Origin of the sequence: Blastococcus aurantiacus, assembly GCF_900102425.1 — a bacterium.
GTDB lineage: Bacteria > Actinomycetota > Actinomycetes > Mycobacteriales > Geodermatophilaceae > Blastococcus > Blastococcus aurantiacus.
The window spans coordinates 1-56,273 of the sequence record NZ_FNBT01000004.1; the positions used below are offsets into that span (position 1 = coordinate 1).

Below are 56,273 nucleotides of genomic sequence, written 5' to 3' on the forward strand. Positions count from 1 at the left end.
CTGCTGGGCGCGGGTGCGGGTGTCCCCCGCGGGGCGGGATGCCTGCAGGATCGACTCGACCGCGGCCTGGAGCTTCTCCCCGCCGATGGCGTCGAGGGTGCCGTGGAAGGACAGCGACCCGTCGGTGCGCTTGCTCAGCGACAGCGACCGCTTCTCGGTGGGGTCGGGTTCGGTGCCGTCGGGGTCGAGGCGGGCCAGGTAGTGGCCGACCACCTGCCGCAGTTCGGCATGCGGCCGGGTCGATGCCACCGTCGTGAGTGCGGCGTCGATCGCCGGGACGTCGACGTCCTGCGCCTCGGCGCGGGCGAGGTTCTCGGCCGAGGCGACCGGCGCGACCACGGACACGGCTTCCGCGGTCACCGCACCAGCCGTAGCCGCTGCTGCGAGGGCCGGTAGCTGCTCCAGGGCGCGCCCGTTGCGCACCAGCCGGCTCGCCTCGCCCTGGGACAGGCGGTGGTGGCCCCGCAGCCAGGAGGACATCGATGCCTTGCCGTCATGCTCCGAGGCCTGGGTCAGCTCGCCCTCGCGCACCGTGCGCGCCAGCACCGCGTCCAACCGGTTCCGCGCCAACACCAGCGATCCGGTGCGCTCGATCACCGCCGGCCCGAACGACTGCTCCAGGTCCTCACCGGCCAGCGCCTCCAGCGCACCTGCCAGGCACGCCGTCGGAGTCGCGCAGTCGATCGAACACATGTACGAATCTTACCGCGATCGACGATCGATCTCTGCCTGAACCCGCAGGCCAGGAGCCTGTCCACAGATCCCGGATCTACGTTGACAGCGGGCCCACCGGGCGGCTCGCGCGCAGCCCTCGATGAGTTCTGCGCCCGACGGGAGTCCAACCGTCGTCGACCATCAGAAGGAGCCCCGTGACCCAGCTGTTGAAAGTCCAGAACTTCGTCGTCTCGAGCGACGGCTTCGGCGCCCGTGAAGGTCAGAGCCTCGAGCGGCCGTTCGGGCACGCCGACCCCGGAACCATGATGGCGTGGGCCGGCGCCACGGCGAGCTGGCCGAACCGGACCGACCCCGGCGGGAGCCGCGGGCTGGACGACTACTTCACCCGCGACTTCGCGCACAACATCGGCGCGGAGATCATGGGCGCCCACAAGTTCAGCCCCCACCGCGGCCCGTGGGAGAACCACGAGTGGCAGGGCTGGTGGGGTGACGAGCCGCCGTTCCACACGCCGGTGTTCGTCCTGACCCACCACCTGCGCCCCTCGTTCACGCTGTCGGACACCACGTTCCACTTCGTCGACGGGAAGCCGGCCGAGGTGCTCGAGCAGGCGCGCGAGGCCGCGCAGGGCAAGGACGTCCGGCTCGGTGGGGGAGCGACGGTGATCCGGGAGTTCCTCGACGCCGACCTGGTCGACACGCTGCACGTCGCCGTCGCGCCGGTCGAGCTCGGTGCGGGAACCCGGCTCTGGTTCTCACCCGACGAGCTGCTCGACCGCTTCCACTGCGACGTCGTGCCGAGCCCGAGCGGGGTGACCCACCACCTGTTCTGGCGGAAGTGACCGCTCAGCCGATCCGGTAGCCCTCGCCGGTCGCGACGACGTCCACGACCTCGCCGGCCGGTCGGCCGCAGCGGCGCTCGCAGCCCACCCAGTGCTGTCGGGCGCCGCCGGCCGGGAGGGCGCCCGCGGTCACCGCCCGGACGACGTCGGTCCGCACGTCGGCCAGCGACTTGGCGCACCCCGGCCGCCCGGCGCACGCGGTCACCCGCAGCCACGGGCTCCCGGGGTCGAGTTCCAGACCGGCCGCCGCGAGCAACGGCAGCGCCGCGGCGTCGGCCAGGTCGGGGACCACGACACTGCGCCAGGGCGTGAGCTGCAGCTCGCCGGCGGAGGTCTCCGCGAGCAGGTCCGCCTGGGCGGCCGTCAGCCGGCCCAGGGGGACGACGGCGACCAGCGCGGTGCGGCCGTGGTCCTGCGGCACCGCGCCGGCCGGTCCGCTCACCGGTGCCGGCGGCACGGGCCGCGGCGCGTCGAGCGAGCCGCCGAGCAGGGTCACGATGCGGGCGCGCCCGTCCGTCAGGTCGGCGATCCGCCAGGCGGCCCCGCCCTGCTCCGCCCGGACGTCGAGGAAGGCCCGGGTCGCGGCCAGCGCCAGCGCGACCGCGCCGTCCGGGCCGGTGCGCAGCCCGCTGTCGACGCCGGCCAGCAGCAGCGCCACGGCCCCGTCGTCCAGGGCCAGCAGCCCGACGTCGGCGCCCAACCCCGCGACGTCGCCCCGGCCGTCGTCGAAGGCGGCCAGGAACCGGCCGGGCAGGGCCGCCAGCGCGGGATCGGCGCAGAGCCCGGCGTCGAACGCCGGCACCCAGGACCGGACGTCGAGCAGGCCGCCGACCCGGCCGCTCAGCACGCTGGCCAGCACGTTGCGCGCCGTCTCGTGGGTGGCGCTGGGCAGCAGGCCGGTCGCGGCGAGCCGGTCGCCCAGCTCCGCCTCGGCCCCCGCCCGCAGGCCGCGCAGCTGGACGTTCCCCCGGCTGGTGAGCTCCAGGGCGCCGTCGCCGAGGTCCCGTGCCGCTGCGCTCAGGTCGAGCAGTTGGGCCGCGGTCAGCACGCCGCCGGGAACGCGCACCCGGGCGAGGGCGCCGTCGGCGGCGGCGTGCGTCTGCAGCGCGCCCGGGCAGGCGTCGGCCCGCAGGCGGGCGGGGGGAACGGTCATGGCGCCCGCGAGGCTACTTCGCAGAGCAGGCGGTGAGTCCGCCGTGCCGAGCCGGCAACTCACTTGACCTCACGTCCACGTGAGGTCCTACCGTCCGCGCCATGCCGCCGATGAGTACCGACAGGACCGGACGTCTGCACCCCGAGGAGCCGGGCGGACCGGGCACGGCAGGAGCAGTCACGGCGGGAGGAGACCCGGCATGAGCATGGAGATGACCGCGTGGTCGGCGCTGTCCAACGCCATGTACGCCCGCGACGACCGCCGTCCCTTCTCCCGGGCCACCGTGCGGCGGGTGCTGACCTTCGCCCGGCCGCACCGGCGGCGGATCGTCGCGTTCGTCCTCGTCGGGATCGTCGAGGCGGTGCTGACGGTGGCGACGCCGCTGCTGGCCGGCCGGGTCGTGAACGCGATCGTCGAGGGCAGCGACCCGTCCGTCGTCATCTGGCTGGCCGTGCTGATCGCCGTCATCGCGGTGGCCGGGACGGGCCTGTCCATCCTGGGCCGCTTCCTGTCCTCCAGCCTCGGCGAGGGGCTCATCTACGACCTGCGGACGGCGGTCTTCGACCACGTCCAGCGCATGCCCGTCGCCTTCTTCACCCGGACGCGCACCGGTGCGCTGGTCTCGCGGCTGAACAACGACGTCATCGGGGCGCAGCGCGCCTTCAGCGACACCCTCGCCGGCGTCGTCGGCAACACCGTGACACTGCTGCTCACCGGCGCCGTGATGCTCACCCTCTCCTGGCAGGTGACCGTCCTGTCGCTGCTGCTGCTCCCCGCCTTCCTCCTGCCCGCGCGGCGCATCGGCGGGCGGCTGGCCGGGCTGGGCCGCGCCGCCGCCGACCACAACGCGGCCATGACCGACCAGACGACCGAGCGCTTCTCCGCGCCGGGCGCCACGCTCATCAAGCTGTTCGGCCGGCCACGGCGCGAGTCGGCCGAGTTCGCCGCCCGCGCCCGCAGCGTGCGCGACATCGGCGTGCGTACGGCGATGGTGCAGTGGGTCTTCGTGAGCGCGCTGATGCTCGTCTCCGCGCTCGCCCTGGCGCTGGTCTACGGGCTCGGCGGCTACTACGCGTTGCAGGGATCGCTCGACCCCGGCGCCGTCGTCGCCCTGGCGCTGCTGCTCACCCGGCTCTACGCGCCGCTGACCGCGCTGGCCAGCGCACGGGTGGACCTCTCCTCGGCGATGGTGAGCTTCGAGCGCGTCTTCGAGGTGCTCGACCTCGTGCCGCTGGTGCAGGAGCGCTCCGACGCCCGCGCCGTCCCCGAGGGTCCGGTGTCGGTCGAGTTCGACTCCGTCACCTTCGGCTACCCGTCGGCCGACCGGGTGTCCCTGGCCTCGCTCGAGGACGTCGCCCAGCTCGACGCCCGCGGCGGCGTGGACGTCCTGCACGACGTGTCCTTCACCGTCGAGCCCGGGCAGGTCGTCGCCATCGTCGGCTCGTCGGGTGCGGGCAAGTCGACCATCGCGTCGCTGCTGCCGCGGCTCTACGACGTCGACTCCGGCGCGGTCCGCCTGGCCGGGATCGACGTCCGCGACCTCAGCTTCGCCTCGATCCGCGAGACGCTCGGCCTGGTCACCCAGGACGGGCACCTCTTCCACGAGTCGCTGCGCTCGAACCTGCTGCTGGCCGCGCCGGGTGCCGACGACGAGGAGCTGTGGGCAGCCCTCACCCGCGCCCGGCTGGGCGATCTGGTCCGGTCGCTGCCGGACGGCCTGGACACCGTGGTGGGGGAGCGCGGCTACCGGCTCTCCGGCGGCGAGCGCCAGCGGCTGACCATCGCACGTCTCCTGCTGGCCCGCCCGCGGGTGGTCCTCCTCGACGAGGCCACCGCGCACCTCGACTCGACGTCGGAGGCGGCGGTGCAGGCCGCGCTCGACGAGGCGCTCGCGGGCCGGACGGCCATCGTCATCGCGCACCGGCTGTCCACCGTGCGCGCGGCGGATCTGATCCTCGTGCTGGAGGACGGGCGGATCGTCGAGCGCGGCGGGCACGCCGACCTGCTGGCCGCCGGCGGCCGCTACGCCGAGCTGTACCGCACCCAGTTCGACCAGCCGCTGGCCGCCGCGCCGGCCTGAGGTGGCGGCACGGCGGGAGCCGTCGCGGGAGCCGGGCGGGCACCCGGTAGCGTCCCGGTCCATCACGGCAGTGATGCGAGGAAGCCGGTGCGATCCCGGCGCGGTCCCGCCACTGTGACCACGGGGCTCTGCAGGTCCGAGAGCCCCGTGGGAGCCAGACACTCCGGCTGCCGTGCCCGACGACCCGGGGCGCGGACCCCGAGGGAAGGCTTCCCCATGAGCACCCAGCGCACCTTCACGCTGCTGTCCACCTCCGACACCGACCTGCTCTCGGCCCGGGCCAGTGGGTCGAACTGGAAGCTCGGCAACCCCTACCGGGTCGGCGCCGATCAGCTCGCCGCGTTCGCCGCCGGCACCGACCTCGTCGTCGTCCGGATCCTCGGGGCCGCCCGCAAGTACGAGGACATGCTCCAGCCGCTGCTCGACAGCGGCCTGCCGGTCGTGGTGCTGGGTGGGGAGCAGCTCCCCGACGCCGAGCTGATGGCACTGTCCACCGTCCCGATGGGCGTCGCCACCGAAGCGCACGCCTACCTGGCCCAGGGCGGGCCGGACAACGTGGTGCAGCTGCACCGCTTCCTGGCCGACACCGTGCTGCTGGACGGCGAGGGCTTCGAGACCCCCGCCGTCGCGCCGGACTGGGGCCTGCTGGACCGGCCGAGCGCCGCGACCGGCCCGCGCGTCGCCGTCCTCTACTACCGGGCGCACCACCTGGCCGGGAACACCGCGTTCGTGCACACGCTGTGCGAGGCGATCGAGACCGCCGGCGGCGTGCCGGTGCCGATCTACACCGCGTCGCTGCGCGCGGTCGACCCGGCGATGCTCGACGTGCTGCGCACGGTCGACGCCATGGTCGTCACGGTGCTGGCGGCCGGCGGTTCGCGGCCGGCCACCGCCCAGGCCGGAGGGGACGACGGCGCCTGGGACGTCGGCGAGCTGGCCCGCCTGGACGTGCCGGTCATCCAGGGCCTGGTGCTGGGCACCCCGCGCGAGACCTGGGCGGCCAACGACGACGGGCTCTCCCCACTCGACGTCGGCAACCAGGTGGCCATTCCCGAGTTCGACGGCCGGATCATCAGCGTCCCGTTCTCGTTCAAGGAGGTCGACGACGAGGGCCTGACCTCCTACGTGCCCGACCCCGAGCGGGCGGCCCGCGTCGCCGGCACCGCCGTGGCGCACGCCCGCCTGCGGCACACCGCGCCGGCCGACCGGAAGATCGTCGTGATGCTGTCGGCGTACCCGACGAAGCACTCGCGGATCGGCAACGCCGTCGGCCTGGACACCCCCGCGTCGGTCGTCCGGCTGCTGGCCGCGATGCAGGGCCAGGGCTACGACATCGGTCCGTTCGAGGGGCCGGGCGCGCTGCCCGGCGTCGCGGACCTGGACGGCGACGCGCTGGTGCACGCCCTGATCGAGGCCGGCGGCCAGGACCCGGACTGGCTCACCGCCGAGCAGCTGTCGGGCAATCCGGTGCGCATCCCGGCCGCCGACTACCGCGCCTTCTTCGACACGCTGCCCGCCGAGCTGACCGACCGGATGGTCGAGCACTGGGGCCCGCCGCCGGGTGAGCTGTTCGTGGACCCGACCGACGACTGCATCGTGTTCGCCGCCCTGCGCTCCGGCAACGTCGTGGTGATGGTGCAGCCGCCCCGCGGCTTCGGCGAGAACCCGATTGCGATCTACCACGACCCCGACCTGCCGCCCAGCCACCACTACCTGGCCGCCTACCACTGGCTGCGCTCGTCGTTCGGCGCGCACGCGGTCGTGCACGTGGGCAAGCACGGCAACCTGGAGTGGATGCCCGGCAAGACCGTCGGCCTCTCGGCGGCCTGCGCCCCGGACGCCGCACTGGGCGACCTGCCGATGGTCTACCCGTTCCTGGTCAACGACCCGGGCGAGGGCAGCCAGGCCAAGCGCCGCGCGCACGCGACGCTGATCGACCACATGGTGCCGCCGATGGCCCGCGCCGAGACCTACGGCGACATCGCACGCCTCGAGCAGCTGCTCGACGAGCACGCCAACATCGCGGCGATGGACCCGCCCAAGCTGCCCGCCGTCCGCCAGCAGATCTGGACGCTGATCCAGGCCGCCAAGCTCGACCACGACCTGGGCCTGGACGACCGGCCGCACGACGCCGAGTTCGACGAGATGATCCTGCACGTCGACGGCTGGCTGTGCGCCATCAAGGACAGCCAGATCCGCGACGGGCTGCACGTCTTCGGCTCCCCGCCCGAGGGCGACGCACGCGTCGGGCTGGTGCTGGCGATCCTGCGCGCCCGGCAGATCTGGGGCGGCTCGGTCGCGATGCCCGGGCTGCGCGAGGCGCTGGGCCTGGTCGAGGACGGCGCGGCCGGGCTGCACGAGACCGACGAGGTCGAGGCCCGGGCGCTCGCGCTGGTCACCGCCATGGAGGACGCCGGCTGGCGAGCCGGCGCCGTGGCGCCGACGGTCCTCGAGGTGCTGGGGGAGCCGCACGCCGAGGTGGAGCGGGTGCTGCACTTCGCCGTCGCCGAGGTGGTGCCGCGGCTGGCCCGGACCACCGACGAGATCGACATGGCGCTGCACGCTCTGGAGGGCGGCTACGTGCCGGCCGGGCCCTCCGGCTCGCCGCTGCGCGGGCTGGTCAACGTGCTGCCGACCGGCCGCAACTTCTACTCCGTCGACCCCCGTGCCGTGCCGTCCCGGCTGGCCTGGGAGACCGGGCAGGGGCTGGCCGAGTCGCTCGTCGAGCGGTACGTGAGCGAGACCGGCACGCACCCGCGCTCGGTCGGGCTCTCGGTGTGGGGCACCTCGGCGATGCGGACCTCCGGTGACGACGTCGCCCAGGTGCTGGCGCTGCTCGGCGTGCGGCCGGTGTGGGACGAGGCGTCCCGCCGGGTGACCGCACTCGAGCCCATCCCGCTGGCCGAGCTCGGCCGGCCGCGGATCGACGTCACCGTGCGGATCTCCGGGTTCTTCCGGGACGCCTTCCCGCACGTGGTGACCATGCTCGACGACGCCGTCACCCTCGCCGCGGGCCTGGACGAGACCCCGGAGCAGAACTTCGTCCGCGCCCACGTGGACGCCGACGTCGCCGAGCACGGGGACCGGCGCCGGGCCACCACCCGGGTGTTCGGCTCGAAGCCCGGGGCCTACGGGGCCGGGCTGCTCTCGCTGATCGACAGCCGCAACTGGCGCACCGACGCCGACCTGGCCGAGGTCTACGCGGTGTGGGGCGGCTACGCCTACGGCCGGGACCTCGACGGCGTCGCGGCGCGGTCGGACATGGAGACCTCGTACCGGCGTATCGCGGTGGCGGCCAAGAACATCGACACCCGCGAGCACGACATCGCCGACTCCGACGACTACTTCCAGTACCACGGCGGCATGGTCGCGACCGTCCGTGCGCTGACGGGGAACTCGCCCAAGGCCTACATCGGGGACTCCACCCGGCCCGAGCACGTGCGCACCCGGTCGCTGGTCGAGGAGACCTCCCGGGTGTTCCGCGCGCGGGTGGTCAACCCGAAGTGGCTGGCCGCCATGCGCCGGCACGGCTACAAGGGCGCCTTCGAGATGGCCGCCACCGTCGACTACCTGTTCGGCTACGACGCGACCACCGGCGTCGTCGCCGACTGGATGTACGAGGGTCTCGCGCAGACCTACGTGCTCGACCCGGAGAACCGCGAGTTCATGGAGAACTCGAACCCGTGGGCGCTGCACGGCATCGCCGAGCGACTGCTCGAGGCGGTCGACCGGAACATGTGGGCCGAGCCCGACCCGGCACTGCTGGCCGAGCTGCAGCAGGCCTACCTCGACACCGAGGGCGACCTCGAGGGTGGTGAGTCACCGGCCCAACTGGGCCGGTGACCCGCCCGCCTCACCGGACGGGGCGCAGCGCGTCGCGGGTGAGCGAGGCGATCGTCGGATAGCCGTCGACGGCCATCGTCAGGTCGGTCTCGGCGAGCAGGCTGCGGAGCACGTGCTCGATGCCCTCCTGCCCGCCGACGGCCAGGCCGTAGGCGTAGGGGCGCCCCACCGCGACCGCCCGCGCGCCCATCGCGAGGGCCTTCACGATGTCGGGGCCGCCGCGGACTCCGCTGTCGAAGATCACCGGCGCGTCGCCGGCGGCGTCCACGACGTCGGCGAGGCAATCGATGGCGGGCAGGCCGCCGTTGGCCTGGCGCCCGCCGTGGTTGGAGCAGTAGATGCCGTCCATGCCGGCGTCGACGGCGCGACGTGCGTCGTCGGGGGAGCAGATGCCCTTCAGCAGGATCGGCAGCGTGGTGAGGGAGCGGAACCAGGCGAGGTCGTCCCAGCTCAGGCTCTGGTTGCCGAAGATCCTGGCCCACAGGCCGGTGGCGGCCTGCGGGTCCTCCTCCGGGGGAGCGTCCAGCCGGGAGCGGAACACCGGGTCGGAGGTGTAGTTGGCCAGGCAGAGGCCGGTGAGCTGCGGGAAGCTCGCGATCCTCAGGTCCCGCGGCCGCCAGCCCAGGGCGAGCGTGTCCAGGGTGATGACGATCGCCTGGTACCCGGCAGCCTCGGCCCGGCGGACCAGGCTCTCGGTCAGCTCGCGGTCGTTCGGCGGGTAGAGCTGGAACCAGCCCGGGGTGTCCCCGAGGGCGGCGGCGACGTCCTCCAGCGGGTCCTGCATCAGCGTCGAGGCGATCATCGGGACGCCGGTGGCCGCGGCGGCGCGCGCGGTCGTGAGGTCACCGTGCCCCTCGGGCTCGCAGATGCCGATGACACCGACCGGCGCCATCATCAGCGGCGTCGGCAGCTGCTGCCCGAAGATCTCGACGCCGAGCTTGCGCTGCGCGGCGCCCGCCAGCATCCGGGGCATGAGGCCCCACCGCTCGAAGGCGGTCACGTTCGCGCGCTGGGTGTGCTCGTTGCCGGCGCCGCCGGCCACGTAGGACCACACCTCCTCGGACATGGCGGCCTCGGCGGCCCGCTCGAGGGCGTCGTAGCTCATCGGCAGTGACGGCTTCTGCCCGACCAGCCCGTTGAAGTAGATGCCGAACTGCCACTCGCCGTGGTTCGCCACGTGCACTCCTCGTCGTCTCCGTCAGCGCGGGCCGGCTCGGCCGGGCCTGCGGATCGTAGGCATCCACCGGCTACCGGAACATGTGCGGCCCCCGACATGGATGCCGCGGGGCCGAAGACCCTTGACGGGGTGAACTGAATCACATTTCAATTGCTGGGTTCGGGCCGGGCCTCGAGGCCGCCCCCGGGTGCACGACTCGAATCCGCAGGCGAAGGGGCGACGATGACCGTCGATGACAGGTTCACCGAGGACTTCCATCGGCGGGAGCCCGTGGAGGAGGAGCTCGGGACGTGGAGCGAGCCCGTGACCGGGCCGGTGTCGGACTGGGCCACCGACTTCTCGCACATCGACGAGCAGTACGCCGCGAACGCCATCGAGATCTGGGCGGACCTGAGGGAGCGATGCCCGATCGCCCACACCGAGCGGTTCGGCGGCGCCTGGCTGCCCACGCGGTACGAGGACGTGCAGGCGATCGCCTACGACACCGAGCACTTCAGCTCTCGCGCGATCATCGTGAACAACTACCGCCCTCCGCTGGACCTGGCGCCGGTGGGCGGTGAGCCGCCCATCTCGTCGGACCCGCCGTTCCACCACGACGCGCGCAAGCTGCTGCTGCCGGCGTTCACCAAGGCGAACGTGGCGAAGCAGGCGGTGACGACCGAGGCGTTCTGCCACTCGCTGATCGACGGCCTCGCCGGCCGCGACGTCGTCGATGCGGCGACGGAGTACGGCATGCACATCCCCATCCGCGTGATCGCCGACATGCTGGGCTTCCCCGCCGAGGACGGCCCGCAGTTCAAGGTGTTCGTGGAGAACGCGCTGGAGGGGATCAACGACCCGATGGAGGAGCGCGAGGAGCGCGGCAACGAGCTCTTCGACTATCTCCTGGCGCAGATCCGCGACCATGCCGCGAACCCCCGGGACGACCTGACGACCCATCTGATCGACGCCGAGCTGTACGGCCAGAAGCTGGAGCCGCAGCATGTGGCCGGCACCATGGCGCTGCTGCTCATCGCCGGCATCGACACTACGTGGAGCGCCATCGGGGCCTCGCTGTGGCACCTGGCCACACACCCGGAGGACAGGCGCCGCCTCGTCGAGGACCCGTCGCTGCGTGCGACGGCGGTCGAGGAGTTCCTCCGCGCCTACGCCCCGGTCACCATGGCCCGGCTGGTGAAGCAGGACATGACCTTCGGCGGGGTGGAGATGAAGGCCGAGGACTGGGTGCTGCTGCCCTTCCCCGCCGCCAACCGGGACCCCGAGCGCTTCGAGCGGGCCGACGAGGTGCTCATCGACCGCGAGGTCAACCGGCACGCGGCCTTCGGTCTGGGCATCCACCGCTGCGTCGGGTCCCACCTGGCCCGGATGGAGCTGCGGGTGGCGCTCGACGTCTGGCTGGACCGCGTCCCGGAGTTCTCGCTGGCGGACCCGTCTGGCGTGCGCTGGTCCACCGGTCAGATCCGCGGTCCCCGGGCGCTGCCCCTGCGCATCGGCTGACCGGTCCCGCGCGGCCGGCGGTCAGCCGGGGGGAGGGGTCCACGACCAGACGTCGTCGACCGCTCCGCTCGCGCCGCCGGAGCTGCTGGTGGGCGTCCGGTGCCCGCCGAAGATGACGAGGCGCCGGCCCAGCGCGGCGCTGGAAGAGCCGTACACATCCGCCCCGCCGGGCGGGTCCGGGACGGACACGTACGCGTTCGTGCGGCTGTCGTAGACCCGGAGCGGGGCGCCGGCGTAGACGGCCCGGCCGGCGTCCAGCACGCCGTGGATGTTCGCGCTGCCGCCTGTGTGCGCAGGCAGAGCCGTCCACGACCACGTGCCGGGGTCCAGGATCCATGCGGGCGAGCCGCTCTCGTACCCGTGCAGCAGCGGACCCCGATCGGTGGGCCACATCTGACGCCCCTGCCCGGGGGCGTCCGGGAGCACGACCCACTCGGCACGGTCGAGGTCGAACCGGGCGGCGAGCTTGCGGTCGAAGCGGTCGGCCATGTCCGCGGGTTCGGCGCTCGGGGGGAGGACCGGGCTCGGGGAACCGGCGAGGACGAGCTGGCGCCCCACCGGCACGATGTAGCGGTCGTAGCTCCAGGGCAGCGGGTCGTCGGGCAGCTCGGTCCAGGCGGCGGTCCCCGGGTCGAAGAGGAGGTCGGCGGCCGGGACGAGCGTGTCGCCGGTCGAGTAGACCAGCAGGCTCCCGTCCAGCGTGGTGACGCGGCGGGGGACTGGCTGCACCCCGGGGATCACGCCGTGGTCGGACCACCGGTCGTCGTCCGGGCGGTAGGACAGCAGCCGGGGCGGTGCCTCGCAGGCCGGTCCGTCGGCGCAGCCGGTGACCAGGTAGGCGGTGCCGTCGAGCGCGGCGGTGTCGCCCTCTCCGCGGCGCAGGCCGAACGGAGGCGGGGCGATGGACGACCAGGCGTCCGTGGTGGCGTCGTAGACAGCGCCGTCGCGGAACAGCGGATCCTGCGGGGCGGAGCAGTCGGCGTTCGGCGGGCAGGAGAACCTCCAGCCCCCGACGACGAGCACGCGGTCGCCCAGGCCGACGAGCACCGCGTCGTCGCGCGGTCCCACGGGCGCATCCGGCAGCTGCCGCCACCCCGACGCCGACGCCTGCTCGGCATCGGCCGGGGTGGAGCACCCCGTTCCGGTGACCGCGAGCAGCACGCCGACCAGTACCACAACCTCTGCCCTGTCCGCCATGTCCCGCTCCCGTCAGCCGCCGTCAGCTGTCAGACGCATCGAGGGGTGCCGGACGCTGCACGCCGACCCGGCGCTACCAGCCCCGCATGTCGACCGGCCAGCAGTCGACGACGACGTCGTTGCCGTCGACAACCCACATGCGCTCGTGCATCGCGCAGGTGGGGTCGATGTGCGCGGGCACGAGCCGCACCCGGTCGCCGACGGCGGGCAGCGGTGCGCCGTCCTCCATCGAGAAGATCGTGTGCTCGTCCGAGCAGTACCAGACCGCCGCGCCCGGCAGGGTCGGGTTGCCGTGGTCCATGCCGAACGCCTTGAGGCCGGCGTCCGCGACGGCGTAGCCCTTGCTGCTGTTCACCGAGACCACGGTCGCGAGCACGGTGAGCGCCTGCTCGAAGGGGACGTCGTCCTGCGCGGCGTACGCGGTGTCCATGAGCGCGTAGGAGCCGGCCTGCAGCTCGGTGACGACGGCATTGGTCCGCCAGGTGCCGGTGCCGCCGCCGGAGAGGATGTCGCCGCCCACGTCCGCGTGCGCCTGCTGCAGCATCGCCATGGCGCCCGCCGTCTTCCCGGCCCGCTCCACGGGATCGGCGACCATCATCAGGTGGCCCTCGTAGCCCATGACGCCGCGCACCTCGAGGCCTGCGGCCCGTGCCGCGTCGGCGAGCCGGCCGGCGTCCGCCGGGTCGCAGCCGCACCGGGGGAGCCCGACGTTGACGTCGATCAGCACCTCCCGGACGCCCCCGGCCACGGCGGCTGCGAGCACGGCGTCGGAGTCGACGGCGACGGTCACCCGGGCGCCGGACTTCACGACCGCGCCGAGCCGGTGCATGTCGAGGACCTCGTTGGCCAGCAGCAGGTCCTCACCCAGCCCCGCCGCGGCCATGACCTCCACCTCGCGGATCGTCGCGCAGGTGAAGCCGGTGTGCCCGAGCTCGGCCTGGCGACGGGCCAGCCCGCTGGTCTTGTGCGCCTTGACGTGCGGCCGCAGCCGACGCCCCGGCCAGACGCCGGCCATCGTGGCGAGGTTGCGCTCCAGGGGACCGTGATCGACGACGAGGGCCGGCGTCGACAGCTCGGCGAGCCGCGATCCGGCCTGGTCGGGGCGGGCGCTCGTGGTCATGGCCGGAGTCTGGCACGGGGACCCGACCCGGCGGTCCGCCCGCAGGCTTCGTCGACCCGGGGCAGAGTTTTTGAGATGACACGCGCCAGCCCCTCGACAAAGTGAACTGAATCACATTTCATTTCCCGTATGGGGCGAACCGTCGGAGCCAATGCCGAGGACACCCGTCGGCGGCTGCTCCGCGCCGCGGCCGACGTCTTCGCCGCCCGCGGTTACGACGGCACTCGCGTGGCCGACATCGCCACCGCGGCCGGTCTGAGCAACAGTGCGCTGTACTGCTACTTCACGTCCCGGGCGGACCTGCTGATCGGCGCCCTGCGCGCGCACGGGCGCCGGCCGCTGGCCGACCTGGTGGCCAGGTTCCCCACCCGCTCGGTGGCCGATCTCCTCCTGCAGACCGGAGCGGCGCTGCGCCGCCGTCAGGAGCCGGAGTCCTTCCTGGCGGTCGAGGCGCTCATCGCCGCCCGGCACCACGGCGAGGTGGCGACGGCGCTGCGCGACTACACCGCCGAGCGGGCCGACTGGCTGGCCGGCCTCGTCCGGGACGGCCAGTCCCGAGGCGAACTCGACTCCGAACTCTCGCCCCAGGCCGTGGCGCACTTCTGCCTCGCCCTGGCCGCCGGGACCACGCTGCTCGGTCCCGACCTGCACGACGTCGACGACCGGGAGTGGACCGAGCTCCTCATCCGCGTCGTCACCTGCCTCGCACCCGTCCACACCGGAGAACAGATCGGAAGCCGCACATGAGAGTCAGCATCGATTCCGCGACGTGCCAGGGCCACGGCCGCTGCTACGACCTCGCCCCGGATCTCTTCGGGGAGGACGAGGAGGGCTACGCGGTCCTGACCGAGCTCACCGCCGACCGGGACGTGCCCGAGGGGCGGGAGGGTGACGCCCGGCTCGCCGCGGCCAACTGCCCCGAGCTCGCCGTCCTGGTCCACGAGCAGGTGCGGGCATGACCGTCGACGACAGGTTCACCGAGGAGGCCCGGCAGCAGCGCATCGCGCAGGCCCAGCTGGGCACGTTCAACGAGATCGTCACCGGCCCGGTCAGCGACTGGACCACTGACTTCTCCCACCTGGAGCCCGAGTACGCCGAGAACGCGATCGAGGTCTGGGACGACCTCCGGGGCCGGTGCCCGGTCGCGCGCACCGAGCGCTTCGGAGGGGCCTGGCTGCCCACGCGGTACGAGGACGTCGCCGCGATCGCCTACGACACCGAGCACTTCACGTCCCGGGCGATCATCGTGAGCAACGTCCGGCCGCCGATGGACGTGGCACCGGTCGGACTGGCGCCGCCGATCTCCTCGGACCCGCCGTTCCACCACGACGCGCGCAAGCTCCTGCTGCCGGCGTTCACCAAGGCCAACGTCGCCAAGCAGGCGGTGACGACCGAGGCGTTCTGCCACTCGCTGATCGACACCTTCGCCGGCCGGGACGTCGTCGACGCCGCGACCGACTACGGCATGTACATCCCCATGCGGGTCATCGCCGACATGCTCGGGTTCCCGCAGGAGGACAGCGAGAAGTTCGCGCACTTCGTCGAGAACGCGCTCGAGGGGGCCAACGGCCCGCTCGAGGAGCGCCAGGCCCGGGGGATGGCGCTGTCGGACTACCTGTTCGAGCAGGTCCGCGACCACCTGGACAACCCGCGCGAGGACCTCACGACCTACCTCCTCAACGCCGAGCTGTACGGGCAGCGGCTGACCCCGCAGCACGTCGTGGGCACCATGACGCTGCTGCTCATCGCCGGCATCGACACGACGTGGAGCGCGATCGGCTCCTCGCTGTGGCACCTGGCGAAGAACCCGCAGGACCGCGAGCGCCTGGTGGCGGACCGCTCCCTGCGCCCGAAGGCGGTCGAGGAGTTCCTCCGGGCCTACGCACCGGTCACCATGGCGCGCCTGGTCAAGGAGGACGTGGAGCTCGGCGGCGTCCAGATGAAGAAGGAGGACTGGGTCCTCCTGCCCTTCCCGTCCGCGAACCGCGACCCGGAGCGCTTCGAGCGGGCCGACGAGGTCGTCATCGATCGGGAGGTGAACCGGCACGCGGCGTTCGGGCTGGGCATCCACCGCTGCGTCGGTTCCCACTTGGCGCGGATGGAGCTGACCGTGGCGCTGGACGTCTGGCTGGACCGGATCCCCGAGTTCAGCCTCGCGGACCCCGACGCCGTGCGGTGGTCGGCCGGCCAGATTCGCGGGCCGCGGGCCCTGCCGATGCGCATCGGCTGACAGGCGGCGGAGACGCGACGAGGCCCTGGTCGGATGTCGACCAGGGCCTCGTGCGCTACCGATACTCGGCCTCCCAGTGGTCGAGCTGGTGCTTCTCCTGGCGGCGGCGACGGCGGCTGGCCTGCCGCTGGGGCTCCTTGCAGACGGTGCAGGTGCAGCGGAGCTCAGGCCGCCACCACTGCTCGGGGTGCTCGGCCTGCTTGAGGCGGTAGGGCGCGGTCTTGTCGGTCCTGCTCATCGCGGTGACCTTTCGGCTCCGCCCGGCCCCGGACGGGCCGGGCTTGCCGAGGGATCCGCGTCAGGAGCACGACCGCCGTTCTACACCTCCGTACCGACGTCCGGGCGCCGGACGTCCCCGCGACCTCAGTCGCCCTGGTGGTGCCGTGCGAGGTGCTCCTCGCTGACCTCCCACAGCCGGCGGGCGTTGTCCGCGTCCAACGCCCACTGCCGCACGCCGCTGCGCACCCTCGCGTCGTCGGCGACGGTGGGCGCCTCGTTGCAGTCCTCCAGGTAGTGCCCGCCGGTGGCGAACTCCGGGGCGACGGCGGCGACGAGGGTGGTGGCCGCGCCCTGCTCGGGGGTCTTGAAGGTCACCGTGCCCTCGCGCTGCGCCTTCTCCCAGCCCTCGATGACGTCGGCGGAGACGTGCCGCTGAAGGTTGGTCATGATCCCGCCGGGCATGAGCGCGTTGGCCACGATGCCGTCGTCGGCCCAGCGCCGGGTCGCCTCGACCGCGAGCAGCACGTTCGCCGTCTTCGACTGGCCGTAGGCCTGCCACGGGTCGTACGCCCGCTGCGCGACGTGGATGTCCTCGAAGTGCACCGGCGAGGCCAGGTGGCCGGTGGAGGACACCGAGACGATGCGGGCGCCGTCGGGGGCCGCTGCCAGGGCGTCGTGCAGGCCGACCGTCAGCGCGAAGTGGCCGAGGTGGTTGGTGGCGAACTGCGTCTCCCAGCCGTGGTCGGTCAGGGTCAGCTGCGGCAGCGCCATCACGCCGGCGTTGTTGATCAGGAGGTCGAGCGGGCCGTCCCAGTCGGCGACGATCGCCGCGACGGAGTCGAGGTCGAGCAGGTCGAGGCGGGCGACCCGCACGGTGGTGCTGCCGGTCGTCCCGGCGATGTTCTTGGCGGCGCGGGCGCCCTGCTCGGGATCGCGGACGGCGATGGTGACCTCTGCGCCGGCCGACGCCAGCGCGCGCACGGTCTCCACGCCGATCCCGGAGCCGCCACCGGTGACGATCGCCCGTCGCCCGCTGAGGTCGTGGCCGGCGACGACGTCGGCGGCGGTGCTGGTGGCGTCGAAGCGCGTGCTGATGAGGGGCATGGCCGCGACTCTGCCCCGGCCGGGCGTCGAGGTCGACCGCGGTCGGCCGACGCGCTACTCGCGGACGATCCAGACCGCAGCCGGCCCCTGGGGGGTGTCGCGGACCTGCGGGGGGTCGAGGGGCTCGTAGACGCCGATCCACTTCGGACCGTCGTACACGAGCAGCGACGAGACGATCTGCTCGTCCGTCACGTGGTCGACGTGTCCATGGCGGGGTCCGCCCCAGTGGTAGATCAACGGCACGGGGACAACGGTAGCCCATTCGTTTACGCCGTAAGCCCGGCACCGGGGTCCAGTGGCGGCTCGTTACGGCGTCGGATGGTCGGCCGCGTGGGTCAGTCGCCGTGGGCGTGGTCGCACAGGACCTCTTCGCCGTCGGGGATGCGGCCCCCGGCGATGCCCTCGAGCGCCGCGAACGGCCCGCACGGGTGCGGCTCCAGCCACACGTGGATCATCGGCGTCTCGACCGGCTTGACGAGGCCCGCCGGGCAGGCGCCGCTCGCATCCGTGATTCCCCGGACCTTGCCGTCGGCGTTGTAGCAGAGGTTGTCGTGGGTGTGCCACTGCATGAGGTTGCCGCCGAGGTCGGGGGCCTGCTCCAGGGGCGTGCCCCGCTTCAGCATGTACATGGCCGCCACCAGCCGGCGACCGCCGCCGCTCGTGTCGTACACGAGGGACTCGGGGACGTCCGGGTCGAGGATGACGTCGTCGTCCATGTGGGCCTCGTTGACGAAGTGCTCGGTGCCCGTGAAGCCGTCGCCGATGGAGTGGAACCCGTTGGCCTCGGCGTGGGCCGGGTCGGCCCACTGGGGGAGGCCGTGGAGGGTCACGGCGATGATGTTCTCGGCCGCGGCCTGCTGCTCGGGGGTGACGCCCTCGACGCCGCTCAGGTCGATCGGCTTGGTGGGGTCATAGGGGACGGTGGCCGCCGAGGCGTCCTCGACGTGGTCCCCGGCCCCGGTCTCGTCACCGTGGTGGTCGGCGGCGACCGTCCCGTGCGAGCCGTGGCCGTCTCCGGCGGCGTGGGCGTGCGAACCGGCCGTCACCATGCCGAACACGGTGAGGACCGAGACACCGACGGCCATGAGTGGCAGCGGCGCCTTCAACCTGAGGCGGGCGTCGTGCTCCGGCCACAGTGCGGAGCCCAGGGCGAGCACCGACGTGAGGGCGAGGCCGGCCGCGAGGCCGTCCGCCGTCTGGATGGGTTCGGCCTGGTCGAGGCCGGCGACGAAGGGGATGCCGCTCACCTTGGCGAGGGCCCAGCCGGCGAGGGCGCCCGTCCCGATCAGCAGGCCGAGGACGGCGACGAGGCGGTTGCCGCGGACGAGGGCAAGGACGCCCCACGCCAGCTGGAAGGCGGCGACGGCGGTGAACGCCACGACGGCCGGCCGGTGCTCGCTGTGGACCCCGATGGCAGCGGCGTGGATGGCCCCCGCGCCGATCGACGTGAGCGCGGCGAGCCCGACGAGGCCGGTGGTCGTGGACGTCGTGGCGCTGGTGCCAGGAGGGTCGAGGGCGACTGTCAGGGGGTGCCTCCAGGTGCCGGGAGGGCGACGTGTCGGACGCTCGTGGTCGGCACCCGACGGATGGACGGCACCTTCCCGTGCGGTCGCCCCCAGGTCAATGACCACCGGCCCGATGTCGTGATGCGCATGACCGACACGGACGGCATGCCCCCGGCGGACACCCGGACATGGAGAGGCCCTGGTCGGCGGACCGACCAGGGCCTCTCCGGGTGGGGTGAGTGACGGGACTTGAACCCGCGACATCCAGGATCACAACCTGGCGCTCTACCAGCTGAGCTACACCCACCATGTCCGTCCTCCGCGCGCGAGCGGGAGGGGAACCGGGGCAACGATACCGGAGCCGCCCCTCCGCCTGACGAGGACGGGGGAGGGGCGTGCCTCACGCTCCGGTGGAGGGCTTCCCGTCCTCGCCGGCGAGCAGCGCCGCGAAGCCGCCGACGACGTCCTCGGCCGCCTTCTTGGCCTCGGAGCTGCTGGGGCCGGGCGCGTCCACGAACACGGTGCGCCGGTAGTAGGCCAGTTCGCGCACAGACTCGATGATGTCGGCCAGCGCGCGGTGGGCCAGGCCCTTCGCCGGCTGCCCGAAGTAGACCCGGGGGAACCAGCGGCGGGCGAGCTCCTTGACCGAGGAGACGTCGATCATCCGGTAGTGCAGGTGGTCGTCGAGCTCGGGCATGTCCCGGGCGAGGAAGCCGCGGTCGGTGCCGATGGAGTTGCCGCACAGCGGCGCCGTCCGGCGCTCGGGCACCCACCGCTTGATGTAGGCCAGCACCTGCTGCTCGGCCTCGGCCACGGTCAGCGTGGAGGCGCGCACCTCCTCGGTGAGCCCCGACTTGCGGTGCATCTCCTGGACGACCTCGTTCATGCCGTCGAGGTCGGCGTCGTCGGCGCCGATGATGAGGTCCAGACCGGGGTCCAGGACGTTGAGCTCGGAGTCGGTGACGATCACCGCGACCTCGATGAGCTTGTCCTTGACGAGGTCCAGTCCGGTCATCTCGCAGTCGATCCAGACCAGGTGCCCTGCGCTGTCAGCCACGGCGCAGAACAGTACGCACCGCCACCGGCGCCGTCCCGTGGGCGGCTGGCGTGCCGTTCCATCCGCGGCGGGTGATTCGCGGTACGTCCGGCGCGGTCCCCGAGACGCCTCCGTGATGTGACGTAGCGTCGAGGTCGATCGCCGGGGGTCGATCGACCACCGGACCCGACCGGTGCCCGAGCCCGCCCACCACTCCCCGGAGGACGACCGTGCTGCCCCTCACCCCGCTGCCGCCGCAGACGGACGGGGAACGTGCCTTCTTCTCAGAACTGGTGCGCTGGGACACCGGCAACGCCATCCGTGGCGCCGTGGTGGCGGCGATCCCGTTCGCCGACGGGCCCCTGCAGCGCCGGCTCTCCGACGCCGTCCTCTTCGTGCCCGAGGGCATCGCCGTGGTGCGCGTGGCCGAGGTCGTGCGCCAGTCCGGCGTCGTCAACGCCTCGCCCGAGGGGCCCTGGACCATCGGCCCGGCCGGCACCGGCGGCGCGGTCCTGCAGCTCGCCGGTGGGGGCTCCACGCCGCTGGACGGACTCATGCGCGCCGGGATGGAGACGGCGATGCGGTTGCGCCGGGCCGGCCTCGAGCCGGGGCGGATCGCCCGGGTCACCGTGCTGACCGGGGCGATCGAGGGCCTCCTGCCGGCCGACGGCGATCTCGGCGAGGGTGACCAGGTCGCCCTGCTCGAGACCCGCTCCCTGCTGCTCGGCATCGCGCGGGCCAGCCGGTACACCGGCGTGGACAACCCGCGGCTGTGGACGACCGCCGACGTGCGCGCCGCGCTGGAGGCGCTGGGCCTGCAGGGGCGCGGTCCCTCGGTCGAGGAGCTCAACGGCGAGGGGTTCCCGTACTCGCCCTACGTGCTGCGCCGGTCGCAGCTCCTGACGCCGGCGGCGATGGCCGCCACGCCTGCCGCCGCTGCACCGGGGGCTCCGCCCGCGCAGCCGGCCCCCGTGCCGCAGCCCCCCACACCGCAGCAGCCCCCGGCGCAGCCGGCCGGACCCACGCGGGAGTCGATCGAGCAGGCGGTGGCCGCCTCGGTCGCGGCCGCGCACGCCGCCGCAGCCGCCCAGGCCGCGGCCACCCCGCAGCCCGGCGGCGCTCCGTCCGACGACGGCGCGACGAATCCCGTCGCCACTGCTCCGCCGACCGCGCCCGGGAGCCCCGCAGCTCCGCCCTCCCCGCCCGTGACGGCCGCTGCCGCGAGGCCGGCCGGGGACACCGTGGCCATCGACGGGCCGTCCGTCTCCTCCGCCGCCGCCGCTGCGCCTGCCCCTGCCGCTGCGGTGTCGGCGCGGGACACCGTGGCCGTGGACGGACCCTCGGAGCCGCCCTCCGGTGACGCGGGCATCGGCGGGCTCTTCGCCGGTGCCGAGCCGGACCTCGCCGATGCACCGCCCGGCACCGCCGTCCTGCCCGCGCAGCAGCCGCCCGCCACGGCGGCGACCGCGGAACCGGCAACGCAGCACTTCTGGGACCGCACCGCCGAGCAGGACGACTCGGATCCGGACAGGCCCGGGCGCACCCGCCGCACCCTGCTGGTGCTCGCTGCCGTCCTGGTCCTGGCGCTCATCGGCGTGGGCCTGTCGCTGGCGCTGGCCGAGCGGGACGGCGACGGCGGCACGGCGGCCCCGACGGAGCCCGCGGAGCCGGTGCCAACCGGCCCCGCGGTGGGCAGCGTGCAGCAGGTGGGGGGCGTGTCGTACACCCTGCGCGCGGCCGAGGTCGACGAGACCTGCGTGGGCAACGCCTATGGCGACACCGCGACCTTCTTCGAGACGTCGGACTGCACGGGCCTGTCCCGGGCGCTCTACTCGGGGCAGGTCGGCGGCCGCGAGGTGGTGGTCTCCGTCGCGCGGGTGCGGATGCCCGACACCGTGGCGGCGCGCGAGCTGCGGGGCCTGACCGACACCAGCGGCAGCGGCAACGTCAGCGACCTGCTGCGTGAGGGGCTGACCTACCCCGGCGGGCCGGAGGAGCTGGGCGACGAGGCCGAGTACGCGAGCGCGGTCTCCGGCCCGACGGTCACCATCGTGGAGAGCGCCTGGGTGAGGCCGTCCGCTGGTGGTACGGATGCCGAGGTCGACCAGGTCGCCACCAGCGGGCTGTCGCTGACCACGCCGCCGCTGCCCGCCGACTGACCCGCGCGAAGGGAGCGTTCAGGCGGTCGCCGCGGCCGACGCCATGTCGGTGAGCAGCCGGGCCATCGCCGAGCGGTCGAGCCGGCCGGCGCTGTGCGGAGTCGAGTTGATCAGCCCGAACACGGCGTGCGCCCGCGCGCGGCAGGCGGCGGCCTCGGCCGTGGGGTGCAGCCGGGCCAGCACGGCGACCCACACCTCCACGTAGCGGCGCTGCAACCGGCGCACCTGCGCGGCGTCGGAGTCGGCCAGCGAGCCCAGGTCGCGGTCGTGGACGGTGATCAGCGCGGGGTTGTCCAGGGCGAAGTCGACCTGGAACTCGACCAGCGCGCGCAGTTGAGCCCGGGGGTCGGCCCCGGCGGTGGAGACCCGCTCGGTCCCACCGACCAGCAGGCGCTCGCTGATCCGCAGCAGCATCTCGGCGAGCATGGCGTCCTTGCCGGCGAAGTGCCGGTAGATCGCCGGGCCGGTCACGCCGACCGCCGCACCGACGTCGTCCACGCCGACGGCGCGGGAGCCGCGCTCGGCGAACAGCTGGGCCGCGGCCTGCAGGATCTGCTCCCGCCGCGAGGGCCGGTCGGCGTCGGCGTGCAGCGCGGTGTCCCGCTCCGAGCCGGTCGTCGTCACGCCGGAATCCTACCGACGGTGAACTCCGGTTCACCGACTCGCGGCGATCACTGGTCCTCCGGAGTGAACGCTGGTTAACCTGCACCCGTGGACGCCCCGGTGCTCGCCCGAACCACGCCCACCGATCCCGGCGCCGCCGCCCGCAACGCGGCGGCGCACGCCGCGCTGGCCGCCGACCTCGCCGCGGAGCTGGGCCGGGTGGCCCTGGGTGGGGGAGAGCGCGCCCGCGAGCGGCACGTGTCCCGCGGCAAGCTGCTGCCCCGCGAGCGCGTCGACGCGCTGCTCGACCCGGGCAGCCCGTTCCTCGAGCTCTCGCCGCTGGCCGCACACGGTCTGTACGACGGCGACGCCCCGGCCGCGGGGATCATCACCGGTATCGGCCGCGTCGCCGGCCGCGAGTGCGTCGTCGTCGCCAACGACGCGACCGTCAAGGGCGGCACCTACTACCCGATGACGGTGAAGAAGCACCTGCGGGCGCAGGAGGTGGCGCTGCACAACCGGCTGCCCTGCATCTACCTGGTCGATTCCGGCGGCGCCTTCCTGCCGATGCAGGACGACGTCTTCCCCGACCGGGAGCACTTCGGCCGGATCTTCTTCAACCAGGCGAACCTGTCCAAGGCCGGGATCGCGCAGATCGCCGCCGTCCTGGGTTCGTGCACCGCCGGCGGCGCGTACGTGCCGGCCATGAGCGACGAGGCGGTCATCGTCCGCGGCCAGGGGACGATCTTCCTGGGCGGCCCGCCGCTGGTGAAGGCCGCCACCGGCGAGGTGGTCACCGCGGAGGATCTGGGCGGGGGAGACCTGCACAGCCGGGTCAGCGGCGTCACCGACCACCTGGCCGACGACGACGCGCACGCGCTGCAGATCGTCCGCCAGATCGTGGGCACCCTCGGTCCGCGCGAGCCCCGGCCGTGGGACGTCGAACCGGTCGAGGAACCGCTGCTGGACCCGGCCTCGGTTGTCGAGGTCGTGCCGCCGGACCCGCGCACGCCCTACGACGTCCGCGAGGTCATCGCCCGGCTGGTCGACGGCAGCCGGTTCGCCGAGTTCAAGCCGCTCTACGGGTCGACCCTGGTCACCGGCTTCGCCCGGCTGCACGGCCACCCCGTCGGGATCGTCGCGAACAACGGCGTCCTGTTCAGCGAGTCCGCGCTCAAGGGCGCGCACTTCATCGAGCTGTGCGACCGCCGGAAGATCCCGCTGCTCTTCCTGCAGAACATCTCCGGGTTCATGGTCGGCCGCGACTACGAGGCCGGCGGCATCGCCAAGCACGGCGCCAAGATGGTCACCGCCGTCGCCTGCGCCCGGGTGCCCAAGCTGACCGTCGTCATCGGCGGCTCGTTCGGTGCCGGCAACTACTCGATGTGCGGCCGGGCCTACTCACCCCGCTTCCTGTTCACCTGGCCCAACGCCCGCATCTCCGTCATGGGCGGGGAGCAGGCGGCGTCGGTGCTCGCGCAGGTGCGCCGCGACGGCCTGGAGGCCCGCGGTGAGGAGTGGCCGGCCGAGGACGAGGAGGCGTTCAAGGCGCCGATCCGCGAGCAGTACGAGCAGCAGGGCCACCCGTACTACGCCACCGCCCGCCTCTGGGACGACGGCGTGATCGACCCGACGCAGACCCGCACCGTGCTCGGCCTGGCCCTGTCCGCCTGCGCCAACGCGCCCCTCGAGGAGGTCGGCTATGGCGTCTTCCGCATGTGACCCCAGCAGCACTCCGCTTTTCCGCGGTAAAGCGGTCCGCTTTTCCGCGGAAAAGCAGATTCGGGCGGTGGCGTAGGTGTTCGAGACCGTCCTCGTGGCCAACCGGGGCGAGATCGCCGTCCGGGTGATCCGCACGCTGCGCGAGATGGGCATCCGGTCGGTCGCCGTCCACAGCGACGCCGACGCCGGTGCGCTGCACACCCGGATGGCCGACGTCGCCGTGCCCATCGGCCCCGCACCCGCGGCGCAGAGCTACCTGTCGATCGAGCGGGTGCTCGATGCGGCGGCCCGCACCGGAGCCCAGGCGATCCACCCCGGGTACGGCTTCCTGTCCGAGAACGTGGACTTCGCCAAGGCGTGCGCCGCGGCAGGGGTCGTCTTCATCGGGCCGCCGGTGGACGCGATCGAGGCGATGGCCGACAAGATCCGTGCCAAGCAGACCGTGATGGCCGCCGGCGTGCCGGTCGTCCCCGGTCGCACCGAGCCCGGGATGACCGACGAGCAGGTCGCGGACGCCGCCGTCGCCGTCGGCTTCCCGGCGTTGCTGAAGCCCAGCGCCGGTGGTGGTGGCAAGGGCATGCGCGTGGTGCGCTCGGCCGACGAGCTGCCCGATGCCATTGCCGCCGCACGACGCGAGGCGCGCAGCTCCTTCGGCGACGACACGCTCCTGGTCGAGCGCTACGTCGGCAACTCCCGGCACATCGAGGTCCAGGTGCTCGGCGACGCCCACGGCAACGTGATCCACCTCGGCGAGCGCGAGTGCTCCCTGCAGCGCCGGCACCAGAAGGTCATCGAGGAGGCGCCCTCCCCGCTCCTGGACACCGCGATGCGCGCCTCCATGGGCCGGGCGGCGGTCGAGGCGGCGAAGGCGGTCGGGTACACCGGTGCCGGCACGGTCGAGTTCATCGTGGACGCCGACCGGCCCCGGGACTTCTTCTTCCTCGAGATGAACACCCGCCTGCAGGTCGAGCACCCGGTCACCGAGCTGATCACCGGGCTGGACCTCGTCGAGCAGCAGCTCCGGGTCGCCGCGGGCGAGCGGTTGCCGGTCGACCAGAGCGACGTCTCGCTGGACGGCCACGCGATCGAGGCCCGCCTCTACGCCGAGGACCCCGCCCGCGGGTTCCTGCCCCAGGCGGGCACCGTGGTCGGGCTCGTGGAGGCCGAGGGCCCGGGCATCCGGGTGGACAGCTCGCTGGCCGTGGGCACCGTCGTCGGCACCGACTACGACCCGATGCTGGCCAAGGTCATCGCGTGGGCGCCCACCCGGGAGACCGCCCGTGCGCGCCTGGTGGCGGCGCTGGGGCGCACCGCCGTCCTCGGGGTGACGACGAACGCCGGCTTCCTGCAGGAGCTGCTGGGCGACCCCGACGTCGTCGCCGGGCGGCTGGACACGGGGCTGATCGAGCGCCGTGGGGAGTCGCTCACCCTGCCCGAACCCCCGCCGGCCGAGGTCTACGCCGCGGCCGCGCTGGCTCTGCTGGTCGAGGGCGAGCCGGTCGGCGCACTGGTCGACCGGTGGGACGTGCCCGACGGGTGGCGCCTGGGCGAGCCCGCCTGGACGGTCCGCCGGCTCCAGGCGCCCGGCGGGGAGCCGGTGACCGTCCGGGTGCGGGGGCGCTCCACCGACGCGCAGGTCGCGGTCGGCGAGGGCGACCCGGCACCGGCCCGCGCCGTCCGCGACGGGGAGCGGCTGCGGGTGACCCTGGACGGCCGGACGTCGTCCTTCGTCGTCGTGCACGACGGCGGCACGGTGTGGCTGGCCGCCGGCGGGCGGGTGGCCGCGCTGCGCGAGCACGAGCGCCTGGCGTCGTCCTCGGGGGCGACCGGTGGCGACGGCGTGGTGACCTCGCCCATGCCAGGCACGGTGACCGTGGTGCAGGCGTCCGTGGGCGATCAGGTCGAGGCGGGCGCCCCGCTGCTCGTCGTCGAGGCCATGAAGATGGAGCACGTGCTCACCGCCCCGATCGCGGGCACGGTGACCGAGCTCGGAGTGACAGCCGGCCGGACGGTCGGGCTGGACGAGCGGGTGGCGCTGGTGACCCCGGCCGCCACCGAGCAGGAGGACTGAATGCTGGACTACCGGCTCAGCGACGAGACCGAGGCCCTGCGGACGACGGTGCGCGAGTTCGCCCGCGAGGTCATCGCCCCGCAGATCGGCGAGTACTACGAGCGCGACGAGTTCCCCGCGCACATCGTGCGGCAGATGGGCGAGCTCGGGCTGTTCGGCCTCCCCCTCCCGGAGGAGTACGGCGGCGGGGGCGGCACCTACTTCGACCTCTGCGTCGTCCTGGAGGAACTCGCCCGCGTCGACTCGTCGATGGCCATCACCGTCGAGGCCGGCGTCTCGCTCGGGGCGATGCCGATCTTCCGGTTCGGCACCGAGGCGCAGAAGCAGGAGTGGCTGCCGCGCCTGTGCTCGGGCGAGATGCTGGGTGCCTTCGGGCTGACCGAGGCCGGGGGTGGCTCGGACGCCGGTTCCACGCGCACCGCCGCCCGGCTCGAGGACGGGCACTGGGTCATCAACGGGTCGAAGGCGTTCATCACCAACGCCGGCACCGAGCTGACCGGGCTCGTCACCGTCACCGCCGTCACCGGCACGCGCCCGGACGGCGGCAAGGAGATCTCGGCGATCATCGTGCCCTCGGGGACGCCGGGCTTCGTCGTCGGGAAGCGGTACTCGAAGGTCGGCTGGAACGCCTCGGACACGAGGGAGCTCTCGTTCGACGAGGTGCGCGTGCCCGCGGAGAACCTCGTGGGGGAGCGGGGGCGCGGCTACGCGCAGTTCCTCTCGATCCTCGACGAGGGCCGGATCGCGATCTCCGCGCTGTCGGTGGGTCTGGCCCAGGGCTGCGTCGACGAGTCGGTGAAGTACGCCGGTGAGCGCGAGGCGTTCGGGCAGGCGATCGGCAGGAACCAGGCCATCCAGTTCATGATCGCCGACATGGAGGTGCGGGCCTCCACCGCGCGGCTGGCCTACTACCGGGCGGCGGAGAAGATGCTGCGCGGCGAGCCGTTCAAGCGCGAGGCGTCGATCGCCAAGCTGTACAGCTCCGAGGTCGCGATGGACAACGCGCGGTACGCCACCCAGGTGCACGGCGGGTACGGGTTCATGAACGAGTTCCCGGTCGGCCGCTTCTACCGCGACGCCAAGATCCTGGAGATCGGCGAGGGGACCAGCGAGGTGCAGCGGATGCTCATCGCCCGCGACCTGGGCCTCGGCTGACGGCGCCCCGACCGGCGGGACGAACGGTCAGCGCCGGAGGTTGCGCTGCGTCCGGTAGGTCGCCCGGGCGGCACGGGATGCGGCCCGCCAGTTGCCGAGCTGGTACCCGAGGTAGCCACCTCCCGCTCCCCCGACGGCCAGTGCGGTCAGCACGGCTTCGCTCATGGCGCCCCCGCTCGCGGATCCAAGGTGGATGCGCGGAATCGTGAACTGCGGGGTCTCGACCGGCCGCGGACACGCCGATCCGCCGGGCGCGCCTGCGGCGACTCCCCGTGCGCCGTGACCGGACGTCAGCTCGCCCACACGCGTGGCGTGGGTCAGTCGGCCTCGGGGGCGCGGTCGGGGACGGCGACGCTGAGCAGGACGACGCTGTCCTCGTCGGCGTGCAGGCTGTGCCGCCGGTCCGGGACGGGGCTGAACTCGTGCGCCGCGAGAGCCACCGACGTCTCGCCGGCCACGAGGCGCACCCGGCCGCGGAGGACGACGACGCTGGCCGGGCCGGGGCTCTCGTGCTCGCCCATCTCGGCGCCGGACCGCAGCGCGATCACCGTCTGGCGCAGCCCGTCCACCGGGTGGGCCAGCGTCCGGCCGGCTCGGCCGGCGTGCTCGGTGGTCGCCCGGCCGAGCAGTTCGTCGGCCAGCGCGTGCAGGTCGGTGGGTGCGTCGGTCGTCATGCGCCCCGACCCTAGGGCCCGGACCGGCCCCGTGGTCAGGCGGTGACGTCGATGAGCACCTTGCCGACGGCGCCGTCCTGCACGGCCTGGTGGGCGGCGGCCGTCTCGGCCAGCGGGAAGACGTGCAGCGGCAGGCCCGCCTCGTCGCCCACCCGGGCCGCCCCGTCCGCGACGGCGGTGGCGACGTCCTCGATGCCGAGCACCTTGGCGCGCTCCGGCTCGGTGTAGACCAGTACGAACTGCCAGCGGGCGTTGGGCCCCATCTGCGACCGCACCGGGACGGTGACCTCCGCGCCGCCGTCGTCGGCGTACATGGCGACGGCGCCGTGCATCCCGACCACCTGCGCGTCGACGGCGGCGTTGGTGGCGGCGGAGACCTCGACGATCGCCTGGACGCCCTTGGGCGCGATCTTCCGCACCTCGGCGACGACGTCCTGCTCCCGGTAGTTGACGACGTGGTCGGCGCCGGCGGCCGCGGCCAGCTGCGCCTTGCGCGGGCCGCTGACCGTGGCGATCACGGTCGCGTCGGCCCAGCGGGCGAGCTGGATGGCGGCGTTGCCGACCGCGCCGGCGCCGCCCTGCACGAGCACGGTGTGCCCGGTGAGGGCGCCGGCACCGAGCCGGTCGGGCAGCGACTCCGCGACGGTCAGGCAGCGGTGCGCCGTGAGGAACGGGATGCCGAGGGAGGCGCCGAGCTCGAAGGAGGGGTCGGCGCCCAGCAGGACGACGTGCCGGGCCGGGACGACGGTGTGCTCGGCGGCAGTGCCCCAGCGGCGCTGCCAGGCGGCCTCCCAGATCCACACCCGCTGCCCGATCAGCACCGGGTCGACGCCCTGGCCGACGGCCTCGATGGTGCCCGCGCCGTCCTGGTTCGGGACCTGGCCCTCGGGACCGGGCTGGGCTGCGCTGCGGGACTTCCAGTCCGTCGGGTTCACGCCGGAGAACGCGACGCGCACCCGCACCTCACCCGGACCCGGGTCGGGCGCGGGGAGGTCGAGGAGTTCGAGGACGTCGGGTCCGCCGGCACGGCGGTAGGAGATGGCACGCACGGTGCAGCCCTACCCGGCAGGCTCCTCCCGACGCACGCGGTCGGTCAGGAGCCCGGGGGAGCGGCCGGCACCTCGGGGGCGGCGACCGGGAGCGACCGCTCCCGCTGTGCGCGGCGCCAGTGGAGGGCGTAGATGCCGCCGGCCAGCAGCAGCGTCACCCCTGCGGTCACGGTCTCCTTGATCTCGTGGCGCCGCTGCACGTCGTTCGTCTGCTCCTCGGAGAGGTACCCCGAGGCCTCCTCGAGCGGCGTGTAGGCCGTCCACCCGAAGTCGGCCGTGGCGTCGGGGTAGGCGATGCCGATCGCGCTCTGCACCAGCTGGACGGCGGCGAAGAGGCCGACCAGCAGGGCGATCAGGCAGACGAGGTAGAGGTACAGGTTGCGGGGGGTGATTCGATCCTGCGCGGCCACGAGGGTTCCTCTCCCTGGCGCGGCTCAGCCGCCGCGCGGTCGGCCGCATCGTGCCGGAACAGCGGCCTGATCAGGGCAGAAGGCGACACGACGCGCCCGATCGTGTCGTCCCGGCGGCGAGCGGAGCCGTTCCCCGGACGGTCAGGTCTGCGTAGCCTCCGGGGCACCGACCGGCCGGACGGAGGAGTCGTCATGAGCGTCGAGTTCCTGCTCACCACGCTCGTCGTCGTCGCCACTCCGGGGACCGGTGTGCTCTACACCGTGGCCGCCGGCCTGGCACGGGGCGCCCGGGCGAGCGTGATCGCCGCCGTCGGCTGCACGCTCGGCACGCTGCCGCACGTTCTCGCCGCCATCACCGGCCTGGCCGCCCTGCTGCACACCAGCGCGGTGGCCTTCCAGATCGTGAAGTACGCCGGCGTCGCCTACCTGCTCTACATGGCCTATAACACGATCCGGGACACCGGTGCGCTCGCGGTCGAGGGCGAGACCACCCCGCGCTCGGCGCGGCAGGTGATCGTCTCCGGGGTGCTGGTCAACATCCTGAACCCGAAGCTGACGATCTTCTTCCTCGCCTTCCTGCCGCAGTTCATCGCACCAGGGACGACGAACGTCCTGGGCAGCATGCTGTGGCTCAGCGCGGTGTTCATGGCCGTGACGTTCGTGGTGTTCGTCGGCTACGGGCTGTTCGCCGCAGCCGTCCGCGACCACGTCATCTCCCGGCCGCGGGTGCTGACCTGGGTGCGGCGGGTGTTCGGCGGGGCGTTCGTCGCCCTGGGCGCCCGCCTGGCATTCGCCCAGCGCTGAGGCTCAGCCGGCGTAGCCGTCGGCCTCGGTCGGCCACTCCACCGGCGGCAGGCCGGCCAGCGCGGCCAGCCGGTCGACGGTGAGCTCGACCGACTCGTCGGTGGGCGGAGCACCGTCGGGTGAGGCGAGCAGCGGGCGGACCTCGGCCGGGTCGACCTCCGCTCCGGTCACCTCCCTCGCCCACGCGGCGAAGCCGTCGGCCTCGGCGTCGACGTCGACCGGGTCCGAGGCGTCGGGCTCCTCGAAGTAGAACCTCGGCTCGTAGCGCAGGAAGAAGCGGCCCCCGCTGGCGTCGGAGCGCCGGTGGTCGACCGTGGCGAACCCGCTGTCGTGCACGTCCACCAGCAGGAACGGCACCGCCGTCGGGCCGCCCCGGCTCCACCGCCCGTCGCTGTACGCGAACTTCCCGAAGAGACCCACGGGCCGAGGCTAGCGACGGACGGCGGTCAGCCGGTCGGGGACGCCGGGACCACCGGTACGGCGTCACGGGCCGGGGTGGTCCCCGAGGATGCGGGTCCCGTGCTCGTCGGCGAGGGCGACGAGGCGGGCCGGGTCGGCCAGCAGGTCGTCCTCGCCGTGCTCGACGACCGCCGCGAAGAAGTTCTCCATCCCCGCCGGCGAGACCAGGGTGAGCATCCGGGCGGGCTCGTCGGACAGCCGGCGCAGCGCGTGCGCCCGTCCCTGCCGCACGAGGGTGAACGCACCCGGGCCGGCCTCGGTCTCGGCACCGTCGAGCCAGACCGCCACGCGGCCGGACAAGACGAAGAACGCCTCGTCGGCCGTCGTGTGGGCGTGCAGGGGCGTGGTCCGGCCCCAGAACTCCTCCTCGGCCAGCCAGTAGGCGCCGCCCGTCGCGCCCGTGGCGGCCTTGGTCGTGTACGTCGAGCCCAGCGCGCTGAGGCGCGAGCCCTGGTCTGGTCCGAGGAACGTCATGGTCGCCCACCTCCGCGCTCGACCACGGTCTCCCGGGGCGGGTGGACCGGTCAAGGGGCTCCCGCCGTGGCCGGCGACGGAACGGTGGTCGGCCGTTCAACCGCACCTCCTCGCCGTCGCGGGCGAGGACGGGCACCGGGGTGCCGGAGCGGGCGGCGACGGCGCTCCTGCGCCCACCGCGGGGCCCCGTCAGGCCCTAGTCTCCGCGTCGGTCACCGGAGGTGGGGGAGCGGGTATGGACGGGCAGCGGGTGCTGCGAGTCGCAGCACGAGGCGTGGCCGCGGCGGTGTCGGGCGGCCTGGTCGGGGCGCTCCTCACTCGCGGCCTGATGCGCGTGATCATGATCGTCGCCGACGGCGACCGGTCGTTCACCTGGAGCGGCTCGGCGTTCATCGCGCTCTTCTACGTGCTCTTCCTGGTTCCTGGGGCCGTCGCGCTGGCCTGGAGCCGCGCCCGCTGGCCGCTCGTCGTCTTCGGTGCGGGAGCGATCGCGATCCCGGTGCAGGCGATCGGCATCGCTACGACCGATCTGGAAGGACTCGGGCCTTTCACCGCGGGCCAGTGGGCCGGTCTCGCGGCGTCGTTCGTCGCGATGGCCGCCGTCTACGTCCTGCAGGCGGCGTTCGCCTACCGCGTAGCGACCTCAGGACGGCGTGATCGACAGGGTGAGCCGTCGGCGACCTTCGTCGGAGCGGGCGGTCGCGAGACGCTCGGCTGATGGCCTTCCGTATTCGGTCGTCCGCTGCCGTGCGGGCCGGCCGATCGCCGCGGCCATCGCCTCCAGCTCGGCGATGGTCTTCAGCGAGCCGTTCTCGCTGCCGGCCATCCGGCTGATCGTCTCCTCCATGAGCGTGCCGCCGAGGTCGTTCGCCCCGCCCTGGAGCACGGCCTTGGTGCCGGCGTCGGCGAGCTTGACCCACGAGGTCTGGATGTTCGGGATGCGGCCGTGCAGCAGCAGCCGGGCGACGGCGTGGATGGCCCGGTTCTCCCGGACCGTCGGGCCCGGCCGGGCGACGCCGGCGAGGTAGATCGGCGAGTTGTGGTGCACGAACGGCAGCAGCACGAACTCGCTGAACCCGCCGGTGCGGTCCTGCAGCGCGGCCAGGGTGCGCAGGTGCCCGACCCAGTGCGCCGGGGTGTCGACGTGGCCGTACATCATCGTCGACGTCGTGGGCAGCCCGACCTCGTGCGCGGTGCCGATGATCTCCAGCCAGGCCGCCGTCGGCAGCTTGCCCTTGGTCAGCACCCAGCGGACGTCGTCGTCGAGGATCTCCGCCGCAGTGCCGGGGATCGAGTCGAGCCCGGCCTCCTTGAGCGCGGTCAGGAACTCCCGGTACGACAGCCCGGTGCGCGCGGCCCCGTTGACGATCTCCATGGGGCTGAAGGCGTGCAGGTGGATGCCCGGCTGCCGCTTCTTCACCTCGCGCGCCAGGTCGAAGTACGCCGTCCCCGGGAGGTCGGGGTGGATGCCGCCCTGCATGCAGATCTCGGTCGCGCCGGCGGCCCAGGCCTCGTCGACGCGGTCGCCGACCTGCTCCATGGACAGCGTGTACGCGTCGGCGTCGGTGCGCCGCTGGGCGAAGGCGCAGAACCGGCAGCCGGTGTAGCAGACGTTGGTGAAGTTGATGTTCCGGTTCACGACGTAGGTGACGTCGTCGCCGTTGACGTCCCTGCGGACGGCGTCGGCCAGCGCGCACAGCGCCTCGAGGTCCGCGCCGTCAGCACCCAGCAGGGCGAGGTACTCGGCGTCGGAGAGCCCGGCGGGGTCCGCCTCGGCGTGCGCCAGCGCGGCGTGCACCTCGGGGTCGCCGACGGTCAGCGCGGTCGAGTGCCCGTCGCGGGCGCTCTCGGTGCGGTCGCGCAGCTCCGACCAGTCGCCGTAGACGGCGTCGAAGTCGCTGCGCCGGTCCGACGTGCGACCGGTCGTGTCCACCTCTACGTGCAGGTCGACCCGGCCGACTCCCGGCCCCGACATCGTCCAGGACTCGTCCGGCTCCTGCCAGGGCAGGCCGACCGGCAGCCGTCCCTCGACGGCGAGGCCGTCGGGGCCGGCTAGCGCGTCGACGTGCGGGCGCACCCGCGGGTCCAGCCACGGCTCGGGCTGCAGCACGTACGGCGGCTGAGCGGCCAGCCGCTCGCGCAACTCGAAGCCGGCGTCGGCCGACAGCTGGGCGAGCTTGTCGATGTTGGGCCAGGGCCGCTCGGGGTTGACGTGGTCGGGCGTCAGCGGCGAGACCCCGCCCCAGTCGTCGACGCCGGCGCGCAGCAGCAGGCCGAGCTCGGTGGAGTCGGACAGGTTCGGCGGGGCCTGCACGCGCGCCTTGGGGCCGAGCAGCAGCCGGGTGACGGCGACGGCGGCGACGTACTCCTGCAGCTCCAGGTCGTCGTGCGCCTGCATCGCGGTACGCGGCTTGGCCCGGAAGTTCTGGACGATCGTCTCCTGCACGTGACCGTGCCGCTGCGCGCTGGCCTTGATCTGCAGGACGGCGTCGACCCGCTCGGCGTAGTCCTCGCCGATGCCGAGCAGCACGCCCGTAGTGAAGGGGACGGCGGAGCGCCCGGCGTCCTCCAGCACCCGCAACCGGACGGCGGGCTCCTTGTCCGGGGAGCCGAAGTGCGGGCCGCCGGGCTCGGACCACAGCCGCGTCGCCGTCGTCTCCAGCATCATGCCCATCGACGCCGACACCGGCTTCAGCCGCTGGATCTCCTCCCACGACAGGACGCCGGGGTTGAGGTGGGGGAGCAGGCCGGTCTCCTCCAGCACCCGGATCGCCATGGCGCGCAGGTAGCCCAGCGTCGAGTCGAAGCCGTGCGCCTCCAGCCACTCGGCGGCGACCGGCCAGCGGTCCTCGGGGCGGTCGCCCAGGGTGAACAGCGCTTCCTTGCAGCCCATCGCCGCACCGGCCCGCGCGACGTCGAGCACCTCGTCGGGGGAGAGGTAGGGGGCCTTGCCCTCGGCCCGCAGCTGACCCGGCGTCGTCACGAAGGTGCAGTAGTGGCAGCGGTCGCGGCACAGGTGCGTGAGCGGGATGAACACCTTGCGGCTGTAGGTCACCACGCCGGGCCGGCCCGCGGATGTCAGGCCGGCGTCGCGCACGCGTGCGGCGGCGGTCAGCAGCCGGTCCAGCGGCTCGCCGTCGGCCAGGCCGCGGGCGTGCAGCAGCGTCTCGGCCTCGACGGCGTCGAGGGTCACGCCTCGCTCAGCGCGGGTCAGCGCGCGGCGGAGGGCGGACTCGGTGGGTGCAGGCAGAGCGCTCATAGCGCGTCCGACGCTAGTCCGCCGAATTGCCTTCCGGGGTCCCGCCCCGGCGATCGGCCTCCCGGCGCCTCAGCCGAGAGCGTCGACGACCACCTCGGCGGCCCGTGCGACCAGCGCGTCGTCGTACGCGGCGTCGGCCGCGTCCCGGCTGGAGAGCGCGGCGAGCACGATCGGGGGACCGTCCGGCCGCTCCAGGACGGCGATGTCGTTGCGCGTCCCGTAGCCGCCGGCCCCCGACTTGTCGGCGACCGCCCAGCCCGCCGGGACTCCCGCCCGGATCAGCGCCGAGCCGGTGGTGCTCTCCTGCATCCACCCGGTGAGCAGCGCGCGGTCCTCCTCGGACAGGGCGTCGCCCAGGAGGAAGGCCCGCAGGTCGGTGGCGAGTGCCCGGGGAGTGCTGGTGTCGCGCTCGTCCCCGGGCGTCGCCTCGTTGAGCTGTGTCTCGAACCGGTCGGCCTGCGTGACGTCGTCCCCGAGGTCGCGGAGCGCCTGCTGGAAGCCCTCCGGCCCGCCGAGCCGGGCGAGCAGCAGGTTGGCGGCGGTGTTGTCGCTCTCGCTGACTGCTGCCTGCAGGACCTCGCGCAGCGGCAGCCCGGTGCCGGCGTGCCGCTCGGTGACCGGCGAGTGGGCCACGAGGTCGTCGGCGTCGTAGGCCACCACCTGGTCGAGCTCGGCGTCAGTGGTCCGGTCGAGCACCAGGGCAGCGCTCAGCGCCTTGTGCGTCGAGGCGTACGCGAAGCGCTCGTCGGCGCGGTGCTCGACCGTCCGCCCGGTCCCGGTGTCCAGCGCGAACACCCCGAGCCGGGCGCCGAACTCGGCCTCCAGCTGCTGGAGGGCAGGGGCGACGTCGACCACGGATGCCGACGACGTGGCGGGTGCCGTGGGCGTGGTCGTGGAGGTAGGCGCGGCCGCGGGCTCCGCGGAGGCGCAGGCGCCGAGCAGCGCGGTGAGCGCGACGGCGAGGGCCGAGGTCCGCAGTGCGCTCATCGGTTCCGGAAGTTATCGAGGTTCTTTCCGGGCCCCGGGACGTGGCTGCCCGGCACTAGCCTCCGCGGCATGACCGACACCGTCATCGGCCTCGTCATCGACGAGCTGTGGGAGCGCCGCACGACCCTCGGCCCGGACGACGACGACGCCCGCGCGCAGGTCGTCGCCGCCATCGACCTGCTCGACGCCGGTGAGGCGCGTGTCGCCCATGTCGAGGGCGACGACGTCGTGGTGGACGAACGCGCCAAGCGGGCAATCCTGCTGGCGTTCACGCTTCTGCCGATGGCAGAGGGCAGCCACGGAGGCTCCTACGTCCACGACCGGGTGCCGCTCAAGACGAGCTTTCCCGGCGTGCGCGTCGTGGCCGGTGCGATCGCCCGGTGGGGCAGTCACGTCGAGCCGGGCGCGGTGCTGATGCCGAGCTTCACCAACATCGGCGGCTACGTCGGCAGCGGCTCCATGGTCGACACCTGGGCGACCGTGGGCTCGTGCGCGCAGATCGGCCGCAACGTGCATCTGTCGGGCGGAGTGGGCATCGGTGGCGTGCTCGAGCCGCCGCAGGCCGCGCCCGTCGTGATCGAGGACGACGCCTTCATCGGGTCGCGGTCGATGGTCGTCGAGGGAGCGCGCGTGCGCCGGGGCGCCAAGCTCGGCGCGGGCGCCGTCCTCACCGCCAGCACGCGCGTGTTCGAGGCCGAGACGGGCGCCGAGCTCGAGCGCGGCGTCGCTCCTGAGCGAGCGGTCTGCGTCGGCTCCAGTCGCGTGCGGAGCTTCCCCGGCGGCGACTTCGGTCTGCCGTGCCTCCTGGTCCTCCGCTACCTGGAGCCTGGCCAGGAGCACGACAAGCTCGCCCTGCACGAGGTCCTGCGCGAGCACGGGGTCGCCCCGTGAATCGGGCGTAGGAGATCGCCAAGGGCTAGGACGTGGACGGCGGGGGCTCGCAGAGGTGTTCCTCACGCAGTCGGCCTCTGCCCACAGGTGTGGGCAGAGGCCGACTGTGCGCGGAAGAGCGTCAGAGGTCCCGGCGGACGAAGGAGACCGCGGCCAGCCCCCACACCATCGCCACCCAGACGGCTGCCCAGGCCAGGTAGGCCCAGGTGAGCGGGGCGACGCTGAGGAACGGGAACGCCTCGCCGTCGGCACCGCCGAACTGGAGCAGCGCCGACGGGTCCTGGAACCCGTGCATCGCCCCGCGCCACAGGCCGTCGGTGGGCAGCAGCACCCGCGACACCGACCCGACACGGGCGACGGCCTCGTTGTCCAGCGAGGCGCCGATGCCGCCGACCACACCCGCCACCCAGGTGGTGCAGAACATGCCGACCGCGACCACACCCGAGGCCATCGGCGAGATGACGCTGGAGAGCAGGACGGCGAGGGTGAGCAGCACGGTCGTCTGCGCGGCGAGCAGGGCGAGCGCGGTCGCCGGCTCCGGTGGCCAGTAGTCAACCGTCGCCCGGACGACGAGGCACTGGGACAGGCCCGCGAGCACGACGAAGACGCTGCCGAAGGTCACCAGCCCCAGCCACTTGCCCAGCAGGAAGGCCGAGCGCCGGATCGGCCGGGCCAGCACCGCCAGCGCGATGCCCGACTCCGTCTCGCCCGCCAGCGTCGGACCGGCGAGAAACGCGGTGCCCAGCGCGGCGATCAGGCTGTAGCCGAACATGACCAGATTGAGCAGGATGGAGGCCGTCAGCCGGGCCTCGCCGCTGGTCAGCGTGCCGCCGGACTCCGCGGCGAAGCGGGAGAAACCCCACCCGCTCAGCGCGAGCAGGACCAGGGTGAGCAGCGCGAGTGCCAGCAGCACTCGCCGTCGGGCGGCCTCGCGCAGGGTCAGCCCCGCGACGGTCAGGACGACGCGGGTCACGAGCGCTCCTCCTCGGCTCCGTCGCGCAGGATGCCCAGCAGCCGTTCCTCCAGGCTGATCCGCCCCGGCTCGACGGCGTGCACGCGAACGCCGAGGGCCACGAGGTCGCGCACCAGGTCGGGCACCGTGGCCTCGTCGTCGGCCGGGAACGCCACGGTGAACCAGTCGCCCTCCCGCTCGACGCGTCCCGCCGTCGCCAGCCGGCCCTCGGCGGCCGGGGGCATACCGGTGAGGTGCAGGCGCACCTCGTGCTGGCCGAGCAGCTCCACCAGCGATCCCGACGCCGCGACGCGGCCCCGGTCGAGGATGACCACCCGGTCGCACACCCGCTCGACCTCGCCGATGAGGTGCGAGTTCAGCAGCACAGCGATGCCACGCGACTTCAGCGACAGCACGATGTCGCGGACGTCGACCCGGCCCAGCGGGTCCAGGGCGCTGGTCGGCTCGTCCAGGACGACGAACTCCGGCCGGGCCACCAGGGCCACGGCCAGGCCCAGCCGTTGCTGCATCCCCTTCGAGAAGCCGCCGACCCGGTCACCGGCACGCTCGGCGAGGCCGACGAGCTCGAGGCAGTCGCGCTGCTCCTGGGCGCTGACCTCGGCGCCCGAGAGCCGGACGTGCAGGGCCAGCACCTCGGCGGCGCTCAGCCACGGCTGGTAGCGGAAGAGCTCGGGCAGGTAGCCCACGCGGGCCCGGGCGGCGGGTTCGGCGGCCGGCTGCCCGAGCAGCAGCACCTCGCCGGCGTCGGGGCGCACCAGGCCGAGCAGCATCTTGATGACCGTGGTCTTCCCGGCGCCGTTCGGGCCGAGCAGCCCGACCACCTCGCCGCGACCGACCTCCAGCGAGACGCCGTCCACGGCGGTGCGCTTCCCGTACCGCTTGCGCAGCCCGGTGCACCAGGCGGCCGCCGGAGGTGGCAGGTCGGCGACCAGCCGCGCCGCGTCCCGCAGGACGTCGTCGCGGCCGGTCCCCGCCCCGTCGATGAAGGCCCCGCCGGGCACCGCGCTCAGCGGAGCCCCCGGGCGACCTCGAGCACCTCGCCGGTGTCGAAGGCGCCGGCCACCACGGTGACCTCACCGTCCTCGACCCAGACCACGGCGGCCAGGGTGCGGTCGCGGGTGGCGAGCACCGTGGCCTCCTCGCCGTCGACGTCCTCGGTCGTGGTGGTCACGAGGTCCGAGGGCACCGGCAGCGGCAGCGTGGAGCCGTCGGCGGTGAAGGTGCGCAGCTGCGCGGCGACGTCCTGGGGCAGGCCGGGCAGCGAGAGCAGGTAGTCCCGGACCGTCTCGAAGGGGATTCCGGAGGAGAAGGCGGACGGCGCGACGGCGCGGCCCACGATCAGCCCGGGCGCACCGCTGCCGCTCTGCCAGACCTGGGCGACGCCCGGGCCGGCGACGAGGCGCACCGAGGCGCCGTCGAGACCGGCCGGCGGGGTCGGCAGCGTCTCGCCCGCCTCGGCCGCGGCCTGCGCCGCGCGGTCGGCGTCGAAGGTGAAGGTGGCCGTCACCTCGCCGCCCACCTGGTACTCCGGCTCCCCGGTGATGCCCGAAGGCAGCGCGTCGACCTCCGGCACGTCCAAGCCGCTCTCCGCCTCGGCGGTCGCGGCGTCCGGCACCGGGCGCAGGTCGTCGTCGCCGGTCATCTCGACGGTGCCGTAGGCCTCCAGGTCGGGGAGGGCGACGAGGTCGGCGCTGTCGAGGCCGATCGCGGCGACCTCCTCGGTGCGGAAGATCGGCAGCCAGTCGTTGGCGGCCGCAGTGCCGGCACCGGCCAGGACGACGCCGAAGGCCAGCGCCGCCGCGGCGGGGCGTCGCACCAGTTCGCCGAACCGGCCGCGGCGGGCCGATCGCGCCGGGACCGGTGCCGGGGCCCGGACCGGGGCCGCGGACGCCGACGCGGCCGTCGACAGCCGAGCCCAGGCGGCCGGGACATCGACGTCGGCCTCGGCGGTCAGGGCGGCGCCGACGAGCGCGGCGTCCTCGCGGGTGGCGGCCAGCGCGGCGAGGCACTGGGCGCAGTCGGCGACGTGCCGGCGGTCGGCCTCGGCCACGCCGGCGGGCTCGTCGAGCAGCCGGCGCAGCACGCCGTCAGTGGGATGACGCATGACGGGTCAACTCCTTGCGCAGGGCGGATTCGGCGCGTCGCACGGTGGTGCCGACGCTGCCGGGGGACAGGTCCAGGGCGGCCGCGACCTCGGCGTAACTCAGCCCGCTGTGCCGCAGCACCAGGGCGACGGCCTGCTTGTGGGGGAGCCGGGCCAGTGCGGCACGGACGCGGCTGCGCTCCTCGAGCGTCACCACGACCTCGGCGACGTCGGGCTCGGCGAGGGGGACGGCGGAGGCCGCGGTCTCCTCGTTCGAGGCCCGGCGGCGCCCGGAACGGATCAGGTTGAGCGCGGTGTGGGCCGCGGCCACCGAGAGCCACCCTCCCGCCTCGCCCGCCGGCACCGACGAGCGGTTGAAGGCGAGGAACACCTCCTGGGCGACGTCCTCGGCCTGGTCGCGCGAGCCGAGCACGCGGGCGGCCACGGAGACCACCCGCTCGTACTCACGACGGAAGACGACGTCGAGGTCCGGGCGCAGCGCGCCGCGAGCGGGCGCATCGGGAACCGGCACGCCGTCCCTCCCTCCGATCCGCGTGATCACGCCGGCGGGCAGCGCCACGGCGAACGCCGGCACCGCCGCTCCGGGTGGGGGATGCCGCACGAGGTCCATGCCTGGGAAGCACCGCCGGGGCCCGGTTTGTGACACCGGCCCCGAAGTCTGCCGTGCGGGCGCCCGCGTCAGGCCCGGCCGGCCGCCGAGCCGGTCGGGTCGACGTACCGCCCGCGGTGGCGCAGCAGCGGCACCCCCACCGGGTCGCCGGGCAGCACCTGGACCACCTCGAGCAGGGCGAGCACGTGGTCACCGGCCTCCACCAGCCGCTCCAGCCGGCAGTCCAGCGCGGAGAGCCCGCCGTCGAGCACGATCGCCTCGCTCGCGGGCGCGCGCGTCCACGGCACGGTCTCGAGCAGGTGCCGTGCGCTGGGCCGCCCGGCCGAGGAGAAGCGGGACGCGATGATCGCGTGCGGCGCGGCCAGCACGGTCAGGGCGCAGCTGCCGACCTCCTCCAGCACCTCCGCCGGGTAGCCCGCGGCGGTCAGCCCGACGGCGACCAGCGGCGGAGCGGCCGACACGCTCATCACCGAGCTGACCGTCGTCCCGACGTCGTCGATGCCGTCCCTCACGGTCAGCAGGCAGACCCCGGCGGCGTACTGGCCCAGGGCGGCGGCGTACTCCGTGGCGTCGACCGGCATGGCCGCCAGTCCAGCACACGGGCCAGGATGGGGACATGAGCAGCGCGCGGGAGCGGACCTACGACGTCGTCGTCCTCGGAGCGGGGTCGACCGGCGAGAACGTCGCCGACGTCGTGGTGAAGGGCGGGCTGTCCGCCGTCCTCGTGGAGAGCGAGCTGGTCGGCGGGGAGTGCTCGTACTGGGCCTGCATGCCGAGCAAGGCGCTGCTGCGCGGGACCGAGGTGCTGACCGAGGCCCGCGCCGTCGACGGCGCGAAGCAGGCGGTGACCGGTGAGCAGGACGTCGCCGCCACCCTGGCCCGCCGCGACTCCTTCACCCACGGCTGGGACGACTCGAGCCAGGTCGACTGGGTTCAGGGCGCCGGCATCGACCTGGTCCGCGGCACGGGGCGGCTGGCCGGCGAGCGCGCCGTCGTCGTCACCGATGCCGACGGGAACGGGACCCGGCTGACCGCCCGCGTCGCCGTCGCGGTCTGCACCGGGTCCGTGGGCAAGCTGCCGCCGGTGGACGGGCTGGCCGACGTCGATCCGTGGGGGCCGCGCGAGGCGACCAGCGCGAAGGAGGCGCCGGCGCGGCTGCTGATCCTCGGCGGCGGCTACGTCGGCTGCGAGATGGCCACCGCGTGGCAGGCGCTGGGCTCCCAGGTCACCCTGCTCCAGCGCGGCGACCGGCTGCTGCCCCGCTCCGAGCCCCAGGCCGGCGAGGCGGTCACCGAGGCGCTGCGCGCGGCCGGCGTCGACGTGCGGTTCGGCGTCGGCGTCACCGCTGCCCGCCGCGAGGGCACCGAGGTGGTGCTGACGGCGGGGGACGAGGAGTACCGCGGCGACGAGGTGCTGGTCGCCATCGGCCGCGCCGCGCGCACGACCGACATCGGCCTGGACACCGTCGGCCTGGAACCGGGCGAGTACCTGCCGGTCGACGACACGCTGCAGGTCGACGGTCTGCCCTGGCTCTACGGCGTCGGCGACGCCAACGGCCGCCAGCTGCTCACGCACATGGGGAAGTACCAGGCGCGTCAGGCAGCGGCCGCCATCGTCGCCCGGTCCCGCGGCGAGCAGGTCGACGGCGCCGCGTGGTCACCGACCGCGGCGACCGCGGACGCCACCGCCACCCCGTCGGTCGTCTTCACCATGCCGCAGGTCGCCAGTGTCGGGCGCACGGCCGCCGACGCGCGGGAGGCCGGTCTGCCGCACCGGGTGGTCGAGTACCCGATCGGCAGCGTCGCGGGAGCGTCGCTGTTCGCCGACGGCTACACCGGGACGGCGGTCGCCGTGGTCGACACCGAGCGCGAGGTGCTGCTCGGGGTCACGTTCATCGGCCCGGGCGTCGCCGAACTGCTGCACGCCGCCACGATCGCCGTCGTCGGCGAGGTGCCGATCGCGCGGCTGTGGCACGCCGTCCCGGCCTACCCGACGATGAGCGAGATCTGGCTGCGGCTGCTGGAGACCTGGCGCGACGGCGACTGATCGACTCGTCGACATCTCGACGGGTCGACGGGTCGACGCCCGGGAGGGTCACAATGGCCATCTTGGCCCCTAGGGGAGCGGGAACGGGGCGTCGTCGGGAGCGGGCAGGGTGCCGGCGGTGGTCGCCGTGACGGTCATGCCCTCGAACCGGGCGACACCGCCCAGCGTGGTCAGGAACGCGGTGTCGGCGGCGTCCCGGCCCGCGCAGATGCGGACCAGCGAGCGGGTGGGGGCCAGCCGGGTCGCGTCGACCACGCACCAGGTGCCGTCGACGTCGGCCTCGACCACCGCGTGGAAGTCCATCGGGTGCAGGCCCGGCGCGTAGACGGCGACCAGCCGGGCGGGGACCTCCAGGGCGCGGAGCAGGGTGATCGTCAGGTGCGCGTAGTCGCGGCACACGCCCTGGCCCATGAGCAGGGTGTCGACGGCGGTGTCCACCGGCCGACTGGACCCCGAGGTGTAGGTCAGCCGCCGGTGCACCCACGCCGCGACCGCCGGCACCAGCTCCGCCCGCGGCATCGTGGTGTCGAACTCCGCGTGCGCGAACCCCTCGAGCTGGTCCGAGGGGCAGTAGCGGCTGGGCCGCAGCGCCACCGCCCAGTCGGCCGGGGTCACCGCGCGCGGGGCCCCACCGTCCTCGACCGACGCCGAGTAGGTGATCGTCGTCTGCCCGGGCGCGAGTCCGAGGCGGTGCACGCGCGCGCCGTCGACCTCGAACTCGTCCGGCTCCAGAAACCCGCCGCCGGAGATCACCGTGAGCTGCTCGGTCAGCGGCGCGGGCACCGCGACCTGCAGGAGCGTGGTCGCCGGGGCGGGGGAGGAGAGGGACAGCGAGGCGGCGACGTCGATGCGCATGCGGGCATCGTGACGGCGGATCGACGTCGCCGCCGGGTAGCAACAGGACCGACGCAGGCTTCTTACCCGCCGTTCACCTGCACCGCCGTCAGACCTCCTTCAGAAAGCCTCCGTCCACCGCGTAGTCCGCGCCGGTCGTGCTGCCCGACCTCGGTGAGACCAGCAGCGCGACGACGTCGGCCACTTCCTGGGGGTCGGCCAGCCGTCCGGAGGACAGGTGCATCGCCTCGGCTGCCACGTGGTCGAGCACGCTCTCGCGGTCGGTGCCGAAGGCTGTGGCGAGCACGTCCGCCGCGCCCCCCTCGTCGGTCCACCACGGCGTCCGCACGGGACCGGGGGAGACGGTGTTCACCCGGATCCCCTGCGGCGCGTACTCCTCGGACAGCGCCTTCGTGAGGACGTTGAGGCCCGCCTTGGCCGCGGCGTAGTCGGCGTTCATGGCCCCGGGCGCTCGGGCGCTGGCCGTCGACACGTTGACGATGGCTCCGCCCCCTCGCTCGAGCATCACGGGAACGACCGCCGGCACCGCACGGACGGCGGACAGGAGGTTGAACTCGATCATCGAGCGCCAGTCGGCGTCGTCGGGTGCCATGAAGGACAAGCGGGGCAGCGTCGCACCCGGGGGTGGTCCACCGGCGTTGTTCACCAGGACGTCCACCCCGCCGAAGACCCCCACGGCGGCGGCGATCACGCCGCCCGGTGCATCGGGGTCGGTGAGGTCGACGACCACGTGGTGCAGGTCCTCGCTCTCGAGGGCGACCAGCTCGGACTGCGTGTGCGGGAGGCGACGACGACCTTCGCACCCTCCCGCAGCAGCGTCTGCGTCGTCGCCAGGCCGATGCCCCGGCTCCCACCGGTGACCACGGCGACCTTGTCGTGCAGTTCGAGATCCATGCCTCGACCGTGCCGGTCCTCGACTCCGGCCTCCGGCGGTCTTCGGACGTCGCACATGCCACGTCCGGGTCCCGCTGGGGCACCGATCGAGCGGAGTGCGCGACGGCACGGACCGGCCGGTCCCGGACGCGGCGGCGCGCGTGATGGAGTGAGCGACGTGCAGTTCGTTCCCACCTCCGCTCCCTGGCACCGCTACATCGCCCTCGGCGACTCCTTCACCGAGGGGCTGAACGACGCCGATCCGACGCGGACCGACGAGTTCCGCGGCTGGGCCGACCGGCTCGCCGAGCACCTGGCGGCGGCGACGGGGGGCGACGTCGAGTACGCCAACCTCGCCATCCGCGGGCGGCTGCTGCGACAGGTCGTCGAGGAGCAGGTGCCCGTGGCGCTGGAGGCGCAGCCGGACCTGGTCAGCCTGGTCGCCGGTGGCAACGACCTCATGCGGCCCGGCGCCGACCCCGACGAGCTCGCCGCGACCCTGGAGGCTGCCGTCGTCCGGTTCCGGAAGGCCGGCGCCGACGTGCTGCTCGCGACCGGCGTCGACACCCGGAACACCCCGCTCCTGCGTCGGGCCCGCGGCAAGATCGCCGTCTTCAACGCCGATATCTGGGCGATCGCCGCCCGCACCGGTGCCGCCGTCCTCGACCAGTGGAGCGCCGACTGGCTGCAGGACTTCCGCCTGTGGGACGCCGACCGCATCCACCTCACGCCCGAGGGGCACCGGCGCACGGCGCTGGCCGCGGCGACCGCGCTCGGGGTGCCGACCGGGAACGACGAGGAGTGGCGCACCCCGCTTCCGCCGCAGCCGGCGCGCGCGTTCCGGGTCGCCGTGGCCGAGGAGGCCGCGTGGGTGCGCGGCTACGTCGGGCCCTGGATCGGCCGGCGGCTGCGCGGGACGTCGTCGGGGGACGGGCGGGCACCGAAGCGTCCGGTGCCCCTGGCCCTCCCGCGGGGCTAGGAGTCCTCGGGTTCGTCGGCGAGGTGGTCGAAGAGCCCGAACTTGCCGGTGTCGTCGGTGGCGAGCACGACCCGGCGCGGCGTCCCGGGGAGGGCGGGGCGCGGCTGCGGGACGATCGGGGTCTCCAGCGCGTCGGGGAGCAGCGCGCCGGCGACGTCCTCCGCGGGGGTGTCGGTGACCTCGCCGATGAGCACGTCGGTCGGGCTGGGCAGCGGTGCGGGCCGGCCGAACGCGAAGCCCTGCGCCATCGCGCAGCCGTGGTCGAGCAGCCAGGCGGCCTGGTCCAGGTCTTCGATGCCCTCGGCGATCACCTGCAGGCCCATGCCGCGGCCGAGCTGCAGCAGGCCCTGCACGAGCGCGGCGGTCGCGGGCTCGGCCACGACGTCGGCGACGAACGAGCGGTCGATCTTGAGCGTGTGGATCGGTAGCCGGTGCAGCGCGGTGATGGCCGAATAGCCGGTGCCGAAGTCGTCCAGCGCGAGGGTCACACCCTGGTCGGTGACGACGGCGACGGAGTGCAGCGTGGCCTCGGCGGCGAAGAGCGCCGTCGACTCGGTGATCTCCAGCTCCAGCCGCGAGGGCTCGAGACCGGACTCCTCGAGGGCTGCGGCGACCAGCTCGCTGAAACCGTCCTCGGCCAGGTGCCGGGCGGAGACGTTGACGTGCACGCGCAGGTCCTCGGGCCAGGTCACGGCGTCGTTGCAGGCGCGCCGCAGCACCCAGGCGCCGAGCTTCGAGGTCAGCCGGTTGTTCTCGGCGGCGTCCAGGAAGGCGCCCGGCGGCAGCAGGCCGCGGGTCGGGTGCTGCCAGCGGATGAGCGCCTCGTAGCCCAGCAGCGACTCGTCGGCCAGGTGCACGATCGGCTGGTAGAACAGCCGCAGCTCGTCGTTGTCGAGCGCGTGCCGGAGGTCGACCTCGAGCTGGAGCGCGTCGACGTCGCTGTCGCTCAGGGCGCCCTCGTGCACCTCGACGCGGGCGCGGCTGCCGTCGGCCTTGGCCTTGGTCAGCGCGCTCTGCGCCTGGCGCAGCAGGTCGTCGGGGGTCATGTCGGAGCCGAGGGTGAGCCCGACGCTGGCCGACAGGGTGATCTCTCGGTCGACCACCACGAACGGTTCGTCGAGCACGCTGAGCAGCCGCTCGGCCAGCGCCCGCAGGCCCTCCAGGTCTTCGACGTCCTCGGCGACGACGAGGAACTCGTCGGCCCCCAGGCGCACCGCGGTGTCCTCCACGCGGGTGCTCCACCGCAGCCGGTCGGCGATCTGGCTGAGCAGCATGTCGCCGGCCTCGTGGCCGAGGGTGTCGTTGACCGCCCGGAAGCGGTCGATGTTGAGGTGCACCAGGCCGACCTGCAGGCCGCGGCGGCGGGACAGCGCGACGGCGTGCCGCAGCCGGTCGGTGAGCGCACGACGGTTGGGCAGCCCGGTCAGCGGGTCGGTGAACGCTCGGCGGACCAGGTCGTCCTCGGCCCGGCGGCGGTCGGTGACGTCGACCAGCGAGAGGACGACGAACTGCGGGGCGCCGTTGTTGTGCCGGACGATCTCGTGGGTCTGCACGACCCATAGCTCGGTGCCGTCGGAGCGACGCATGCGGCGTTCGCCGTCGAGCAGCAGGTTGGGGTCCAGGGCGGGCTCGCCGGGAGCGGGCGCGAGGCCGAGGTCGGCGACCGGCGGGTCGTCGGGGTGGGCCAACAGGTCGATGTGCCGACCGGCCAGCTCGTCGGCGCTGCGGCCGGTGAGGGCGCACATGACCGGGTTCGCCACCAGCACGTGACCGTCGAGGTCGACCAGCGCCTTCGCGATCGGAGCGGAGAGGAAGAGCGCCTGGAACAACTGGCCGCGGTCGGCGAGCAGCGTGTCGATGGCCCGCATGCGCTGCCTTGCCGCCGCGTTGGGCGTGCCGGCGGGCTGCCACGGCGTCTCGGCGGGAAGGCTCACCGGGTCAGGGTTACGCATCGGAGGCGTGAAGTGACGGAACTCGTGCACGGAGAGTCGTGATCGTGCCGTCACAGTGCGTGAGAACGTCCGGACGTCCGGCATGATCTGCCGAAGGTGTGCGGTCTCGTCCGGCAGGTGGGTCCTGTTCGCCGGGCGGCGTCAGTCGTGCCAGAACCGTGGCCCGGTCACGTCCTCACTCGCCGACGGTGACGCCGGGGGAGAAGGCGACGTAGCCGGCGAAGTCGGTGCCGACCCGATCCACGGCCGACGGCTTGAGGTCGGGGTAGCTCCAGGCGCCGTCCGACGTCGTCCCGGACGGGGTGACGACGTCCCAGTACTGGGCCGCGCCCTTCCACGGACAGGTGTAGGCGGTGGGGCTCTCGGTGAGCGCCCCGTCGACCACCGCGGACGGCGGGAAGTACCAGTTGCCCTCGATCCGGACGAGGTCGGACTCGGGGGCCTCGGCGACGACGGTGCCGTTGACGGTGGCGCGCATGGGATCTCCTCCCGCAGGACCGCTCCATGCGGTCGCTCCTCGAGGCAACGCCGCCGCGGGCCCGGGTCATCCCGGGAACACGGCGTGGTCGCACGACGCTGAGGGCGGCGTGGACAAGAAGATCGGCTTCCTGAACTTCGGGCACTGGCAGCCCATCCCGGGTTCGCAGGTGCGCACCGGCCGGGACGCCTTGGTGCAGACGGTCGAGCTGGCCGAGGCGGCCGAGGAGATCGGCCTGGACGGCGCCTACGTGCGGGTGCACCACTTCGCCCGCCAGCTCGCGTCGCCGTTCCCGCTGCTCGCGGCGATGGCCGCCCGCACGTCCCGGATCGAGCTGGGCACCGGGATCATCGACATGCGCTACGAGAACCCGCTGTACATGGCGGAGGAGGCTGCCGCGGCCGACCTGCTCAGCGACGGCCGGCTGCAGCTCGGCGTCAGCCGTGGATCACCGGAGACGGCGCTGCGCGGCTCGGAGGCCTTCGGCTACGTGCCCGGCCCGGACAGCGACGACGCCGAACTGGCCCGCCAGAAGACCGCACTGTTCCTCGGCGCGATCTCCGGCGACCCGGTCGTGGACGCCGACCCGAAGATGACCGGCGGACGTCCCGGCCGGCTGGCCATCCAGCCGCAGTCACCCGGCCTGGCCGACCGCATCTGGTGGGGGTCGGGCACCCGCGCCACGGCCGAGTGGACGGCGCGTCAGGGGATGAACCTGATGAGCTCCACCCTGCTGGTGGAGGACACCGGCGTGCCCTTCGACGAGCTGCAGGCCGAGCAGATCGCCCGCTTCCGCGCCAGTTGGCGGGAATCCGGGTGGGAGCGCGAGCCCCGGGTGTCGGTGAGCCGCAGCGTGCTGCCGATCGTCAGCGACCTCGACCGCCAGTACTTCGGCGGCGACCCGGGCGAGGACCAGGTCGGCATCCTCGAGGGCGTGCGGGCGCGGTTCGGCAAGAGCTACGTGGGCGAGCCCGACCAGCTCGCCGAGGACCTGGCCAAGGACGCTGCCGTCCGCGAGGCCGACAGCCTGCTCCTCACGGTGCCCAACATGCTCGGTGTCGAGTACAACGCCCGGTTGCTGCAGACCATCGTCGAGCACGTGGCCCCGGCCATCGGCTGGGTGCACCCGGACCGCCGCACCGCCTGAAGAAGGACCCCGTCCTCCCCACCCTTCGCAGGCTCAGGGCGGTGCCCTGGACGGGGCCACCAGCGGGTGGTCAGCGGAGGTCGAAGCCGAGGTCGAGCACGGGCGCGCTGTGGGTGAGCGCGCCGACCGCCAGGTAGTCGACGCCGGTCGCCGCCACCTCGGCCGCGCGGGACAGCTCGAGCCCGCCGCTGGCCTCCAGTCGCACGCCGGTGCCGCGTACCAGGCCGACCGCGGTGCGGGTGTCGGCGGTGGAGAAGTTGTCCAGCAGCACCAGCTCGACACCGGCCGCGATCGCCTCCCGCACCTGGTCGAGCGTGTCGCACTCGACTTCGAGCGGGATGTCCGGCGCCGTCGTCCGCACCGCTGCGACCGCCGCCGCGATGCCCCCCGCGGCAGCGACGTGGTTGTCCTTGACCAGGGCCGCATCGCCCAGTGCCATCCGGTGGTTGACCCCGCCGCCGCAGCGCACCGCGTACTTCTCCAGCGCCCGCAGGCCGGGCGTCGTCTTCCGGGTGTCGCGGACGGCCGCCCCGGTGCCCTCGATCGCGTCGGCCCATTGCCGGGTGAGCGAGGCGATGCCCGAGAGGTGGCAGACCAGGTTGAGGGCGGTCCGCTCGGCGGTGAGGAGCGACCGCGTGGGGCCGGTGACGGTGAGGACCGGCAGCCCCGGCTCGGTCGCCGCGCCGTCGGCCTCGTGCACGAGGACCTCGACCGCCGCGCCACCGACCAGGTCGAAGACGGCGGCGGCAACGTGCACCCCGGCGAGGACGCCGACGCTGCGCGGGGTCACGTCACCGGTGGCGACGGTGCCGGCCGGCACCGTGGACTCCGTCGTGACGTCCGGGCCGAACGCGAGGTCCTCGTCGAGGGCGGTGCGGATGATCCGCTCGACGGCGACCGGGTCCAGACCGTCGGCCTGCAGCGCCGCGGCCAGCTGGGGGCGCACGCTCATGCGACCACCTGCTCGTCGGCGCCGGCCTGGACCGGCACGGTGCGGGTGCGCAGGTGGCCGGTGCGGTCGAGCCGGTGCACCAGCCGCACCTGCCACTCCGGCCGGGTCTCGGGGACGTCGAGGCGCCGGTGGCAGCCCCGGCTCTCGGTGCGGGCGAGCGCGGCCGACGCGAGCAGGGTCGCCACCGTGTGCAGCGCCGTGACCTCGACCGCGGCCACGTCGAGCGGCGCGGCGCTCCGGTCGACGGCGGCGAGGGTCCGCACCAGCGCCGTCAGCCCCTCGGCGTCGCGGAGGACGCCGGCGTGCCGGGTGGTGGCCGCGGTGACCGCCGCGCGCGCCGCCGGGTCCACCGCGCCGGAGCCGGATGCGGGTGCGACGACCTCGGTGGGGGCAGGCAGGTCGGTGGCCAGCAGCTCGGCGCAGCGGCGGGCGGCGACGAGCCCCTCGGTGATCGAGTTCGAGGCAAGCCGGTTGGCGCCCTGGACGCCGGTGCACGCGACCTCGCCGACCGCGTAGAGGCCGGTCACGCTCGTGCGGCCGTCGAGGTCGGCGAGCACCCCGCCGCAGACGTAGTGGGCGGCCGGCACGACCGGCACCGGCTCGTGCGCCAGGTCCAGCCCGGCGTCACGGCAGGCCCGGACGATCCCGGGGAAGCGGCCCTCGAGGAAGTCCGCGCCGAGGTGCCGGGCGTCGAGGAAGACGTGGTCGGCGCCGGTCGAGCGCAGGGAGGCGGCGATGGTCGCCGAGACGACGTCGCGCGGGGCCAGGTCGGCGAGCGGGTGGGCGCCGGCCATGATCCGGTTCCCCTCGCCGTCGACCAGCACGGCGCCCTCACCCCGCACCGCCTCGGAGACCAGCGGCTGCTGCCCGCGGGCGCCGGCGCCGGTCCACAGCGCCGTCGGGTGAAACTGCACCAGCTCGACGTCGGCCACCTCGGCCCCGGCGCGCAGCGCGAGGGCCAGCCCGTCGCCGGTGGCCCCGGCGGGGTTGGTGGTGGCGGTGAACACCTGACCGAAGCCGCCGGTGGCCAGCACCACGGCACGGGCGCGCACGTCGGTGACGTCGAGCAGTGCGCCGCCGTCCCCGATGCGCGCGGTGCGCAGCCCACCGACCCGTCCGTCGGCCGTGAGCAGCGCGTCGAGGGCGACGGTGTGCTCGAGCACCGCGATGCCGCGGTCCCGGAGCGCCCCGGCGAGCGTCCGGGTGACCTCGGCACCGCTGGCGTCGCCTCCGGCGTGCACGATGCGGTCGCGGCTGTGCCCGCCCTCGCGGGTCAGCGCGGGCCGGCCGTCGGCGTCGAGGTCGAGGCGGGCGCCGAGTTTCTGGAGCTGCGCGATCGCGTCCGGCGCCTCGGCCACGAGCTCGCGGACGGCGGACTCGTCGCAGAGCCCGGCACCGGCGACGAGCGTGTCCCGCACGTGCAGCTCGGCGTCGTCGTCGGCACCGAGGACGGCGGCGAGGCCGCCCTGGGCCCACGGCGTGCTGCCCGCGCCCAGCTCGCCCTTGGTGACGACGGTGACCGTGCGCCCGGCCTCGGCCAGGGCGACGGCGGTCATCAGTCCCGCGGCGCCGCTGCCCACGACGACGACGTCGGTGACCTGCTCGCGTTCCGCATCCGGCAGCGGCAGCGCGGCGACGACGGTGGGCGCCAGGCTGGCGACCCGGTTGCGCACCTCACTCACCGACCGGCGACGGCGTGCCGATGGCAACCATGGCCTCGACCGCGGCGCGGGCCCGCGCGGCCACCTGCGGGTCGACGGTGACCTCGTCGCGGCCCTCGCGAAGGGCGCGCAGCAGCTTCTCCGGCGTCGACATCTTCATGTAGGGGCAGGCGGCGCGGGAGTTGACCGGCTCGAACGCGGTCGTCGGGTTGGCCTGCCGGAGCTGGTGCAGCATGCCGATCTCGGTGGCGACGAGCACGCGCTTCGCCGTCGTCCTCCGGGCCTCGTCGAGCATGCCGCCGGTGGAGAGGATGTGCACCCGCTCGCTGGGCAGCTGGCCGTCGGACACCATCCACAGCGCGCTCGTGGCGCAGCCGCACTCGGGGTGCACCAGCAGCTCGGCGTCCGGAGCGGCCTCGACGCTGGCGCGCAGGTCGGTGGGGGAGATGCCGGCGTGCACGTGGCACTCGCCCATCCAGATGCGCATGTTCTGCCGGCCGGTGACGCGCTGGACGTGCGCGCCGAGGAACTGGTCGGGCAGGAAGAGGATCTCGCGGTCGGCCGGGATCGACTCGACGACCTCGACGGCGTTGGACGAGGTGCAGCAGATGTCGGTCTCGCCCTTCACCTCGGCGGAGGTGTTGACGTAGGAGACGACGACGGCGCCGGGGTGCTCGGCCTTCCACGCGCGCAGCTGGTCGGCGGTGATGGTGTCGGCCAGCGAGCAGCCGGCGTTCGCGTCCGGCACGAGGACGGTCTTCTCGGGCGCGAGGATCTTCGCCGTCTCGGCCATGAAGTGGACGCCGGCGAACAGGATCGTGCTCGCCTCGCTGGCGGCCGCGAGGCGGGACAGCGCGAGCGAGTCGCCCACGTGGTCGGCGACGTCCTGGACCTCGGGCGCCTGGTAGTTGTGCGCCAGGATCACGACGTCCTTCTCGCGGGCGAGCCGGCGCACCTCGTCGCGCCAGTCCTGCCACTGGGCGGGGGTCCAGCCGGCTGCGGTGGGGGCGGGGAGCGTCGCGGTCACGGGGACCTCCATGCGAGTGGGTTTCTGACTATCAGGCGAAAACCTCGTGGGAAGACCCTAGCATTCCCGGCATGGGTTCCGTGTGGTCGTCGCCGGAGCGCCCGGCCTACCCGCACCAGGCGCTGGCGGTGGTGCTCCAGGTCCGGGCGCGGCGGCTGCACGCGATGCTCTGGGAGCGGCCGAACGAGCCCTTCGCCGGCGCCTGGGCGCTGCCGGGCGGTCCGCTGCTGGCCGACGAGACGCTCGGCGCCTCGGTGGCCCGCCAGCTGACGGCGAAGGTCGAGGTGTCCCACCTCGGCCACCTCGAGCAGCTGGAGACCCGCAGCGACCCCGGCCGCGATCCCCGCGGTCGGACGGTGGCCACCGCCTACCTGGGGCTCATCCCGACCCACGTCGACCCGGCGCTGCCCGACGACACCGCCTGGCACCCGGTCGACGACCTGCCGACGACGGCGTTCGACCACGGCTCGATCGTGCGGTCGGCGCTGGTCAGGCTGCGGTCGAAGCTCTCCTACACGAACGTCGGGTTCGCGCTGGCGCCGCCGGAGTTCACCGTCGCCGAGCTGCGCGAGCTCTACGTGGCCGCGCTGGGCTACGACGTCACCGCCACGAACCTGCAGCGGGTGCTGCTCCGGCGGGGGGTGCTGGAGCCGACGGGGGAGCAGGCGCCGCCCGGTCGCGCGGGTGGCCGGCCGGCGGCGCTCTACCGCTTCGTGACGCCGGAGCTGTCGGTCACCGATCCCTTCGCGGTGTTCCGCCCGCCGTCCCGGAGGCCGGGAAGCGAGGGACGGCGCGGCGGACTCGAGGGGTGACGGGGCGCCCGCGACGCCGCCCTCCTGGCGGGGCGGGGTCGAACGGGACGGTCACCGGACGAACCCCCGGCTGCGTCACGCGGCCGGGGGGGTTCGTCGTCGTCGGGGCTATCGCATCGGCGTGCCCGGGGGGCACACCGGCAGGTCCGGGAGCAGCGCCTTGCCGAGGGGACCGAGCAGGGTGCAGGTCACGCCCGCCACCGGCTCGACGACCTTCGGGGGCGCCGGCGCCGGCGCCGGCGCGGACGCCGGAGGCTTCGGGGGTGCCGGTAGCGGGAGGACGGGGAGCGGGAGCGGCAACGCGGGCGCCGGGGCGGCCGCCTGCGGGGGCACCGGAGCGGGTGCCGGAGCAGGAGCGGGCGCGGGTGCCGGCGGCTGACCGGCGGCCGCCGGGGGCGGGCTGTCGCCACCGTCGCCTGCGGGTGCGCCGTTCCCACCCGCCGGTGCGGGCGCAGGGGGCGCGGGCGGAGCCGGGGCCGGGGCTGCCGGCGGCGGAGCGCTGCTGCCGACCAGCACCGTGTCGCCGGAGGCAGCGGTCCGGTCGCCGACGCCGAGGGCCGGGCCGGGGGCCGCGGGGAAGCCCGAGCTGCCCGACGGGGCCGGAACGGGACTGCTCGTGTCGCCGAGCAGCGGCAGGGAGTCCACCGGGACGCCGGTCGCGTAGGAGCGGGCCAGCGCGAGCACCTGGGCGACGTACTCGTCGGAGTGGTTGTAGGCGAACACCGCCCGGCGCTGACCGGCGTCGGTGCGCAGGTCGCCGCCGGCGGTGCACAGGTAGTTCGCCGACCCCAACGCGGCGTCGTCGATGTCGAACGGATCGGTCGTGCCGTTCCCGTCGGCGTCCACGGCGTAGGACCGCCAGGTGGTCGGGATAAACTGCATGGGGCCCACGGCGCGGTCGTACTGCGGGTCGTGGTCGAAGGCGCCGTCGTCGGAGTCGGCGATGAAGGCGAACTTCACGCCGTTCAGCGCCGGGCCACGGATCTCGGGGCTCGACGTGCCGTCGGCGTTGAGGACCGCGCCGCCGAAACGGCCGTGGTTGGACTCCACGCGGCCGATGGCGGCCAGCAGTGACCAGTCGATGCCGCAGCCGGGGTCGGAGGCGTTCATCCGTGTCGCGGCGACGCGGTAGGCGTTGAGGGCGACGTTCGGGATGCCGTTGTCCGCCAGGCCCGTGATCACCGCAGGCGTGGCCGGCTGGGGGCGGTCGACCTGGACCGGCAACGGCGGCAGGGTGATCGCGCCGGCGGGGGCGCCGCGGGAGAGGGCGGACGCCTCGGGTTCCTCGGTGCTGGTGAGGGCGTCGACCTCCTGCAGTTCGTCGCCGCCGCCGGTGGAGGCGCTGACTCCGCTGAACAGACCGGCGCAGCCGACGACCACCGCAGCCACCAGCACGCTCCGATGCCGGTTACGTGCCCCGCCCCCCGGCTGCTGCGAGTCTGCTCCCCGCGCACGCATCGACTTCCGCACTCGTCACTCCTGGTGGCGTCGCCGTACCGGTCCCCGTGGCGGAGGGCCGGTACCCGTGACGTGTGGTCCTAATCACATGCGTCCGGATCGAAGCCTGACCCGGGACGCCGGCGCAGTGCTCCGGCGTCCCGGGTCCTCGGTCAGCCCAGCTTGGCCTTGGCGTGCTCGCTGAACCGGCGCATGGCGTCGGCGGGCCCGATCTCCAGGAACGCGGTGGCCTCGTCCATCCGGGCCGTGTGCCCGGCCGGCCAGTAGTAGGCCTCGCCGGCACGCGTGACCTCCTCGGTGCCGTCGGCGCTCGTGAGCCGCACGGCGCCTTCCAGCACGACACCCCAGTGCGGGCTCGGGCAGCGGTCCCCTGGCAGGCCTTCCAGTACCGGGCTCATGTCCGTTCCGGCGGGGACGCGCGCGTAGCGCACGCCCATCTCGCCCCACTCCGTGTAGCGCGTGACCAGCTCGCCCTGGTGGACCTCGAGGGGCAGTGCGTCGAGCTCGGTGTTCATCGTGGCGTCCTCTCGTCGGATTCGGAGCCGGCCGTCCGCCGGTCACAGGAGGAGGCGGAACAAAACGTGTTCCGGGGGGAAGGACGACGCCCTGCCGTCAGGCGCGTTCCGCCTCTACGCTCGGACGCCCGGGCGGCGGAGGACCGATGGCGGTAGGCGGGCTCGACCAGGCGGATCGGGACGCCGCAGCCGGCACGGTGCTGATGCGTGGGGAGTGGGCCGCGGCCCTCGATGCGCTCCGGCGTCTCGGCGAGCAACGTCCCCTGACCGACGTCGAACTCGACATGCAGGCCCGGGCCGCCTACGGGGCCGGGGAGTTCGAGCTGGCCATCGGGTCCTGGGAACGGCTCTACGCCGTCCGCCAGGCCTCGGGGGACGACCCCGGGGCGGCCGCCACGGCAGCGACCATCGCCATGTACCTGATGATGGACACGGGTCTGATGGCGCCGGTGCGCGGCTGGCTCGCGCGCGCCGACAGCCTGTCCGCGGGCGCTCCGGAGTCGTCGACCTCCGCGTTGGTGGCGATGGCGCGGACCTACGAGCGGTTCATGTGCGGCGACATGCAGCGCGCCCGGACCTGGGCGCAGGTGGCGGTCGACGCCGGTCGGAGGCAGGCCGTGCCGCTGGCGGTGGCGCTGGGGCGCGTGGCGACGGCGCGCATCGTGATCCTGGACGGCGACGTCGACCGGGGGCTGGAGCTGCTCGACGAGGCGGCGGTCAGCGTCGTCTCCGGCGAGCTCGATGCCCTGGGCGCCGGAATGGTCTACTGCGAGCTGATCTGCGCCATGCAGGGGCTGGCCCAGTACGACCGGGCCGAGCAGTGGACCGAGGCCATGGATCGGTGGCGGTCAGGTGCCGCGTACGGCGGCATCAACGGCCGCTGCCGGGTGCACCGCGCGGAGATCCTCCGCTTGCGCGGCTCATGCGCGGAGGCCGAGCGGGAAGCGCTCGAGGCCTGCCGTGAGCTGCGCCCCTGGATGCGCTGGGAGTTCGGCTGGCCGCTCACCGAGCTCGGCATCATCCGGCTGCGCAAGGGCGACCTCGCCGGCGCCGAAGCAGCGTTCCTCGAGGCCCACGGGCATGGCTGGGATCCCCAGCCCGGCCTGGCACTGCTCCGGCTCGCCCAGGGTGACGTCGTGGCCGCGCGGACGCTCATCGACGACGCGCTCGAGCGCCCCTGCGCCGTGCCGTCGAAGGAGTGGCCGCCCTACGGCGAGCTGCGCACGGCGCCGCTGCTGGCCGCACAGGCCGAGATCGCGCTGGCCGCGGGCGACATCGCCACCGGCCGGTCGGCCGCGGGACGGCTCTCGGAGATCGCCACCACCTACCGCAGTCCTGCGCTGGCCGCCGCCGCATCCGTCGCGCACGGCCGGGTCGCGGTCGGCGAGGGCGATGCGGCGTCGGCCGTCCGGTGGGCCGAGGACGCGCTCGCCGGCTG

51 protein-coding genes, 1 tRNA gene, 1 pseudogene and 1 riboswitch (1 of these 54 running past the window's edge) are annotated in these 56,273 nt (G+C 74.0%); of the genes and pseudogenes, 19 read left to right on the forward strand and 34 right to left on the reverse strand.

Features of this window, described 5'->3' with window-relative positions; translation table 11 throughout:
• On the reverse strand, positions 1-693 hold a 693-nt coding region (locus tag BLS70_RS08735; RefSeq protein WP_143030370.1), incomplete at its 3' end, for a DUF222 domain-containing protein.
• A 176-nt stretch (positions 694-869) separates the two neighbouring features.
• On the opposite strand from BLS70_RS08735, the gene BLS70_RS08740 reads away from it, so the two are divergent.
• Positions 870-1,514 (forward strand): dihydrofolate reductase family protein, encoded by a 645-nt coding sequence (locus BLS70_RS08740; protein WP_091766111.1) that lies wholly within the window; start codon positions 870-872, stop codon positions 1,512-1,514.
• Between the two features lie 4 nt (positions 1,515-1,518).
• On the opposite strand, the gene BLS70_RS08745 is transcribed toward BLS70_RS08740, so the two are convergent.
• Positions 1,519-2,667, reverse strand: coding sequence for a ferredoxin-like domain-containing protein (locus BLS70_RS08745; protein WP_091766113.1), 1,149 nt, complete (start codon positions 2,665-2,667; stop codon positions 1,519-1,521).
• Between the two features lie 199 nt (positions 2,668-2,866).
• On the opposite strand from BLS70_RS08745, the gene BLS70_RS08750 reads away from it, so the two are divergent.
• Together BLS70_RS08750 and cobN are read left to right on the forward strand one after the other, a co-directional pair.
• On the forward strand, positions 2,867-4,747 hold the full coding sequence (locus BLS70_RS08750) for an ABC transporter ATP-binding protein (RefSeq protein ID WP_091766121.1): 1,881 nt from the start codon (positions 2,867-2,869) through the stop codon (positions 4,745-4,747).
• Between the two features lie 77 nt (positions 4,748-4,824).
• Positions 4,825-4,911: riboswitch (cobalamin riboswitch) on the forward strand.
• A gap of 52 nt (positions 4,912-4,963) precedes the next feature.
• Positions 4,964-8,590 carry a cobaltochelatase subunit CobN gene (gene cobN / locus BLS70_RS08755; RefSeq protein WP_091766126.1) on the forward strand — a complete coding sequence of 1,209 codons (3,627 nt, stop codon included), beginning with the start codon at positions 4,964-4,966 and terminating at the stop codon, positions 8,588-8,590.
• Between the two features lie 10 nt (positions 8,591-8,600).
• On the opposite strand, the gene BLS70_RS08760 is transcribed toward cobN, so the two are convergent.
• Positions 8,601-9,767 carry an alpha-hydroxy-acid oxidizing protein gene (locus tag BLS70_RS08760; protein ID WP_218122344.1) on the reverse strand — a complete coding sequence of 389 codons (1,167 nt, stop codon included), beginning with the start codon at positions 9,765-9,767 and terminating at the stop codon, positions 8,601-8,603.
• 222 nt (positions 9,768-9,989) lie between these two features.
• Here BLS70_RS08760 and BLS70_RS08765 point away from each other — a divergent pair, with 222 nt between their 5' ends.
• Positions 9,990-11,264, forward strand: coding sequence for a cytochrome P450 (locus tag BLS70_RS08765; RefSeq protein WP_091766129.1), 1,275 nt, complete (start codon positions 9,990-9,992; stop codon positions 11,262-11,264).
• Between the two features lie 21 nt (positions 11,265-11,285).
• On the opposite strand, the gene BLS70_RS08770 is transcribed toward BLS70_RS08765, so the two are convergent.
• Positions 11,286-12,461 carry a Kelch repeat-containing protein gene (locus BLS70_RS08770; protein WP_143030371.1) on the reverse strand — a complete coding sequence of 392 codons (1,176 nt, stop codon included), beginning with the start codon at positions 12,459-12,461 and terminating at the stop codon, positions 11,286-11,288.
• 73 nt (positions 12,462-12,534) lie between these two features.
• Entirely contained in the window at positions 12,535-13,581 is a 1,047-nt protein-coding gene (locus BLS70_RS08775) for an alanine racemase (protein WP_091766135.1), read from the reverse strand.
• 129 nt (positions 13,582-13,710) lie between these two features.
• Between BLS70_RS08775 and BLS70_RS08780 the strand changes: the two genes are divergently transcribed.
• From BLS70_RS08780 to BLS70_RS08790, 3 genes are read left to right on the forward strand one after another with little or no spacing between them, the layout of a single operon-like run.
• Positions 13,711-14,328, forward strand: coding sequence for a TetR/AcrR family transcriptional regulator (locus BLS70_RS08780; protein ID WP_176946345.1), 618 nt, complete (start codon positions 13,711-13,713; stop codon positions 14,326-14,328).
• Positions 14,325-14,540 carry a ferredoxin gene (locus tag BLS70_RS08785; RefSeq protein WP_091766138.1) on the forward strand — a complete coding sequence of 72 codons (216 nt, stop codon included), beginning with the start codon at positions 14,325-14,327 and terminating at the stop codon, positions 14,538-14,540. The genes BLS70_RS08780 and BLS70_RS08785 overlap by 4 nt, the downstream gene beginning before the upstream one ends.
• Positions 14,537-15,811, forward strand: coding sequence for a cytochrome P450 (locus BLS70_RS08790; protein WP_091766141.1), 1,275 nt, complete (start codon positions 14,537-14,539; stop codon positions 15,809-15,811). The genes BLS70_RS08785 and BLS70_RS08790 overlap by 4 nt, the downstream gene beginning before the upstream one ends.
• Positions 15,812-15,866: 55 nt before the next feature.
• Here the strand turns inward: BLS70_RS08790 and BLS70_RS08795 are convergent, their stop codons facing one another.
• The 6 genes from BLS70_RS08795 to orn form a co-directional block, all read right to left on the reverse strand.
• Positions 15,867-16,049 (reverse strand): hypothetical protein, encoded by a 183-nt coding sequence (locus BLS70_RS08795; protein WP_091766144.1) that lies wholly within the window; start codon positions 16,047-16,049, stop codon positions 15,867-15,869.
• A gap of 125 nt (positions 16,050-16,174) precedes the next feature.
• Complete coding sequence (locus tag BLS70_RS08800; RefSeq protein WP_091766148.1) at positions 16,175-17,134, reverse strand: SDR family NAD(P)-dependent oxidoreductase; 960 nt, start codon at positions 17,132-17,134, stop codon at positions 16,175-16,177.
• A gap of 54 nt (positions 17,135-17,188) precedes the next feature.
• Positions 17,189-17,377, reverse strand: a complete 189-nt coding sequence (locus BLS70_RS20445; protein WP_143030372.1) for a hypothetical protein — start codon at positions 17,375-17,377, stop codon at positions 17,189-17,191.
• A 92-nt stretch (positions 17,378-17,469) separates the two neighbouring features.
• Positions 17,470-18,513 (reverse strand): MFS transporter, encoded by a 1,044-nt coding sequence (locus tag BLS70_RS08805; protein ID WP_143030373.1) that lies wholly within the window; start codon positions 18,511-18,513, stop codon positions 17,470-17,472.
• Positions 18,514-18,870: 357 nt separating this feature from the next.
• Positions 18,871-18,946: transfer RNA gene (locus BLS70_RS08810), tRNA-His, on the reverse strand.
• Between the two features lie 93 nt (positions 18,947-19,039).
• A complete protein-coding gene (gene orn / locus BLS70_RS08815) occupies positions 19,040-19,696 on the reverse strand; it encodes an oligoribonuclease (RefSeq protein ID WP_091766155.1) in 657 nt (218 codons plus the stop codon).
• A 209-nt stretch (positions 19,697-19,905) separates the two neighbouring features.
• On the opposite strand from orn, the gene BLS70_RS08820 reads away from it, so the two are divergent.
• Positions 19,906-21,834, forward strand: coding sequence for a hypothetical protein (locus BLS70_RS08820; protein WP_091766158.1), 1,929 nt, complete (start codon positions 19,906-19,908; stop codon positions 21,832-21,834).
• Between the two features lie 18 nt (positions 21,835-21,852).
• Here BLS70_RS08820 and BLS70_RS08825 read toward each other — a convergent pair whose 3' ends face one another.
• A complete protein-coding gene (locus BLS70_RS08825) occupies positions 21,853-22,458 on the reverse strand; it encodes an SACE_7040 family transcriptional regulator (protein ID WP_218122345.1) in 606 nt (201 codons plus the stop codon).
• A gap of 87 nt (positions 22,459-22,545) precedes the next feature.
• Here BLS70_RS08825 and BLS70_RS08830 point away from each other — a divergent pair, with 87 nt between their 5' ends.
• The 3 genes from BLS70_RS08830 to BLS70_RS08840 all read left to right on the forward strand — a co-directional run bounded on the left by BLS70_RS08830 (position 22,546) and on the right by BLS70_RS08840 (position 27,385).
• Positions 22,546-24,159 (forward strand): carboxyl transferase domain-containing protein, encoded by a 1,614-nt coding sequence (locus tag BLS70_RS08830; protein WP_091766160.1) that lies wholly within the window; start codon positions 22,546-22,548, stop codon positions 24,157-24,159.
• Between the two features lie 76 nt (positions 24,160-24,235).
• Positions 24,236-26,230, forward strand: a complete 1,995-nt coding sequence (locus BLS70_RS08835; RefSeq protein ID WP_091766163.1) for an ATP-binding protein — start codon at positions 24,236-24,238, stop codon at positions 26,228-26,230.
• The gene (locus BLS70_RS08840) at positions 26,231-27,385 is read left to right on the forward strand and encodes an acyl-CoA dehydrogenase family protein (protein WP_091766166.1); all 1,155 of its coding nucleotides are present in this window, start codon (positions 26,231-26,233) and stop codon (positions 27,383-27,385) included.
• Positions 27,386-27,412: 27 nt separating this feature from the next.
• Here the strand turns inward: BLS70_RS08840 and BLS70_RS20750 are convergent, their stop codons facing one another.
• The 4 genes from BLS70_RS20750 to BLS70_RS08855 form a co-directional block, all read right to left on the reverse strand.
• Positions 27,413-27,550, reverse strand: a complete 138-nt coding sequence (locus BLS70_RS20750) for a hypothetical protein (protein WP_176946346.1) — start codon at positions 27,548-27,550, stop codon at positions 27,413-27,415.
• Between the two features lie 152 nt (positions 27,551-27,702).
• Positions 27,703-28,059: a cupin domain-containing protein gene (locus BLS70_RS08845; protein WP_091766169.1), complete on the reverse strand. Its 357-nt coding sequence runs from the start codon at positions 28,057-28,059 to the stop codon at positions 27,703-27,705.
• A gap of 35 nt (positions 28,060-28,094) precedes the next feature.
• Positions 28,095-29,108, reverse strand: coding sequence for an NADPH:quinone reductase (locus BLS70_RS08850; RefSeq protein WP_091766172.1), 1,014 nt, complete (start codon positions 29,106-29,108; stop codon positions 28,095-28,097).
• 44 nt (positions 29,109-29,152) lie between these two features.
• Positions 29,153-29,518, reverse strand: coding sequence for a hypothetical protein (locus BLS70_RS08855; protein WP_091766175.1), 366 nt, complete (start codon positions 29,516-29,518; stop codon positions 29,153-29,155).
• A 192-nt stretch (positions 29,519-29,710) separates the two neighbouring features.
• Between BLS70_RS08855 and BLS70_RS08860 the strand changes: the two genes are divergently transcribed.
• Positions 29,711-30,322, forward strand: coding sequence for a LysE family translocator (locus BLS70_RS08860; protein WP_091766178.1), 612 nt, complete (start codon positions 29,711-29,713; stop codon positions 30,320-30,322).
• Between the two features lie 3 nt (positions 30,323-30,325).
• Here BLS70_RS08860 and BLS70_RS08865 read toward each other — a convergent pair whose 3' ends face one another.
• Entirely contained in the window at positions 30,326-30,742 is a 417-nt protein-coding gene (locus BLS70_RS08865; RefSeq protein WP_091766181.1) for a hypothetical protein, read from the reverse strand.
• Between the two features lie 63 nt (positions 30,743-30,805).
• Positions 30,806-31,255, reverse strand: coding sequence for a cupin domain-containing protein (locus tag BLS70_RS08870; protein ID WP_091766184.1), 450 nt, complete (start codon positions 31,253-31,255; stop codon positions 30,806-30,808).
• Between the two features lie 274 nt (positions 31,256-31,529).
• Between BLS70_RS08870 and BLS70_RS08875 the strand changes: the two genes are divergently transcribed.
• Positions 31,530-31,973 carry a hypothetical protein gene (locus BLS70_RS08875; protein ID WP_091766187.1) on the forward strand — a complete coding sequence of 148 codons (444 nt, stop codon included), beginning with the start codon at positions 31,530-31,532 and terminating at the stop codon, positions 31,971-31,973.
• Here the strand turns inward: BLS70_RS08875 and BLS70_RS08880 are convergent.
• Both BLS70_RS08880 and bla read right to left on the reverse strand, forming a co-directional pair.
• Positions 31,899-34,514, reverse strand: coding sequence for a bifunctional FO biosynthesis protein CofGH (locus BLS70_RS08880; protein WP_091766191.1), 2,616 nt, complete (start codon positions 34,512-34,514; stop codon positions 31,899-31,901). The two genes, BLS70_RS08875 and BLS70_RS08880, sit on opposite strands and share 75 nt — an antisense overlap.
• Positions 34,515-34,583: 69 nt before the next feature.
• Complete coding sequence (gene bla / locus BLS70_RS08885; RefSeq protein WP_091766194.1) at positions 34,584-35,501, reverse strand: class A beta-lactamase; 918 nt, start codon at positions 35,499-35,501, stop codon at positions 34,584-34,586.
• A 69-nt stretch (positions 35,502-35,570) separates the two neighbouring features.
• Between bla and BLS70_RS08890 the strand changes: the two genes are divergently transcribed.
• Complete coding sequence (locus BLS70_RS08890; protein WP_091766197.1) at positions 35,571-36,392, forward strand: 2,3,4,5-tetrahydropyridine-2,6-dicarboxylate N-succinyltransferase; 822 nt, start codon at positions 35,571-35,573, stop codon at positions 36,390-36,392.
• A gap of 121 nt (positions 36,393-36,513) precedes the next feature.
• Here the strand turns inward: BLS70_RS08890 and BLS70_RS08895 are convergent, their stop codons facing one another.
• The 5 genes from BLS70_RS08895 to BLS70_RS08915 form a co-directional block, all read right to left on the reverse strand.
• Positions 36,514-37,365 carry an ABC transporter permease subunit gene (locus tag BLS70_RS08895; RefSeq protein ID WP_091766201.1) on the reverse strand — a complete coding sequence of 284 codons (852 nt, stop codon included), beginning with the start codon at positions 37,363-37,365 and terminating at the stop codon, positions 36,514-36,516.
• The gene (locus BLS70_RS08900) at positions 37,362-38,366 is read right to left on the reverse strand and encodes an ABC transporter ATP-binding protein (protein WP_255362340.1); all 1,005 of its coding nucleotides are present in this window, start codon (positions 38,364-38,366) and stop codon (positions 37,362-37,364) included. Before BLS70_RS08900 ends, BLS70_RS08895 begins: the two co-directional genes overlap by 4 nt.
• Positions 38,367-38,371: 5 nt before the next feature.
• Complete coding sequence (locus BLS70_RS08905) at positions 38,372-39,469, reverse strand: hypothetical protein (RefSeq protein WP_091766205.1); 1,098 nt, start codon at positions 39,467-39,469, stop codon at positions 38,372-38,374.
• Complete coding sequence (locus tag BLS70_RS08910) at positions 39,453-40,079, reverse strand: RNA polymerase sigma factor (protein WP_091766208.1); 627 nt, start codon at positions 40,077-40,079, stop codon at positions 39,453-39,455. Before BLS70_RS08910 ends, BLS70_RS08905 begins: the two co-directional genes overlap by 17 nt.
• Before the next feature lie 68 nt (positions 40,080-40,147).
• On the reverse strand, positions 40,148-40,660 hold the full coding sequence (locus tag BLS70_RS08915; RefSeq protein WP_091766211.1) for a flavin reductase family protein: 513 nt from the start codon (positions 40,658-40,660) through the stop codon (positions 40,148-40,150).
• Between the two features lie 35 nt (positions 40,661-40,695).
• Between BLS70_RS08915 and BLS70_RS08920 the strand changes: the two genes are divergently transcribed.
• On the forward strand, positions 40,696-42,126 hold the full coding sequence (locus BLS70_RS08920) for a dihydrolipoyl dehydrogenase family protein (RefSeq protein ID WP_091766214.1): 1,431 nt from the start codon (positions 40,696-40,698) through the stop codon (positions 42,124-42,126).
• 69 nt (positions 42,127-42,195) lie between these two features.
• On the opposite strand, the gene BLS70_RS08925 is transcribed toward BLS70_RS08920, so the two are convergent.
• Together BLS70_RS08925 and BLS70_RS08930 are read right to left on the reverse strand one after the other, a co-directional pair.
• Positions 42,196-42,981, reverse strand: a complete 786-nt coding sequence (locus tag BLS70_RS08925) for a transglutaminase-like domain-containing protein (RefSeq protein ID WP_091766217.1) — start codon at positions 42,979-42,981, stop codon at positions 42,196-42,198.
• 88 nt (positions 42,982-43,069) lie between these two features.
• Positions 43,070-43,932: pseudogene (locus BLS70_RS08930) on the reverse strand (SDR family NAD(P)-dependent oxidoreductase).
• Between the two features lie 100 nt (positions 43,933-44,032).
• Between BLS70_RS08930 and BLS70_RS08935 the strand changes: the two are divergent.
• A complete protein-coding gene (locus tag BLS70_RS08935; RefSeq protein ID WP_255362341.1) occupies positions 44,033-44,833 on the forward strand; it encodes an SGNH/GDSL hydrolase family protein in 801 nt (266 codons plus the stop codon).
• On the opposite strand, the gene BLS70_RS08940 is transcribed toward BLS70_RS08935, so the two are convergent.
• Together BLS70_RS08940 and BLS70_RS08945 are read right to left on the reverse strand one after the other, a co-directional pair.
• Positions 44,830-46,767: a putative bifunctional diguanylate cyclase/phosphodiesterase gene (locus BLS70_RS08940; protein WP_255362342.1), complete on the reverse strand. Its 1,938-nt coding sequence runs from the start codon at positions 46,765-46,767 to the stop codon at positions 44,830-44,832. The two genes, BLS70_RS08935 and BLS70_RS08940, sit on opposite strands and share 4 nt — an antisense overlap.
• 193 nt (positions 46,768-46,960) lie before the next feature.
• On the reverse strand, positions 46,961-47,263 hold the full coding sequence (locus BLS70_RS08945) for a DUF427 domain-containing protein (RefSeq protein WP_091766223.1): 303 nt from the start codon (positions 47,261-47,263) through the stop codon (positions 46,961-46,963).
• Between the two features lie 109 nt (positions 47,264-47,372).
• Between BLS70_RS08945 and BLS70_RS08950 the strand changes: the two genes are divergently transcribed.
• The gene (locus BLS70_RS08950) at positions 47,373-48,410 is read left to right on the forward strand and encodes an LLM class flavin-dependent oxidoreductase (RefSeq protein ID WP_091766226.1); all 1,038 of its coding nucleotides are present in this window, start codon (positions 47,373-47,375) and stop codon (positions 48,408-48,410) included.
• Between the two features lie 70 nt (positions 48,411-48,480).
• On the opposite strand, the gene nadC is transcribed toward BLS70_RS08950, so the two are convergent.
• From nadC to nadA, 3 genes are read right to left on the reverse strand one after another with little or no spacing between them, the layout of a single operon-like run.
• Entirely contained in the window at positions 48,481-49,362 is an 882-nt protein-coding gene (gene nadC / locus BLS70_RS08955) for a carboxylating nicotinate-nucleotide diphosphorylase (RefSeq protein ID WP_091766229.1), read from the reverse strand.
• Positions 49,359-51,044, reverse strand: a complete 1,686-nt coding sequence (locus BLS70_RS08960) for an L-aspartate oxidase (RefSeq protein WP_218122348.1) — start codon at positions 51,042-51,044, stop codon at positions 49,359-49,361. The genes nadC and BLS70_RS08960 overlap by 4 nt, the downstream gene beginning before the upstream one ends.
• On the reverse strand, positions 51,037-52,050 hold the full coding sequence (gene nadA, locus BLS70_RS08965; RefSeq protein WP_218122349.1) for a quinolinate synthase NadA: 1,014 nt from the start codon (positions 52,048-52,050) through the stop codon (positions 51,037-51,039). The genes BLS70_RS08960 and nadA overlap by 8 nt, the downstream gene beginning before the upstream one ends.
• A 71-nt stretch (positions 52,051-52,121) precedes the next feature.
• Between nadA and BLS70_RS08970 the strand changes: the two genes are divergently transcribed.
• Entirely contained in the window at positions 52,122-52,862 is a 741-nt protein-coding gene (locus BLS70_RS08970; protein ID WP_091766239.1) for an NUDIX hydrolase, read from the forward strand.
• Between the two features lie 108 nt (positions 52,863-52,970).
• Here the strand turns inward: BLS70_RS08970 and BLS70_RS08975 are convergent, their stop codons facing one another.
• Entirely contained in the window at positions 52,971-54,257 is a 1,287-nt protein-coding gene (locus BLS70_RS08975) for a lytic transglycosylase domain-containing protein (RefSeq protein WP_143030374.1), read from the reverse strand.
• Between the two features lie 215 nt (positions 54,258-54,472).
• The gene (locus BLS70_RS08980) at positions 54,473-54,835 is read right to left on the reverse strand and encodes a cupin domain-containing protein (RefSeq protein ID WP_091766245.1); all 363 of its coding nucleotides are present in this window, start codon (positions 54,833-54,835) and stop codon (positions 54,473-54,475) included.
• A gap of 146 nt (positions 54,836-54,981) precedes the next feature.
• On the opposite strand from BLS70_RS08980, the gene BLS70_RS08985 reads away from it, so the two are divergent.
• Positions 54,982-56,273, forward strand: partial view of a transcriptional regulator gene (locus BLS70_RS08985; RefSeq protein ID WP_176946347.1) — the 5' portion only. It continues 730 nt past the right edge of the window; only the first 1,292 of its 2,022 coding nucleotides appear in the window; its start codon is at positions 54,982-54,984; its stop codon lies off the right edge, out of view.

Excerpts from the sequence above, each read along its gene's own strand:
- BLS70_RS08905 (WP_091766205.1), bottom strand. The coding sequence starts at position 39,469 with ATGCGTCATCCCACTGACGGCGTGCTGCGCCGGCTGCTCGACGAGCCC.
- bla (WP_091766194.1), bottom strand. The coding sequence starts at position 35,501 with ATGAGCGCACTGCGGACCTCGGCCCTCGCCGTCGCGCTCACCGCGCTG.
- BLS70_RS08845 (WP_091766169.1), bottom strand. The coding sequence starts at position 28,059 with ATGACGACCGACGCACCCACCGACCTGCACGCGCTGGCCGACGAACTG.
- BLS70_RS08785 (WP_091766138.1), top strand. The coding sequence starts at position 14,325 with ATGAGAGTCAGCATCGATTCCGCGACGTGCCAGGGCCACGGCCGCTGC.
- BLS70_RS08915 (WP_091766211.1), bottom strand. The coding sequence starts at position 40,660 with ATGCCGGTCGACGCCACGGAGTACGCCGCCGCCCTGGGCCAGTACGCC.
- BLS70_RS08920 (WP_091766214.1), top strand. The coding sequence starts at position 40,696 with ATGAGCAGCGCGCGGGAGCGGACCTACGACGTCGTCGTCCTCGGAGCG.
- BLS70_RS08925 (WP_091766217.1), bottom strand. The coding sequence starts at position 42,981 with ATGCGCATCGACGTCGCCGCCTCGCTGTCCCTCTCCTCCCCCGCCCCG.
- BLS70_RS08880 (WP_091766191.1), bottom strand. The coding sequence starts at position 34,514 with ATGAGCGCTCTGCCTGCACCCACCGAGTCCGCCCTCCGCCGCGCGCTG.
- BLS70_RS08780 (WP_176946345.1), top strand. The coding sequence starts at position 13,711 with ATGGGGCGAACCGTCGGAGCCAATGCCGAGGACACCCGTCGGCGGCTG.
- BLS70_RS08800 (WP_091766148.1), bottom strand. The coding sequence starts at position 17,134 with ATGCCCCTCATCAGCACGCGCTTCGACGCCACCAGCACCGCCGCCGAC.
- BLS70_RS08840 (WP_091766166.1), top strand. The coding sequence starts at position 26,231 with ATGCTGGACTACCGGCTCAGCGACGAGACCGAGGCCCTGCGGACGACG.
- BLS70_RS08890 (WP_091766197.1), top strand. The coding sequence starts at position 35,571 with ATGACCGACACCGTCATCGGCCTCGTCATCGACGAGCTGTGGGAGCGC.
- BLS70_RS08910 (WP_091766208.1), bottom strand. The coding sequence starts at position 40,079 with ATGGACCTCGTGCGGCATCCCCCACCCGGAGCGGCGGTGCCGGCGTTC.
- BLS70_RS20750 (WP_176946346.1), bottom strand. The coding sequence starts at position 27,550 with ATGAGCGAAGCCGTGCTGACCGCACTGGCCGTCGGGGGAGCGGGAGGT.
- BLS70_RS08750 (WP_091766121.1), top strand. The coding sequence starts at position 2,867 with ATGAGCATGGAGATGACCGCGTGGTCGGCGCTGTCCAACGCCATGTAC.
- BLS70_RS08970 (WP_091766239.1), top strand. The coding sequence starts at position 52,122 with ATGGGTTCCGTGTGGTCGTCGCCGGAGCGCCCGGCCTACCCGCACCAG.
- BLS70_RS08770 (WP_143030371.1), bottom strand. The coding sequence starts at position 12,461 with ATGGCGGACAGGGCAGAGGTTGTGGTACTGGTCGGCGTGCTGCTCGCG.
- BLS70_RS08980 (WP_091766245.1), bottom strand. The coding sequence starts at position 54,835 with ATGAACACCGAGCTCGACGCACTGCCCCTCGAGGTCCACCAGGGCGAG.
- cobN (WP_091766126.1), top strand. The coding sequence starts at position 4,964 with ATGAGCACCCAGCGCACCTTCACGCTGCTGTCCACCTCCGACACCGAC.
- nadC (WP_091766229.1), bottom strand. The coding sequence starts at position 49,362 with ATGAGCGTGCGCCCCCAGCTGGCCGCGGCGCTGCAGGCCGACGGTCTG.
- BLS70_RS08795 (WP_091766144.1), bottom strand. The coding sequence starts at position 16,049 with ATGAGCAGGACCGACAAGACCGCGCCCTACCGCCTCAAGCAGGCCGAG.
- BLS70_RS08790 (WP_091766141.1), top strand. The coding sequence starts at position 14,537 with ATGACCGTCGACGACAGGTTCACCGAGGAGGCCCGGCAGCAGCGCATC.
- BLS70_RS08775 (WP_091766135.1), bottom strand. The coding sequence starts at position 13,581 with ATGACCACGAGCGCCCGCCCCGACCAGGCCGGATCGCGGCTCGCCGAG.
- BLS70_RS08870 (WP_091766184.1), bottom strand. The coding sequence starts at position 31,255 with ATGACGTTCCTCGGACCAGACCAGGGCTCGCGCCTCAGCGCGCTGGGC.
- BLS70_RS08765 (WP_091766129.1), top strand. The coding sequence starts at position 9,990 with ATGACCGTCGATGACAGGTTCACCGAGGACTTCCATCGGCGGGAGCCC.
- BLS70_RS08745 (WP_091766113.1), bottom strand. The coding sequence starts at position 2,667 with ATGACCGTTCCCCCCGCCCGCCTGCGGGCCGACGCCTGCCCGGGCGCG.
- BLS70_RS08945 (WP_091766223.1), bottom strand. The coding sequence starts at position 47,263 with ATGCGCGCCACCGTCAACGGCACCGTCGTCGCCGAGGCCCCCGAGTCC.
- BLS70_RS08860 (WP_091766178.1), top strand. The coding sequence starts at position 29,711 with ATGAGCGTCGAGTTCCTGCTCACCACGCTCGTCGTCGTCGCCACTCCG.